Here is a 57,671-nt window from a genome sequence, read left to right as displayed (position 1 = left end):
AGGAAGGCGAGCAGGTCGACGAAACGACCCCGGCCGAGTCACCAGGCTTTGCCGGCGCGCTGATGCGCGAGGCCGAACAGGCGCTGAGCAAGAGTCCGCTGGTGGGCACCGCGGTGCGCTTCTCCGGCATCTACGGGCCGGGCCGGGATCGCCTCATCCGTCAGGTACTGGAGGGCCGCATTTCACCGAAGACGCCGCCCATGTACTCCAACCGCATTCACCGCGACGACTGTGCGGGCGTGCTGGCGCACTTGATCGGACTCGATGTGGCAGGTCAATCACTCGATGACCTCTATCTGGCCAGTGACTGCGCTCCCGAGCCGCTTCACGATGTCATGGCGTGGCTGGCCGGACAGCTCAAGGTGGAACCCACCGAGGTGATCCAGGCGCCGCTGCGCAAACGCGCCAGCAAGCGCTGTGACAATTCGCGTCTGCTTGCAACGGGGTATACCTTCCGCTTCCCCAGCTATCGGGAAGGCTATGCCCAGGTCATGAAGGAGGGCGGCTTTCTGCCCGAGCCGGTCTGAGACCCGCGTTGCTGCTTGCCAACGCGGGCTAAAACCCGCGTTGGCCTCAGGCGGAACGTTCGAGGCGTCAAAAGGTATAGGCGACACCGATCGACATACCCAGTCCGAACTCATCCTGTTTTTTCAGTGAAAGGCGTTCTCGTTCGGCACGCAGATCCGCTCGCAGGTCGCTATTGCTGCCGCCCCGCGAAGCTTCGAGTGAAGGACTACGGCTGCCATAGTAGGCCACGCCCAGGTCGCTGATGAAGCGCCAGCCAGGCTGCCAGGCCGGCGACGACTCCCATCCCAGGCCGACGTAGGGGGCGACGCGATTGTGCTCGACCTTGCCCCTTAGATCGCCTACCTCCGACGCGGCGTAGCGCGTACCGTTAATCACGTAACCGCCTTGATTGTCCCGCTTGCCTTCCAGGCGAGTCTCGGGATTGGCAAACAGCAATCCACCGCTCACACGAAAGCCGCTGCCCGCCAGGGGATACCAGTCGACCAGCGCCTCGACCGCGTTGCGTTGCTTGCGCTTGAGTTCATACTCCACCCCTTCCAGAGTGCGATCGTCCTTGAACTCGGATTCACCGTTTATTCCCAGGCGCAGGGCCAACTGTCGGTCGATGGCATAACCGATGCCCGCCCCCAGGCCGAAGGTGCCGAGCTTGCTGTAGACGAAGGCGCCCGATCCGGCAGCGCGGTCATCGGCGAAGGCCGCGGTAGACCAGAGAGCGGCCGCGCAGGTTGCGGCGATCATGAGTTTGTTCATGGGTGTCTCCTCGATAGTGGGCCGGCCACCTGGCCGGCCCAACGAGCCGTCACGTTACGCCTGGCCCGGCCCGCGGACATGTCCCGCCGGTCGCGGTAGCTCCATATGACCAAGCGCATACGCCGTCGACCGAAACGCCTGATATGCTGCCGCGGTATCGGGTCGCGCCGGTGAGCGTGATCCTCTCCACAGGCATGGTTCGAGGACGGGGAATGGCGGCCGGATCATGGGTATCGGATATGGGCGGCATGGCGCGAGGCGGCTGGCATGCCCTGACGGGGTCCTTCGGCCCCTCCACCCTGCTGTTTCGCGGCGTCGGCCTGATTGCCTGTGCCACGATCTACGTCATGCACCGGGTGCACGCGGCGCTGGCGGAGGAAGACGAGCTGACGCTCGTGTTGAACGGCGAGACCCTGGTGCGTCAGTGGCTGGGTGACTCCATCGCGGGGCTGCTGTTCAGCGAAGCGCTGGTGGTGGCCGGCTTCGTCGTCTTCGCCGTGGCGTTCTGCCTGGCGACGGCGCCGAATGCCCACCGCCAGCCCCGCACTCGCTGGCTGCTGGCGGCGCAGATAGCGATAGGCCTGGTGATCGAGGAAGAGCTGCTGCTGATCGTGGCCGCCCAGCTCCCCTTTCTCTATCCCCTGCGCTTGGCGTTCGTCTGGCTGCTGGCCCAGGCATTGCTCAAGACGCTGCTGTGGGGTGCGATTCTGCTGGCGGCTGACCCGCTGGACGCGGCCCTGGCGGCGACCGAGGCAGCCGGGATCGAGCTGCCGGCCATCAGCATGGCGAGCCTGCTGGGAGTGGCCATCCTGATGTTCTTCGTCTGGCAGCTGTTCGCCTTCTGTCTGGGCTGTATCGCCATGGCCGAGCGACGCCAGCGCTTCCGGCTGGCCAAGGCTCATGCCGAGCTGACGGCCACGCGCCAGCTGCTGGCGGACAGCGCGCGCGCCAGCGAGCGCCTGCGTATCTCGCGGGACCTTCACGATGGTCTCGGCCATCATCTGGCGGCGCTGAACCTGCACCTGGACCTGGCTTCGCGTCAGCCGGAAGACATGGCCGCATCGCTGCATACTGCGCGTGAGATCGCCAAGGCGCTCTACCAGGAGGTCAGGAATACAGTCGAGCGCGAGCGCCTCGTCGTACCGATCGATCTGTTCGGCAGCCTGAAGACGCTCTGCTCGGGCATACCCGAGCCGCATATCGAGCTGCGCTACGACCCGCGCTGCCGGGTCTGCGATCCGGCACTGGCGCACGTGATTTTCCGCACGGTTCAGGAGGCGCTCTCCAATGCCTTGCGCCATGCCGGCGCAGGCAGGGTCGCGATCAGCGTGGCGCGCAAGGCCGGCGGCATACACGTCGGCATCGTCGATGACGGTCGCGGTACGGCCAGGATCGTGCCGGGCAACGGGCTGACGGGCATGCGCGAAAGAGCCGAGGAAATGGGTGGCAGCCTGTCGCTGGAATCGCGGCCCGGCGCTGGCTGCCAGGTGGGGCTATGGCTGCCTGTGGAAGGGGGGAGATCATGATTCGAGTGCTGCTGGTCGACGATCAGCATCTGGTGCGCAGCGGCATCGCCGGGCTGCTCGGGCTGACGCCCGACATCGAAATGGTCGGCGAGGCGGCGAGTGGCGAGGAGGCGCTGGAACTCGTCGTCGCCAAAGTGCCCGACGTGATGCTGCTGGACGTGCGCATGCCCGGCATGAGCGGCATCGAGGTGCTGGCTCGTCTGAACGAGGCGGAGTACTTGCCGCCGACCATTCTGCTCACCACTTTCGACGATGACGAGGCGCTGCTGGCCGGCATGCGTGCTGGAGCCCGCGGTTTTCTGCTCAAGGACATTTCACTGGAGCGGCTCGCTGCCGACATCCGCCACGTAGCCGCCGGTGGCTCTGCCATCAGGCCCTCGATCACCGAGCGGGTGCTTCGTGGGTTGCGCAGCGTCAGTGCAGATTTCGAATGCCTGGATCCGCCGTGTCGCCTGACCTCACGGGAAACGGAGATCCTGCGTCTGCTGGCCAGCGGACTCAACAACCGTGAGGTGGCGCAGGCGTTGGGCACGGCGGAGGGGACGGTGAAGAATCAGGTCTCCAGCATCCTCTCCAAGATGGGCGTGCGGGACCGGGTGCGGGCGGTGCTGCGCGGTATCGAGCTGGGCTGGATCTGAGCTAGAGCGGCAGGCGATAGCCCAGGGCCAGCACCTCGAAGCCCTGATTGGGCGAACGGATACCGCCGTTGGAGTAATGGGTCAGGCTCAGCGCGACCTCGCCGGGCCCCAGTGGTCCGCCCAGCGCCAGGCGATCCTGGAACTGGAAGGCGCTGCCGAGCTCGCGCGACTCGTGGCGCGATTCGAGGAACAGCGCCACGCCGATGCCGCCTTCGACGAACACACCGCGCTCTTCACCGAAGGTCCAGCGCAGCGCCGGGGTGGCCAGCCAGGCCGCGTTGTGGTTGCCCTCGCGGCCCTGCAGCAACAGCAGACCGGTGGCCAGACGCAGGCTGAGCGCTGACGGCAGGAATTCGAGTTCGGGACGCGTATCGAGCTCGATACGGGCGGCGGCGGCCGATTCGCTGGTCATGCCGGCGTCGAGGTAGAGGTCTGCCAGCCCGGCGGGGCTACCGATCGATGCCAAGCCGGCCAGCAGCCCGGCGGCGAGATGCTTCCTGCGCTCCACAGAGGTCCCCTTTTTCTTGTGTGCCAATCTGGTGTTGGCTGATCTGGCGCCTCTTCATCCTTGCAGCATCAATGCTGAGTTGCGGCCAGAGAGTGATAGTGCGCGCCCCGCTGATCGGCGACCGAGTGAAGCAGCTCCATCCGTTCATAAGACCATGCCAGATCGACGGCGGGAAGCCCGTTCAGATCGAGCGAGGCGGCGCGGCGCAGCAGGGTGACGTGAGGCGTGAAGGCGCCGGGACGAATACCGAACCCGCGTGCTTCGAGTGCGTCCCACAGCCGGCCCTGCAGTCGTGCCAGGCCGTGGTCGCTTTGCCGGCCGCCTACCCAGACGATGCCGGGGCGCCGGAAGCAGCCCCAGCCGTCGAGGCGCCACTCGCCGGGTTCGATGGTCAGGCCCTGGACCCACTCGACGAGCTCGGTGGCCTTGGTCTCCTGCACCTCGCCGAGAAAGGCCAGCGTCAGGTGCAGGCTAGGGTCGGGCATACGCCTTCCGCCGCAGCGGGCATGGGCGATATCCGCCAGCGCGCCGAGCCGCTCACGCAGCTCGGGCGGCGGATTCAGCGCCAGGAAGAGTCGCACGCTCTCCTCAATCTCCTATTACCATTACCGCTTCCGCCTCGAACTGCGCCCCCTTGGGCAGCGCCTTCACGCCCACTGCGGCGCGGGCCGGGTAGGGCTTTTCGAAGAACTCCTCCATCACCTTGTTGACGATAGCAAAGTTGCCCAGGTCCACCAGGTAGAGATTGATCTTGACGATTTCGCCCAGCGAGCCGGCTGCCTCTTCGCATACTGCCTTGAGGTTGGTGAAGACCTGACGCGCCTGGGCCTCGAAATCGTCGGAGACCAGCTCCATGGTGGCCGGGTCGAGCGGAATCTGGCCGGAGAGATAGACGGTGTTGCCGGCCTTGATGGCCTGAGAGTAGGGACCGATGGCGGCAGGCGCCTTGTCGGTGTTGATGACGGCCTTGTTGCTCATGACGTTCTCCTTGCGATGTGCGTGTGCTTGATGGCAATGACAAAGGAAAGGCTCGTTCGCCACCCTGGGTGGCGAACGAGCCGAAACGGAGTCAGTTTCCGACGCGGGTGATTTTGCCGACGTGCGACAGGTTGCGTATGCGCTTGATGATACGCGCCAGGTGAACGCGGTCGCGAACCGCCAGGGTCAGGTGAACGATGGAGAGGCGCGCATCGCGCTCCTCGATGCCGATGCGCTCGATGTTGGCATCGGCATCGGTGACCAGGCTGGCGAGCTCTGCTACCAAACCGCGGCGGCTTTCAATCTCGATGCGCAGGGCGACAGGGAAGTCCTCCTCGATCTCGTCGGACCATTCCAGGGCGAACAGCTTGTCGGGGTCGCCCTTCAGCTCGTCCAGGTTGCGGCATTCGTCCCGGTGCACCACGATGCCTTTGCCTACGGAAAGATGGCCCACTACAGGGTCGCCCGGTAACGGATGGCAGCAGCGGGCGAACTTGATCACCATGCCCTCGGCACCGCTGATCATGATGGGTCCCTGTGCCGTTAGCGTTCGCTCGCTGGCGTCGGTCATGTCGCCGTGCAGTAAATCGACCAGGCGACGCGCCACCACGTGGGCCACCCGCGTACCGAGCCCGATCGATTCGAGCAGACTTTCGTCACCCTTCAGTGACAGCTCCGCCAGCAGGTCCGGCAGCACGTTCTCCGGTAGCTCCTCGAGACTGGTCTCGAAATCGGCCAGGGCCTTGTTGAGCAGGCGGCGCCCGAGCTGCACCGCTTCGGTTTGCTGCTGGTGCTTGAGTGCGTGGCGAATGGCCGAGCGCGCCTTTGCCGTGACCACGAAGTTGAGCCAGGCCAGATTGGGCCGAGCCCCCGGCGCGGTAATGATCTCCAGCGTCTGGCCGCTCTCCAGCCGGGTGGAGAGTGGCGCCAGATGACGGTCGATGCGACAAGCGATACAGCTGTTGCCGATGTCGGTATGCACGGTATAGGCGAAGTCGATCACCGTGGCACCCTGAGGCAGCTCCATGATGTCGCCGCGGGGCGTGAACACGTAGATATCGTCGGGGAACAGGTCGTTCTTGACGTGTTCGATGAACTCCAGCGAGTCACCGGCATGGCGCTGCATCTCGAGCAGCCCCTTCACCCACTCCCTGGCTCTGGCATGGCTGCCCTCGGCGATGGGGTGGTCGGTCTGGCCGGCCTTATAGAGCCAGTGGGCGGCGATGCCGTTGTTGGCCATGGCCTCCATCTCGCGGGTGCGGATCTGCACCTCGATGGGCATGCCGCCGCTGCCAAAAAGGGTGGTATGCAGGCTCTGGTAACCGTTGGCCTTGGGAATGGCGATGTAGTCCTTGAAACGCCCGGGCACCGGTTTGTAGAGGTTGTGCACCACGCCGAGAATGCGATAGCAGCTGTCGACGTCCTCGGTGATGATGCGAAAGCCGAACACGTCCATGATTTCCGCGAACGGCTTACGCTGGTCGCGCATCTTCTTGTAGATCGACAGAAGATGCTTCTGTCGACCCACCACGGTGCCGGCAAGGCCGTCGTCGTCGAGGCTCTTTTGCAGCGTGGTCTGGACCTGACGAATTGCCGAACGTCGGTGGCCCCGTGCGCTGGAAACGGCGCGCTTGATGCGTTCGGCGCGCATCGGGTGAAGCGCCTGGAACGACAGGTCCTCGAGTTCGACGCGAATGGTGTTGATGCCCAGGCGGCTGGCGATACGGGCGTAGATCTCGAGGGTCTCGCGGGCGATGCGGCGCTTCTTTTCCGGGCGCAGCGCACCCAGGGTACGCATGTTGTGCAGGCGGTCGGCGAGCTTGACGATGATCACGCGGATATCGCGCGACATCGCCAGTACCATTTTCTGGAAGTTCTCGGCCTGGGCGACCGCCTTGTCTTCGAAGGTGATCTGGGTCAGCTTCGAGACGCCGTCGACCAGCTCCGCCACCGGCTTGCCGAACTGTTCGGCAAGCGCCTCCTTGGAGACGCCGGTATCCTCGATCACGTCGTGCAGCATGGCGGACATCAGGCTTTGATGGTCCATGTGCATGTTGGCGAGGATATTGGCCACGGCGAGCGGATGGGTGACGTAGGGTTCGCCGGAGCGCCGTCGCTGACCGTCGTGGGCCTGCTCGGCGTAGTAGAAGGCGCGCTTGACCTGTTGAATCTCGTCGGGGGGAAGATAGCCGCCAAGTCTGTCGGCCAGGTCGTCGATGGTGAACATTAGCGCGCCTTGATTGACAGCCTTACTCCTCGAAGGACATGCCCGGATCGCCTTCGCGGCGAATCCTGACAGGTGCCTCGATCGGCTCGTCCAGCACGGTGTGATCGACCAGCCCTGCAGCGATCTCGCGCAGCGCCATCACGGTAGGCTTGTCGTTTTCCCACGGCAGCTGGGCGTCGCGTGAACCGCGCGACAGCTGACGCGCGCGCTGGGTGGAGATCATCACCAGCTTGAAGCGGTTTTCGACGTTTTCCAGACAATCTTCGACGGTGACACGCGCCATATTGGGTACATCCCGAAACTGTGAAGGCCTCCCGGCTGTCGCCGGAAATCCGAAAATGGAACATGACAGACTAGATTACTCGACGTTCGGCTACCCTGACAAGCGCCCTCAGCTGGGGTTATGACAACAGCGCCGCCAGCAACGGGCCGTGACTCTCGCGTACCCGAGCCAGGCTCAGACGTCGGCTGATCACCAGTGACTGCAGCTCGCGCAGGGCCGTGGTGAAGTCGTCGTTGATCACCAGATAGTCGTACTCTTCGTAATGCGACATTTCACTGACCGCATCGCGCATGCGTCGGGCGATGGTGGCATGTTCGTCGGTGCCACGGCTGGCCAGGCGCCGCTCCAGTTCGTCGCGCGACGGCGGCAGAATGAAGATCGACACCGCATCGGGCATCTGCTCGCGTACCTGGCGCGCTCCTTGCCAGTCGATTTCTAGAATCACGTCCTGGCCGGCCTCGAGCAGGGCTTCCACCGCCGGTCGAGAGGTGCCGTAGAAGTTGTCGAACACCCGGGCGTACTCGAAGAACTCGCCGCGCTCGATCATCGCCTCGAACTCGGCGACCTCGACGAAGTGGTAGTTGACGCCGTTCACCTCGCCGCGACGCTGGCCTCGGGTGGTATGCGACACCGAGACCCGAATGCCATCGAGACTCTCGATCAGTTCGCGCACCAGCGTGGTCTTGCCGGCGCCGGAGGGCGCGGAAACGATGAAAAGCGTACCTTGGGACATAATCGGCATCCCTGTTGGACATCAAACATCTGGGTGAAGCGGCATGGGCCGGGTAAAGCGCGCAGTATCGCATGAATTCGCGGTGCGCTGCAGGCGCTTTCCGTCCTCACCCTTGCTCGAGCCAGGAAGTCCTGGTGAGTCCCCCTCGAGGAGTCAGCGTTCAAACGAAGCGCCTAGCCCCCATGGGCGGACGTAGCCTTGGGAGAGATCGGTAATCAAGGCTGGCGGTAGATGATAGGTATTGCTATTGTTTGAAAGTGGCGAACTGCTGGCTGAGTCATGCCGGCCCGATGGTCCATCGACGATGCGTTAGCCATGGGAGGGCGTCTCACCATGAGGGCTCATGAATTGGCTGCCATATTGCGGGAGGAACATCACCGTCCGTATGGCGACTTCTTCCATGGCATCGACTTGGAAGACTATGCAGACAAGCTGCTGCAGAAGGCTGAGTTGCTGGTGCATTATCGCGAGAGCGAGGTGCTCGGTATCGCCGCCTTCTACTGCAATGATGTCGAAACGCTGTGCGGGTTCCTGTCGCTAATGTGGGTAGCGCCGGAAGCGCGTGGTTCGGGTATTGCGAGCGAACTACTCGACGGAATCATCCGTATCATGGAAGTTAGGAGCTTTCGCTATCTCAAGCTGGAAGTACTTGAGGATAACCATCGTGCGATCAACTTTTATCGTCGGCAGGGATTCGAGGTGATTGACACTAAGGATGGAGCTTTGATCATGGGTTTGATGTTGCCACGGCGCCGAGATTGACCTCGAAGACAGGCTGTTGATAGGCCTCGTGGGGCGCGCCTTGGTAGCGATGGCCTAGTCCTTGAACAGCGAGGAGCACGCTTCTGGTGGGGAGTACTTGGGTTTGCTCCCCATTGTACTCCCCGCTTGGCGCTGGCTTGAGCTGGATTCGGTTAGACTTCATAGAGGAAGCCCGTGGACATCACTCGATGTTCTGGATCTGAAAATAGTCCGTGAGATATTTTATTAACCCAATCAATAGCTTGCCTAAAAATCTAGCAGCCAAGCGTGACTTTACTCCCCAGAGTACTCCCCATTTGGCTGACACTGCGTGGGGCTACCCACGTCAGGCAACGAGCTAGATATGGAGACGATTGGTGGCATTCTACGCAAGCGCTACAGCAGTGGCCACAGAATGCCTGCGACACCGCCTTGAGCAAGACGCTCAGGCCTGAAATACGCGGCCGGATGTTGTCTCGCCAAATGGTGTAGTAAGTTGAGGCCCCCTGAGGCTTTCGCTGGCTGTTACGTCGTTTCCGTGTGAATCAATAATGGGACTTCGCTTCGGTGCCTGAGAACTGGCGGCAAGCTTTCCAAACCAGGGTTTGGCATCTGACTGCCCAGCCCCGTTTTGCCGGAGCAGCACGCCCCGACCAAGAACACTTCCGTCGTAATCACCTTCTTCAGGCCTTCATGGATGTCGGAGTCGGTCGGGTAAGGGGGTGAGTCCCACATCACCAGTTAGCACAGAATGGTACTCTGAAGACCATCGTCTCGGTTGTGCAAGAGGAGGCCTAGTTTCTCGCACTGTGGCCACCATCAGCGAAGGTCAATAGTAGCTTCCTCAGCCAGTCTTTGTTACCCAACTTGTTGGAAGGTCACAGTTGGACGCACGCAGCCCTCTCACTAAGACAGCATCCTTGAGCAGTAAGCGTGATGAAGGCCGCTTGGTAGCAGCTTCTAAATGTTTTCCTGATTCAGGATCTATCCTGGATCAGGAAATAGAGCAGCCGTTGGTTTTTAAGAGAGCTGAGTGCCCTCACATACAAGCTTGTGCTGGAGGCCATAGTCGAGAAATTTTCTTGAGTAGTTATTCATCTTCTTTCCCATCTCGTGAGCTCGGAATCGGTTGCCTGAAAGAGGCTATTGGTAAATGTTATTATGTCCATATCTTGATATTGTTTACTGCTTAAACTGGGCAGAACAGTTGGCGCCACTGGTTAGCGTTTAATCATGCCTCTGTGGTGGTTCTAGTTCGGTATGCTTCAGCTCGGGCTAGATCCTAGTCCATAAACGACCTTTTTAATATAGCAGGCTTTTATAATGGATTTGATGCTTCCAGCATTTGGCTTGCAGTTTCTGGAATTTTCAGGGATTGGAAAAGGGGTAGCATGATATCAGAAAACCAAGGGACGCTATTTAGCTCTTCCACGTAGGAAGTTTTAAAATCAGCATCTTCTGCAAGAAGTCTTGTTATATCTTCCTTGCTAGGCTTGGGGCACCCTTCATTTAATTTTTTGAAGGCATGATAAGAAATTATCATTATTACTGCGGCAAAGAGCTCGCGTTCTAGGCTGTGGTGAGAATTATTGGGAGAATAGTCCTGGCTCAGTATGTCGTGTAAATAAGGAGTTTCTCTTGCTTTTCTGCCAGAGCTAGGTGGGAATGCTGGTTCGGGATAATCTAGGTCAAAACTTGGTTGTGTTACATGTAACTTATTTTTCCCCTCCAGCAAGAGGGTCAAAGCATTATTTTTCGAGAGCTTGTTTTTCTTTGCAAATCTTTCAAGAGCTTTATGTGCCTTTTTGCTGATAAAGAAAGAAACTTGCTTAGTGCCCTTCTTGTTTTTTACTTTTCTACGGTATTTCTCTGACCGCCAAGCATTTTTGATGTCGCTGATAAATTTTTTTTGTACCAGTTGATCTCCAAACGAATTAATTTTAATTCCGTCGCTTACATTGTAATACCTGATCTGCCTCTTGTTTAGATAGTTATAAACCCACGATGTTTGACTTTCGTCAAAATAATCAATCCAGTCAACCAAGTAGTCCATGATGCATGGCCTCAAAAGTAAATTATTAGCATTCGTATTAACACCCTTACCTCCGAATTCTAGCATCGTTGCTTAGCAACGTCACTAGCAACGTCACTAGCAACGTCACTAGTGTCACTGGACAATCATGATAGACAATTAGGTAAAATAAATGCTTAATGGAGCCATATCTGGCTGGAGGCTATGATGATCTACGGCGTGCTTGGCGAGAGTCTAGAGGGTGCGAGCAGCAAGGCAAGGCTTTGCCTGCTGATGTTTTTGAAGGCCTTCGGGGTCGATGGATGCGTCGAGATGCGGATCGCGGACCTGGGCCGTGAACTGCAGGTTCGGCAACAGTGGTTGAACGAGCCTCTTCGTGAGCTTGTTTCAATAGGCATTCTTTGTAGTGAGTCCCGCTCCAAGGGACGCGGTCCGCCGATAAAGGCTTATCATCTAGAAAGGACATTGGTCCAGCGCCTAACCTGTGGGGGCAGTCAATTACCCCTTCACTCCACTCTTATAGATCGACTGCTCGATCTTGGAAATGAGCCATTCATATTGCCAGGAATCGAAAAGCCGAGACGGCACCATCCCCCGCCCAGTGGAATAAAGGTACTGAGTATTAGCGCCAAGGTGCGGTTGTTAGTAGCGGTTCTGCTGTACCATGCTGATAGCTCAGGGCGGATATACAGCATCACGGATCAAGACCTATCCAAGTTTTCTGGTATCCCCAAAAAACATCTAGGTTACTGGATTCGACGTTGTCTTGATCTAGGCTTGATTTATCCTCTATGGACTGAGTCAAGTCACGAGATATATTACCAAGAAATCATTAGTTCGTATCGATTGAATTTTCAAAACCCCTGTTTCTTGGATCACTGTAAGCCTGTCGGGGTCAGCATTATTTATCGCTCACCGAAATCTTTTAACCCTATCTGTCATGCGGGGTATCTGCCCTATCTGGCCAAGGCTATTTTTAATTTCCGGGAGCTCTTGAGTGCGGAAAAATTAGAAGACATTAAGTATCAGGTACTCGAGGCAGGCATTTGTGAAGATAATCTAAATTGGGTCAATAGCTCATTGGGCATTGAGCAGGCAGTGCTTTTAAACCATGCATTGCGCCACTACATACATATGCTGATTTCACACGATCCTGATGGCCTATTTAATAAGTCACTCGGGTCAAATCATTGGCTACTTGATGAAATTTCTAGAGATAGAGATAGGGGAAGTCTCCTGCCTAATGAGAAAGAGAGTTATGAGGCTAAAAGCTTTCAAAGGCTGATTTTCAATTTGGCTATGAAGTCGGCGCTTGAAATTGTAAAAAATATAAGATTGAAATGTTCTGGAGAAAAACCTGTAGTCGTTTCTTTAGTACACCATGAGGCTGTGTATCCTAAATCTCCAAACTTTTCCGCCATCAGGGTTTACACTTACGGAAAGCAAGGAGAGGTTGGTGGCCATCAGCTCATAATTCCAGTTGCGTCTAACTTTGATCCGGACAAAGAAATTAAATGCATTATTTTGAAGTGTCAGAAGTAAAATACTTGCCTGCTTCATCTCATGAACGAATAACAGGAGTTCGTCATGAGCATGAAATTGATTCGAATCAACGACGTCATGGATCGTACTGGTCTTGCCAAGTCTACGATTTACAAGTATATCAGTGAAGGCATTTTCCCTAAACAAATAAAGCTTGGCACCCATGCTTCTGCCTGGGTCGAGAGCGAGATCGATGCCTGGATAAATGACACCATTGAGCGGAGGGATAGTGTTGTGGCTAAGGTGTCACAGCCAGATTGTAGATAATCTAATTGCAGAGTGAAATTTCCACCTTAATCTTCCTGTCCCAGTACAGCCCACTTGAGTTTCTGTCTTCTAAGTTATGCTTTTCCACCCTTGTTTAATTATTATTAGGGGGTTGGATTAGGGGGTTAGAAGAGTCAGATATATGGTCAAGTAGGGTAGGGGCATCAAGCCCCGTACCCATTTAAATATACGAAGACACATAGTAACCCATGGCAGGCGAATGAATCCAGATATGAGCTGGAGGACTAGCCATGCCTGAAGCAAGAGTCCATGGCTTGTTGCCATGGGCTCTATCCCATGTGAGGAGAGGAGCTACTACATGCCGAGACACTTTAACAACACCAACCTGCACTTGCATTACTACAACCCATACAACGACCTGGAGGTTCAAATGAATTCATTACCGATGGTGACTGAATATCTCGACGCGCTACACGTTACACTGCAGAAGGCCATTAGCGACTACCCTCGAGTGATGGCCTTCCGGGTTGACCCGGTCATTCCTACAGAGATTAGTGACAGGATGACGCTGGAGGATCACCAGGGTCTGACCTCACGCTTCATGGCTTCACTGAGATCCATTATCAACCATGATCGGGAACGAAAGCGTCCGAGCGGCAGAGCGTCAGGCACCAAGTTGCGCTATGTCTGGTGCCGTGAGATTGGCACCAATGGCAAGCCGCACTATCACTTCTTCCTGATTCTCAACCGTGATGCTTACCACCTGCCAGGCAGGGCATGCTCTCCCAACGAGAACCTCTTCAACCGCGTTTCTCGTGCCTGGTACAGCGCGCTGGGAGTGGAGTGGAACGCTCAGGAGCCCTGGATTCATGTCCCGGAGAATCCGGTGTACTGGATCAACCGGGATGATCCGGAGAGCTTTGAGCGTGCCTTCTTCCGTGCGTCGTACCTGTGCAAGGCTGATACGAAGCAATACGGGAACGGGCTGCGGGCGTTCGGCACCAGTCGAAGCTGAGCCGCCGTTCGTAGCGGCCAGCATCAATCGGGGATCAACGATTCTGGCACCTACAGGAAAACCTGTGCATTAGTCGGTACTCTTGGGGTAGCACCTTTTCGTCATGTATCGACCGTGAGGCGTTGAGCAAGGGCTGCCGGCTGATCAAGGCCGCCAGGGAAGGGGCCGCCAGGGAAGGGGCCGCCAGAGTAGACGTGGGAAACAACCACGCGATGATCAGGGAATGCAGGGGGGATGTTATGCAACAACCGGAAGAACAGGCCAGGACCCGGATCGGCCAGCTGCTGAGCGATCCGGGCTGTGTGATCCAAGACAGAAGCGACTTCGACCGCCATGCAGCGTTGGGAGTGACCGCCGATGTCATCGTTAGCTTGGATTGATTTCGATGAGGCGGAGCGCCAGCGGGCGCAGCGAATCATGGCGCTATTCCAAGAGCGGGAAAGCCGTGACGAATTGGGTCTCGGCAGCATCCGCGACTCTATCGCGGATCACCTGTTTCCTGGCACCAGCACGATCCAGACCCGACTGCGCTATATGCTATTCGTGCCCTGGCTATACCAATCCCTCGAGCAGCGCGGACGCACACCAAGCCAGCTGAAGGCAAAGGCAAGGACGCTTGAGGTTCGCCTGGTGGAGGCATTGAAAACCGGCGGCGAAACACGCGGGATCATCGGACGCGAAGCCGGGGCGAAGCTACAGCGGCTGCCCAGCTCTGTTTATTGGGCCGGACTGGGCGCTTGGGGCATCCGCCTGTTTCCCGGTTCGATTGACGGCTTCTTCACGGCCCTCCATCGCCATCGAGCCGCTCATAAGCCAGACGAGCCAGAAACGAGCGCAGAGGTATTAGGCTGCCAACGACTCTGGGCAAAGGCGCTGCCTCCGCCACCCACCAAGCTGCTAGACAGCACGACCTTCCGCCTAACCCAAGGCGAAGCTGGGTTCATCGTTGACCGGCTGGTGTCGCAGCAACCCAATTCGCTGCTGACCCACTTGGCTCAACACCGGGTTGACGCCGAGTGTGACTACATCTGGGAGCATCCTCAGCGCACTGAGTTTCCCGCCAAGGCTCAACATTTGCTCCAGCAAGCAAACCAGTTTTCCGCCGTCATGCATGGTGCCTCGCTTTTGTACAATCTACAGCTCAGCGAGCTGCGGGAACGCGACGACTGGGTAAGCTCCTATCGACACAGAATCGAAGACTGGGCGGATGGCATCGATCTCAAGGCCATTCGAGACTGGTCGCTTGATGACTTTTGGCAGGCGGTAGAGCACCCAACTCACAACATTCGCCCGGCAACACGGCGGTTCGTAGCGCAATGGCTAGAACAAGTGGCTTCGGGAGTTGCGAGAATCAACGCTTCCGCCTCCGCCCGGTCACTGGTGCAAGAACGTGAACGCCAACTAAAAACGAGCCAATCACGTTTTATAAATCGTGCGGTGCGCGACCGTTGGACAGGAGCCTCGGGCGCGGAACGGCTGTCTTTCCGATGGTCTCAGGCAAAATCACATCTAAGGGATCTTACCGATGCCGGGTAGACAGAGCCTCGACCCTGAGCAGCGTATGCTGTACGGAGAGAGTCTACAGCCGCCGCCTGGCTTCACTTTCGATGCTGCTGTAGCGACTACCTTCTCGCTCGACTTTGAAACTGCACTCGCTGCGCCGGTCAGTCTGGCGCTTTACGCGGCTGAGAACCGTGAAGACATCCTTCGGCATCCTCTGGCCTTGCTCGAAGGTGCCGAGCGCATTGCCGGACGACTTGCCATTTTTACCGACGCTGGAAGGATCAAGGCGAGCAGCGCTCCGCACTCACGTTTGTGCAGTTTACTGGAACGTACCATCATCGAAGTCGCCGCCCCGCGGGGCGGAGCCTTCCATCCGAAAATGTGGGCACTACGGTTCACACCGATCCAAACCAGCGAGCCATCCCTTCTACGCTTGCTGGTCCTGTCGCGCAACCTCACCTGTGACCGCTCGTGGGATATCGCCTTAACCCTTGATGGTACTATCTCACGACGCCCGCACCGTGGAAACCGTCCCCTCGCGCAGTTCATTCGCAGTCTACCTGACTCGGCTTGTGCTGCTGTCGGCGAGGACACACGCGCCCTGACCGAGCAACTGAGTGAGGATATTCGCCGTGCGGAGTGGACACTTCCCGAGCCCTTTGAAAGCGTCTCATTTGCCGTCAACGGCCTGGGTGGAAAGCCTTGGCAACCTGGACCTTGCGCGCGCCTAGGTATTATCTCCCCGTTTTGCGACGACGCAGCCTTGGATCTGCTGGCAAGCCTTCCCCACAAGGAACCACCAAAGTTGATCAGCCGCAGTGACGAACTTGCCGCGTTGTCACCAGACACCTTGACGCAGTTTGCCCAGGTAGCCGTGCTCGATGAGATGGCCACCATGGAAGACGGAGAAGCAGCAGCAGCCGAGGCACTGCATGGGCTACATGCCAAGGCCTTCATCGCCGAATCTGGCTGGGACACAGCGATCACCATAGGTTCTGGCAACGCGACACGTCCCGCCCTGCTGTCGGGACGTAATGTGGAGCTATTCGCCACGCTGACCGGCAGACGGTCACGTGTAGGCGGCGTAGAGCAAATCTTGGGCTCAAACGGATTCGGTCGGTTGACCCGAGAATTTTCGCCGGGCGAACTCCCCGTTCCCGACCCGGAACGGCGGGCCGCCGAAGCGCGGCTTGAGGAAGCGCGGCGCGGCCTCTGCCGCAGCGAACTCACCCTGCGCTGTCAGCTCGCCGAGACCGGCGACACTGCTGAGCCCCTGTGGTCGGTGCGGCTCGTCCCCACCGAGCCGCTGCCCCTGGCAGACATGTCCGCTGTAGCCGTTTGGCCCATTACCCGCGGCGAAGGACACAGCCGCGAGGCCCTAGAAGCCCTGTGTGCCGGGCAACCGGTAGACTTGGGGGCAATGCCACTGATCGATCTGAGCCGGTTCATGGCCTTCCGGCTTGTGGATGCGGCGACCGACTCGTCGATCCTTTTCAGCACCGGCTATGACCTCGAGGGCCTGCCGGCCGAGCGACACGGCGCTATCATCCGCTGGGTCATCGACAGCAAGGAGACCTTTCTACGCTACTTGCGGCTGCTGCTTGCCGAGCTGGGCGATCCTTTCGCCGCAGCACTCACCTCCCAGACCGCCAAAGGTGCTGGGGGCTGGCGCGCAGCGGCCGATGACACGCCACTGCTCGAGGAAATGGTCCGCGCCCTGTGTCGCGGCGGGGAGCAGCTTCAGGCCATCGAGCGGCTTATCTCCCGGCTGGAGTCTGCAGAGGCTGGCGGCCCGGACCTAATTCCACCCGAATTTCGCGTCCTGTGGGAGACTTTCCGCGTAGCGCTGAAGGCCAAGGAGAGTACTGATGCCAGCTGAGCCCTTTTGCGCAGCGCCCGCCCTGGCGCCGCTGAAAAACTTCCAACGGCGTACCGTCAACTACGTTTTCGAGCGGCTCTACGGCGCGTCTGATCCGACACGGCAGTTCCTAGTGGCCGACGAAATGGGCCTGGGCAAGACCATGGTCGCGCGCGGGGTCATCGCTCGCGCCATCGAGCATTTGTGGGATAGGGGGCAGCGGATCGACATCTTTTACATTTGCTCTAACCAGGCTATCGCGGCACAGAACATCAATCGGTTGAATGTCCTCGGTCGCCAGGAACTCGAGTTGCCGACGCGTATGACGCTGGTGCCGCTTCAGGTGCGCAACGGAGGCGGGCTCGAAGCAAACAAGGTCAACTTCATCAGCCTGACCCCTGGCACCACCTTTGACCTACGCTCGGCAACAGGCGTGGTTCAGGAGCGGGCACTACTGTTCCATTTACTGGAACCGCTCGTCCCACATCGGCGCGGCCTGCACAATCTGCTGCAAGTCACTGCGGGGGTGGATGGCTGGAACAGGGAAGTGGGAAACATGACACTTGAAGGCATCGATCCCCAAATTCTCGACCGCTTCCACCGCGAGGTACAGACCGATCCAACGCTATTGGAGGACGTAAAGTGTTTGAGTGAGCGCTTCCCCCGCCGGCGCCAGCACTACCCAGCCGAATTGATCCAGTCACGTAACAGCTTAGTGGCGCGTCTGCGTGCCAAGCTCTCCCATGCCTGCGTCGACTCGCTAAAGCCCGATCTCATCATCTTGGACGAGTTCCAACGGTTCCGGGAGCTGTTGCACGGAAAGAACGATGCCGCTCTGCTGGCGCGAGAGCTGTTTGACTACACTGACAGGGAGGGAAACGCGGCTCGCACCTTGCTTCTCTCAGCTACACCCTACCGAATGCTCACCCTCGCCGATGATGACCCTGAAGATGGCGACCACTACCAGGACTTCATCGACACCCTTGGGTTCCTATTCGGTTCTCACCAAGGGGATCAGTTGGCTGCTGAGCTGGACAATGAAATGCGGGCCTTCAGACAGTTTCTGCACGCACTACCCGGCACCTATGCCTCAGCCGTCGAGACGCGCAGCCGCGTCGAGGAGAAACTTCGCCAGGTCATCGCACGCACCGAGCGGGTCAGCAGCACGCGGCAACGCGACTCTATGGTGACAGAGCCCGCGCTTGAAGTCGTACTAGAGCCGGCCGATCTGCAACAGGCCGCCGTAGTGTCCGATGTCGCGCGGGCGCTCGATGCCCCCGAGATTGTCGAGTACTGGAAGTCGGCGCCCTATCTGCTCAACTTCATGCGCGACTACAGTCTCAAGCGCTTACTGCGAGAAGCGCTCGACTCCCCATCCGCCGCGCTTACTGCCGCTATAAAGCAGGTGGAGCCTGCGCTGCTGAACCGCCGAGCGCTCAACACATATCGTCCGCTCGAGCCTGCTAATGCCCGCATGCGGGCGCTAATGCACGACATGTTCGATCAACGGCTCGAAGAGCATCTGTGGATTCCACCCGCACTGCCCTACTACGGCATCAAGCGGGCCGAGAGACCGACCAAGGCACTGGTCTTCTCAGCGTGGCAGATGGTACCCGACGCCATCGCCGCTTTGCTCACGTACGAGGCAGAGCGGCGTATGAATGCGGGCGAAGCTGGCCAGCCCTACTTTGATCGTCACCGGCGCATGCCATTGCGATTTCGCAAAGAGCAAGGCCGGCTCACTGGCCTGCGTACTCTGATGCTCCTGTATCCGGCGCCGGAGTTGGCCAGGATCACTGACCCACTTGTGCTGTTTGCAGGGCACAAGGAGATGCTGTCGCTGGAGGCCATGCGGGATAGACTTGCGGAGCAAGTGCGGAGCGCCCTGACACCGCACCAGTCAACGTTGCCGACGGATCGCGAGGGGCGCGATATTAACTGGGCGGTGCCGGCCCTGTTGGATCGACTAAAAGGATCGCTCGCCACGACATGGCTGACCAGTGCAACGGGTTTATCAGCATTGGCTGCCGAGGACGCTTTCCGTGAGCACGTTGATGAACTCGATGCGGTATCCTCGCAAGCCACCCTCGGACCGCTGTCGGACGAGCTCGTTGATCTGCTTGTAGACGTGGCCCTCGGCAGCCCCTCCATCTGCGGACTGCGCGCGCTGCACCGGATTGCGCCTGATCTGGACTGGGACGACCCGGCTCTGCTGGAGGCGGCCTCTCGGATCGGCTGGGGCTTTCGCACGCTGCTGAACCAGCGAGACGCCGTGGCGCTCCTGCGCCGGGGCACCGACGATCGCTATTGGCACCGTGTTCTCACCTACTGCGCTGAGCACAACCTACAGGCGGTACTGGATGAATACACACACTATCTCGTGGATGCTGAAGGGCTGAGCGCACATCCGTCAGCCGAGCGGGCTAAAGGCGTAGCGAACGCGATAGTCAGAGCGCTTTCCATCCGACCTTCCCAAATTGACGTTGACCACCTAAAGAAGACGGCAGAGGGCTTCAAACTCGACAAGTTCCAAATGCGCGGACGCTTTGCGATGCGTCTAGCTGACTATCGCGACGAGGAAGGGGCAGTTGCTCGGGTCGGAGGCGTGCGCGACGCATTCAACTCCCCGTTTCGGCCCTTTGTGCTGGCCACGACCTTAGTCGGCCAGGAAGGCCTAGACTTCCATCCCTACTGCTATCGTGTCTACCACTGGAATTTACCAGGCAATCCGGTGGACCTGGAGCAGCGCGAGGGAAGAGTCCACCGCTTTAAGGGGCACGCCGTACGCCTGAATCTGGCCCAGCGTCAGGGGCAGACAATTCGGGGGAGCGGACGCGTTTCGTTCGATCCTTGGGCGGTTATGTTCGACCAAGCGCGAGAGGAATCAGATATAGAAACTGACCTTGTACCTTACTGGATCTACGAAGGTCCGGTGAAGGTCGAGCGGCGCGTACCGATGCTGCCTTACAGCCGTGAGGTGACTCGGCTGGGCTGGCTCAAACGCAGCCTGACTATTTACCGGCTAGCGTTCGGGCAGCCCCGGCAGGACGATCTTCTCGAATATCTCCAGCGACTCATGGACACAGACATCGCATTTGATGCCTTGGAAGATCTACAGCTCCGGCTTCAGCCGAGATTGGAAACATGACAATTCGGGAATAGAGCAGTGAGGGAATAAGAGGTTTCGCTACTGCTAAATAGCAGGCTTGTAGAAAGTTGCTACCTCAACTGCCTCTTAGTTGCTCCGCGAAGTGAAAGATTTTATCAATTTCATGGTCAGTGAAATTGTGATCGCTAATAAGGCGGAGCAAGCGAACCGCACAGGGATGGTTGACTAGGTAATGGGATATTTCTGGATCTGTGGACTCAGAAAGGCGGAATAATACATCCGGATCAGCAGCCAGCACTTTAGCGATATTCTTAATAACTGCTGGGCTAGGTGGTGGCTCTTTTCCACGCTCAATCCGGCTTAAATATGCCGGGGAAATACCGGACATAGAAGCCGTCTCTCTCAGGCTAAGATTCTGTGCTTGGCGAAGCTCTCGCACAGTGTCGCAAAATTTTCTCATTGAAAAATCCTAGCACATCGTTTAGTGTTATGCAACACGAAAAAATGTGGCCGTTTGGCGACCCTTGCGGTACCATTGAGGGTTGATTGACATTATGAAGCCCTGGATGTGCGGCGGAGCTACTGATGAACAGGATGATGAGCGATGAGGTTGGCGAAAGTGCGATACCAGCAGGGTATACGCTTGACTATGTCACAGGAAGGAAAATAAAAGAGACAAAGAAAGAGCTGGTACGCCAGCGAATCGCCCGTGCTTTGATTCATGAGTATGGTTTTTCTCCAGAAGATATGGAAATTGGTTACAAAGCCAAGGGTAGAAAAAAAATAGATATAGCCATATTTGGCCATGAAAAAGAACATATTCCAGAAAATATGCGCCGAGCAGTTGTGTGCCGACCTGAACCTGCCATGGGTAAAAATGCGGCCAGGATTCGAGATTTTGAGCAAGCAAAAAAAGACCTTGAAGAGATTGGGGCTATCATGCTTGAAATGGAGGCTGTTCAGTATGGCCTCTGGACCAACGGTTTCGAGTTCTTTTTCTTAGAGAAGCAACAGAGTCGCTTTGAGACGAAGTGCAATCCTGTTGGCGATTGGCCAATGGCGGAAGAGTCAGTTGGCACTAAAGATGTTGTCTCCGATGCTCACACCCGCATCGCCGACAATGAGATGCTCAAGATTACCTTTCGGCGTTGCCACAACTTCATCCACGGAAACGAGGGGATGCCCAAGGACGCCGCCTTCTGGCAGTTCCTCTATCTGATTTTCTGCAAGATGCACGATGAGAACCTGCGTGCCAAGCAGCGACAGGCCTGGCAGCGTCGATTCTGGGCCGGCCCCAAGGAGCAGTTCGAGGAGCAAGGCCGCAAGGATATCCGTATTCGTATCGAGGCGCTTTTCACTGAGGTTAAGAAGCATTACAAGAACATATTTCGAGGCAACGAGGAGATCACCCTCTCCAACCGGGCGCTGGCCTTTATCGTTTCTGAGTTGGCCAAGTACGATTTCACTCGTACGGACGTTGATGCCAAGGGTGTTGCCTATCAGGAACTGGTGGGCGTCAATCTGCGCGGCGACCGTGGACAGTATTTCACTCCCCGTGGCGTCGTGAAGCTCGTCATTGAAATGCTCGACCCCAAAGAGAACGAGAGCCTTTTAGATCCGGCTTGTGGGACAGGTGGCTTCTTGGTTGCCACTCTTGGGCATATGCTAAAAAAGTTCCGTGACGAGCAGGATACCCAGGCTGGGAACGAAAGCACAACTGAATTCTTGAGTGTCCATGAGCGGTTGAAAGAGTATGCTGCTGCCAACGTCTTCGGAACGGACTTCGACCCCTTCCTTATCCGCGCCGCTCAGATGAACATGGTGCTAGCGGGTGACGGCCGAGGTCATATATACAATATCAACTCTCTGGAGTTCCCGCTGGGGTACCTGGATGATTTGCCTGCTGCGGAGAAGGAGATCCCGTTGGGCTCGGTGGATATAATCGCCACCAACCCCCCCTTTGGCTCCGACATTCCGATTACCGACAAGCACATTCTGGAGCAGTACGAGCTGGCTCATAATTGGGAGCCGGACGGCGAAGGTGGTTTCCGTAACACCGGCGTCCTCAAGGGAAGCGTTGCACCTGAAATTCTATTCATCGAGCGCTGCATCAAATGGCTGAAACCGGGAACTGGTCGCATGGGGATCGTTCTTCCGGATGGCATTCTTGGCAACCCGGCGGCGGAATATATTCGCTGGTGGATCATGCGTGAAACCCAGGTGCTGGCCTCCGTCGATCTGCCGGTGGAAGCCTTCATCGCCGAGGCCAATGTCAACATCCTTACCAGCCTGTTGTTCCTGCGCCGCAAGGATAATCAAGAGAAGCATCGTGAGGCGCTGGGAGGGGGCGAGAAATACCCAGTCTTCATGGCTGTGGCCGATAAAGTTGGTTTCGACCGCCGTGGCAACAAGCTTTATAAACGCACCCCGGACGGCGCAGAGATTGTCGAGCCTAAGAAACATATCGAACGCATCCGAATCGGCGGACGCTTCGTGGAACGGGTTCTGACCCGCAGTGAAAAGATCGAGGACAACGATCTGCCGATCATCGCTGAGAAGTACCGCGAATTTCTCAGGGAGCAGAACGGATGAGCGGTCAAGACGACATCATTGAAGTCCGGCAGGATGCTGTCGAAGAGAGCGGCCCGGAAAACTTTTTCATCGACATCCTAACCGGCAACAAGGAGAGCGCCTCGGCCAAGAAGCTGCTGGTGCAGAAGGTTCTGCGCCTGCTCATCGAGAGCTACGGCTTTGACCGGAACGACCTGGAGGTTAACTACAACCCCCAGATCCCCGGCCAGGGGCGCAAGCGCATCGACATCGCGATTTTCCGTCCCGATGCCGAGCATAACAACGACAACCTGCAGCGGCTCATCGTCTGCAAGAATCAGAAGAAGCGCGACAAGCTCCGTTCCATTACCGAGGCTGACGCTGACCTGCGCGAGCTCAAGGAGCTGCTGGAGCTGATCCCCGGCGCGACGCTGGGCATGTGGACCAACGGCCAGGAGGAGTTCCTATTCCAGGTCGAACGTACCCGCTTCGAGGTCCGCGCCAAACCGCTGGGCGTCTGGCCGGTGCCGGGCGAACGCACCACCGATCTCGACCGCACCGGCGGCATCATTCAGGTCAGCGCCGAAGCGGAAGATCTGGAAGACGCTTTGCTGCGCTGCCGCCAGTATCTGAACCGCAACCTGGGACTCGACCACAAGGATTCCTTCAAGCAGTTGGCCGTGCTGATGCTGGCCAAGATCTTTGATGAGACTCTGCCCACCGGCGAGCGCAAATTCTGGATCAGGGGCGACGAGCCTTTCACCGAGGCGGGCCAACAGGCCATTGCCCAGCGCATCAACGAATCCATTGCCGCCGCCAAAGCCTGGCAACCGATCCTGCTGACCCGTGGCTGGGATCTGACGCTGGAACCCCACGAGACCGCCCGCATGGTCATGGAGCTGGCTCGCTATAACTTAAGCGAAACCCAGCCCCGTTACCGCACGGGGGCCTTCCGTGCTGTTGCCCGCAGCGTGATGGATGGCCGCGAGGGGCGCTACCCCACACCGCTCAACGTGGCCGAAATGGCGGTGGAGATGCTTGACCCGCAACCCGGCGAACGCATCATGGACTGCTCCAGCGGTACCGGCACCTTCCTGGCTATGACCGCCGCGCACATCTTCAAGAAAAAACTGGCGGCCATGGGCACCACGCCTGAAGAGGCCACCAACGAACAGATCCGCCAGGCGCAAAACGAAACCGCCGCCTGGGCGGCCAGCAATGCCCTGGGCTGCGACATCGATCCCTTCCTGGCCGTGGCCAGCCGCATGAACCTGCTGTTCACCACCGGCAATCCCGGCCGCGTGTTCCGTATCGATGCCCGCACCTTCCCGGACGGCGATCTGGATGGCATCGAAGCCGCCCGCCCGGCCATGCCGCTGGGCAGCATGGATATGGTCCTGCTCAACCCCTGGTTCTCGACCCAAGACACGGTGAGCGACACCTCCATCCTGGAGCGCTATGACCTGGGCAACAACTGGGAGCGAGACGAAGAAGGTGGATTCCGCAACACCGGCAATCTGAGTACCGGTGGCGTGCCGCCCGAGGTGCTATTTATCGAACGCGCCCTGCAATGGGTGAAGCCCGGTACTGGCCGCGTGTGCATCCTGCTGCCCGATGGCTTGTTGGGCAATCCTGCGCAAGAGTACGTACGCTGGTGGATTCTGCGCCACTGCGAGGTACTTGCCTCGGTCGACCTGCCAGTGGAGCCCTTCAAGGTCACGGTGAAGGAATATGGGCTTACACCTGCCCTACTGAGCCTCCTAGTTTTTCGTCGACGTAGTCAAGAAGAACTGATAAACGCGATGCATCCGGAATATAACGTCTTCATGGCTGTAGTAGATCGGGCTGGAGTCGATGCCCGAGGCAATTTCTTATTCCAGCGAGCCCCAGATGGCGAGGAACTGATTTTTGAAGATGACGTTATTGAAAAGGTACGCCAAGGTGGTGAAGTCGAAATCCGGCGCACCACGCGTCGTAACCGCCGTACTCATGATGAATTGCCAGTAGTTGCAGAGAAATTCCGAGAGTTCCTTCGGAATGGAGAGGTGTCCGCATGATAGTAAAAGCAATACCCAGCACCTGGTTGATAGAAGAAGAGCACCGTCTTGATTGCGGGCCGTTCGTTAAAGGCAGTATGGAAGCGAGAAAAATCCTTGAACACTTGGATTGCAAAAAGGATGCATTAGTTGATGTGACCAAAGGTGGTATGGAAGGCATGTATCACGTCGGTCAAGACAAGATCATCTGGGCGGCTGACACGGAGCACGGAATTCCTTTTCTCCGAAGTGCAGATATCTTGCGAGCAGATATCTCTTACCAACTTTTTATATCTCGTAAGCAAGTGGCTAATAATCCACTTTTCACCTGCCCTGAAGGAGCAACCTTAATCACGAGGTCAGGAACCATTGGGAGAATGATGTATGCTAGGAAGGGATTGGATGAAGTTGCGATATCTCAAGATGTATTAAAGGTTGTTCCTGAGACAAGCAAAATTTCTCCTGGGTACCTGTACGCATTCTTGACCACCAAGTTTGGTTTGCCGATAGTAACTGGTGGCACTTTTGGGTCAATAATTACGCACATTGAGGCCGAGAACATCGCTGATATTCCCGTGCCTAGGCTAGGGGAAGTAGAAGGTGAAGCAGATCGCCTAATTAAGAGGTCTGCATCCTTGCTCTGCAAGTATCAGAAAAATTTACACGAATCGACCAAGGTCTACTTTGATGGCGTTGGCCTAAGCGATATCACCTCATCAATTTGGAGTTCATGGGGTAGCGACCTTGGCTTTGCCATGAAGGCGGACGTAAGATCACTTCGAGCCCTTAATTTTAATCCCCGGTTTAATAGATTGTGTGAAAAAATTAAACAAGGTAGCTGGAAGTCCTTATCTGAAGTTTGTATTGAGGGAACACTGAGGAGTGGGCCTAGATTTAAACGGATCGATGCTGATCCGGAATTTTCTTATCAGCTAATAGGGCAAAAACAAATTTTTTGGTTGCGACCAAAGGGGAGATGGATTGCAAAGAGCTCCGTTGGTGATGAAGTACTCGTTCCGGATGGAACAATTCTCGTAGCAGCGCAAGGCACTCTTGGAGAAAGTGAGCTTTTTTGTCGTGCTGAGTACATTACTGGAAAAAACCTTGAGAGAGCATATTCCCAGCACTTCTTGAGAGTTATCGCTGACGAAAACATTATTGAGCCTGGAGCTCTTTTTGCTTTTATGCGTTCTGAAACTGCCTTCAGAATGCTGCGCTCAGCTTCGACTGGGAGCAAGCTTCAAGACTTCCACTATGCAGTACTGCCTTCGCTACCAATTCCATATCCTGATAAGGATGTTCGTGCTCGTTGCCATGAACTGGTTGTAGAAGCCTATGAGGCGAGAGAGAAAGCTATCGAGCTAGAGGACCAAGCTCGCACCCTCGTGGAGCGCACCATTGAGGAGGGAGGCCGCTAATGGCGAAGGTCATACCCATCGGGCAACCCGCGAACGAATCTGAACGTCAGGCCATCGGTTTCCTTCGGGATCATTTGCCTGATGGCTGGCTGATCTTCCACAACTTCGAGATGCGTCAAGGGCAGGAGGTGTTCGAAATCGACGTAGCTATCCTTGCGCATCACGCAGTGTATCTGGTGGATGTCAAAGGGACGCGGGGCAATATCGATGTGTATGGCTCCAAGTGGTACCCACAGGGGCGGCAACCGTTTCACTCGCCTCTCGCGAAGCTTCGTCACCACGCGAAGGTGATGGCCAGCATCATAAAAGAGAGTCACAAAGGAGTTATTGAGCTGCGCAAGGCCCATGTGCATGCGACCGTGCTGCTTACCGCCGATGACGCCGCCGTGTTCGACCAGGCAGGCATCGACAGCCCGGACGTGACCGACTTCAAGCACTGTCTGAAGTACTTCCGCGACGCGAATCGCATTCCCGACAGCCGGCTGGATAACATCACCCGCTTCCACTCCCAGATCGCCAAGGCGATCACAGGCAACGCCAAGCCCAAGAGCGCGGCGCTGGTGTTCCGCGACTGGCAGGTGGAAGAAAAGCTGGGCGGCACCGACCGCTACACTGAATACCGCGCCAAGCACAACCTGTTGGGCAAGAGCGGCGGTATGGCCCGCCTGCGGGTCTATCAGGCCGATCCTTACCAGGACGAGACCGCCCGCAAGGAAGAGTTCAAAAAGATCAGCAACGCCTATCGCGCCGTGGCGCACATGCCGACCCACGCCAACTTGCTGGCGGTGAAGGATCTGTTCGTCTCCGACGATGAGGATAAGGTAGTGCTGGTCACCGAGGACCTGCCCGGCCAGGCCCTGCGCCTGCATATCAACAAGGCTTCCCTGGCGCTGACCTTTGACCAGAAGCTCCAGGTGATGCGCGATGTGCTCTCGGCCCTGGACCATGCGCACCGGCATGAGGTGATCCACCGCAATCTCACCCCGGACGCCATTCTGGTCACTAAGGGCGGCCAGGCCCGGGTGACGGGTTTCGATTTCGCCCGGGTGGGCAAGAACCGAACCTCCACCATCGCCGATCAGGTGGTGGATGACCTGGAACCCGCCTACCAGGCTCCGGAATGCTTCAAGGACCCGACCCAGGCTAGCATCGCCTCCGACCTTTATGCCGCAGGGCTGATCATCTATGAACTGCTGATCGGCGAGCTGCCCTTTGAAAGTGTCGACCAGATGATGGAGGCCGACGGCCTGTTTCCGATGAAGCCCTCGGAACATAAGCCGGATCTACCCAAGGGGGTCGACGAGTGGTTGCAGAAGTTCTGCGAGTTCGATCCCGAGGAACGCCACACCAGCGCGGCCATCGCCCGCAAGGGTCTGGATGACCTGATTCTGCCGGAGGCCAAGAACGATTCCGCCCCGGATGTGAGCGGCCCGGCCGTGGTCGTGCCGGAGCTCCCCGATGACCTGATGAACCTGCCCCAGGATTTCATCCTTGGTGATCGCTTTCGCATTCAAAAGAAGCTGGGCAGTGGCGGCTTCGGTGTCGCCTACAAGGTGTTCGATTCCCTGGGCGATGTGGTGCGGGTCATCAAGCTGGTGACCAAGGATCGCCGCAGCGTTTATGAACGCCTGCGCCGGGAATACAAGACCCTGACCAATCTGCCGGACCATCCGCACGTGGTGAAAGTGGTCTGGGCGGATCGCATGGCCGACGCCAAGCAGACGCCTTACATCGTTTTTGAGTATGTGGAAGGTCTGGATGTCTCCGATCTGATCGATGCCGAGGCGCTTTCGCTGGATGATGCCGTGCGCATCGTGCGCGAGGCCGCCGATGGGCTGGCCCATCTTCACCAGCACGGCGTTTACCATCAGGACGTTAAGCCCTCCAACCTGCTGTGGACCGATAAGGGTGTCCGCATCATCGATTTCAACGTTGCGGTCTCCGAAAACGACGAGGTTCAGGGTGGTGGCGGAACGCGTCGCTACCTGCCGCCGGATTACGATTACTCCTCCGAGCCTGATGCTTCGGATCGAATGGACCGCGACCTCTATGCCCTGGGCATCTCCTTCTATGAGTGTCTGACCGGTAAGTATCCTTTCGACGACCCGACACCGCCGATTAAGACTCAGCCCAAGGACCCCAAGCAGTTCAAAGGCTGCGCCGATCTCAGCTCATCGCTGGTCAATGTGCTGGTGAAGATGATCGCGCCGGAGCGCAAGGATCGCTTCGCCTCAGTCGATGAGTGCTTAACCGCCATGGCCGAGGTCAAGCGCATGCGCTCGGTGCTGACCACTGGCGAGATTGGAGCCGGACCTAAGGTGGTGTCCAAGCTGGGCTTCGAGCCGACCAAGCCCAACACCAACCCCTTTGTCACGCATCTGCTGACTCTCTACAGCCAGAGCCAGGTGTCTAACTCGGGCACACGAGGTCTCGACGAAGTTGGTAAGGCCACCTACGTGCCGACCTATCTGGATGAGAAGCTCAAACCCGCGCTGCTCAAGGGCGAGTTCCGGCTGGTCATCATCAGCGGTAACGCCGGTGACGGTAAGACGGCCTTCATTCAGCAGTTCGAGGCCTTTGCCGAGAGCAAGGGCGCACAGATGCAGCGTGGCGCGAATGGAGCCGTGTTCCAGCTCAAGGGACATACCTACCAGAGCAATTACGACGGCAGCCAGGATGAAGGCGACGAGCGCAACGATGCCGTGCTCCAGAAGTTCTTTGCTCCCTTCGCGGGCAAGGACGCTGACCTCTGGCCCGAGAATCAGAGCCGCCTGATCGCGATCAACGAGGGGCGGCTAGTCGATTTCTTCCTCGAGCACGAAGAGGAGTTCCCGCTGCTCGCCAAGCAGATCCAGCAGGGATTGGCCGGGGCCGCTCCGGAAGGCGGTATCGCGGTCATCAACCTCAACCTGCGCTCGGTGGTCGCCGAACCCGAGGAAGGTCAGCCCTCGATTCTGGAGCGTCTGATCGCCCGCATGACGCAGCAGGAATACTGGCTGGCCTGCGAGAAGTGCGACCTCAAGGGCAAGTGCTTTGCCTACCATAACGCCCGGACCTTCCAGGACCCGGTTGCCGGTCCTAAGGTGATCGAACGCCTGAAGATGCTCTACACCATCACCCATCTGCGCGGGCGACTACACATCACCATGCGCGACCTGCGTTCGGCGCTGGCCTTCATGCTGGTGGGCACCCAGGACTGCGACGGCATTCATCAGCTCTATCAGAACGGCGGTGAAAAGACCCAGAATCGCATCCTTGACGGTTACTATTTCAACTCGTGGCTTGGCGGGGCGGAAGGTTCCAATGACCGGCTGATTGCTTTGCTGCGCGAGATCGACGTTGCCGAAGTCAGCAACCCTGATCTGGACCGCGAGCTTGGCTTCCTCAATCCCAAGACCAAGACTATGAGTCGCTTCTCGTTCACGGAGCGGGCCGGATATGACAATGAACTGTTAGAGACGCTGTACCACAACCTACCTCGCGATTACTCGTCGAAGAACCGTGCTCGATTGATCGCCAAGCACCGGAATTACCTCTCGCACATGCGGCGTCGCCATTTCTTTGAGCGACGCGACATCGGCTGGAAGGAGATGCTGCCTTACGGAAGCATCGACCCCTTCCTGGATGCCATTGAGCAGCCGGGAGCGAAAAGCACCGATGAGATGACCGCCATTCTTCGGGCCATTAACCGGGGCGAATGCCTGAGCGATCCGGCGCGGCTGGGCAACCAGTTGGCGCTGCGTGTCCGCCAGGTGGATAAGGGCTCGATCCGCAGTTACCGCCTCTTTGACGGCGACCATTTCACGCTCCACACCGAGCAGGAAACAGCGGCCAATCCTTTCCTCGAGTGCCTGTCTCAGGCGCTAGTGCTGCTTTACGACACCGGTGACGGCCACAAAGCCAGCCTGCGCATCAATCTCGACATCTATGAAATGCTGATGCGACTGAACAACGGCTATCGTCCCAGCATCGAGGAACAGGAAGGTTTCTACTTGAGTCTGGCGGTATTCAAGAACCTGTTAGCTTCAGTTCCATACAAGGAAGTGTTGTTAACAAAGGCTGGGCACAAGTTTTATGAAATATGCCGGGAGGACGATGGCCGACTGGTGATGGGTGTATCAGAGAAGGGGGCTGAATACCATGTCAATTAAAGGGCGCGACAAGGAGTTCAGAATACCCAAGGTTACTTATCTCGATTTCAAACATATCGAGATGGATCGTGTGTTAACGATGTTGTTTCCTCGACTCAAGTACGAAGGCTACGCCAGCCGCAGGCCGCCGAGAGGTGGAGACCTTTCTGTGGATGAGTTTCTGGAGGACTTTCTAGAGCACCCAGAGTGGTTTGCCGGGTTCGATAAACACCCCGATATTACTCGCGCATGGATTGAAACCGACCTGATGGATTTGGTTAATCGAGGCAAGAGCAACCAGGCACTTGCTGCGCCGAGGCCCCTGCACGGCAACACCTATAAGTTCCGCAACGCCAAGCACACCCGCGACTACGGCGCTGCCGAGCAGATCTACTGGATGCTTTTCTATGCCCGTAAAGGTAAGGGCCAAGCGGCGCGGGATGCCTTGAAGCGCTTCTTCTTCCCGGGAATCGACCTGGTGACGGACCGCTACGATCCCAACGTATCCGTGGATGTGGAAACGCAGGCCATCCTTCGTCTGGATCATCAGGTTACCCAGGACATGAAGGACTCCAAGGAGCCCTCTCGCTTCCAGCCGCTATGTATCGGCCAGGCCGATATTATGGCCGACGACATTCTGCGGTTACTGGCCTATGAGCCCTATATTCCGCGTTCGGTGCTGGTGGATTACCTCAAGACCCTGATGGCATTCCATCTGGCGCTCTATCACCTCAAGCTGCTGCAGATGCTCCCCAAGATGGTGAAACAGCGCTCCGGCAACGATCTCTGCACCGCCAAGGAATGCCCGATCGACCCAGGCCTCGACAATGCACTGGAAGGCTGTCCTTACCGCGTGGCGCTGGTCGTGGATATGGGCGACGTCAACAATCCGCACATGGCCGAGTTGGCTCGCAGGTCCACTGACCGGCTCTATCGTCAGATTCCGGCCTTCGTGCAGGCCAATTTCGTTGTCAAGAAGCTCGATGAGATGGCGGAATACCTCAGCAAGAAGACAGGCAAGCTGGCTACCCCTGGGGGTGGCGTGTTCACCGTTGGCGACCTGGTCGCCCTGCTTAAGCCCGAGCACGACACCGAGCGTCAAGCCTACTTCAAATTCCGCCTGGCGAGCCTGATCGAGGAATCGACCTCAGGGAACGAGGACGTCGATCCGGAGATCCGGGAAGTCACTGGCATGGGCCTGGGCGAGTTCGAATCCTTCATCGAAATCCTGATGGCGTATCGCGGTAACTATCATCGCCAGTACATCACTGAGTGTCTGGACTCTTTATTGCTGAAGAACAAAGAGAACGGTCTTCTTGCCCAATCTCGGACCAAGGGAAGTCCTCGGCGATTTGTGCTGGGAAGCAAGCTGCTCGAAGTTCTCCTTCAGATTGCTGTGCTCACCCAAGACGGCGGGCGTTTTGTGACCCGTGAGGTTCGCATCGAGGAATTGCTGGCCTTTTTGAGAAACCGCTATGGCCTTCACATCGACCGGCTGCCGGAAGGAATCCAGGCCAACAGCAGCATCCTGGACAGACGCGCCCTGCGCCTCAATCTCGAGGCCTTCAAGCGCCGCCTGCGTGAAATCGGGTTCTACGAGGATCTGTCGGATGCCTACGTGACTCAGAAGGTATCGCCCCGCTATGCCATTGAGAAAAATGACGGAACTGATAAGAACGGGAGGCACGCATGAGTAACGCGTTCACCAAGCTTTCCCAGGAGAAATTGAACGCGTCGGTCGCTGGTCTGCTGTGCCCTCGTATCGAAGCGATCCTGGGTGATCGTGGCCCAGGCCACTGCATGCGGGTCACCGATCTTGATGACGATGTCATGGAGTCGGTTTGCAAGGAACTGCGGCGAACCCGGCCCGACGGAAACATCTTTATCCTCGGCAGCCGTGACCAAGAAGGAATGCCTTTCCGTGTGACCTCCACCAAGCTGGTGGAACTGCGAAACCCTAACGCGAACGGCGAGCTGCGTCAGCCTTTGCTGGTCTTCATACCGACCTCGCTCCGTACCAGTGCCGAGGACTCTTTTGGCGTGGCGACCTTCGAGGAGCTGGCTTTCACCGGTATCTACGAGAACCTGATCGACGCGTTGCTTGACCGGCTGCCGGCAACGCTGGTTGGCCATGTTCGCGATCTCTTGGGCATCCTAACCGAGGAGGAATGGCTGTTTGCCGACGATGTTTCCCGCGTGCGGTATCTGCTAACCGCGCTCGAAAACGGGATTGATGGAGAAACCCTCGGGGCCAGCCTGTATGAATTGGCGTTGATTCCGGACTTCAAACTCTTTGCTGATCCCAGCATGGTCAATGGCAAGATTCGCCGCAACCTCGGCAGCGTTCGCAGTCTGATGACCTCTCACAAGTCGGTTCGTGGCCGTATCGCCGATCTGGGGCTCAGCGACAAGGCATTGGAGTCACGCCTATTCGCCTATTTTGAAAAATATGACGTCCAGGAGCCCGAATCCTGGACGCCGGCCATCGCGACAGACAAGAGCTGGTGGAGCATATCTTTCGACAAATGGACGTTCCAGGAAGAGCTTTCGCTGGACAAGGTTCTTCTGACTGTGCTGGAGACCGACTTGCCGGTCGTTACGGAAGATGAGGCCGACGAACAACTCTCCGGCCTCATTGGGCAACAGGTACTGGTCCCGAACGACCGCCGCAAAATGAACGTGGTGTTCGAGGTTAACCCTCACCCCTGCAAGGTCAGCGGGCTTGACCATTTTACTGTTCAAGTTATTTCACAGAATGACGGCCCGGTAGGAAAAACCAAAAAGGTCAAAGCCTGGACACCGAACCGCCTGCATTGCACAACCAACCTGGCCAAACTCAATAAAATCGAATTCGAGGAAGGATGGCATTTCATCCGTGTAATGCCTTGGACCGCCGATGGCGACCCGATTCCGCTGGAAGCGGATTCCGTCTCTGAGGGAGCTAAACGCTCTTACGAGAGCGAACCTTTTTACGTCCTGCCCGGTGGCAAGATCGAGGAAGAACCGCCGCAACGCGCCATCCCCATTGAGCAGAGCTTGGAGCATGCACGTTTCCGGCTGCAACTGACTGCCCTGGGCGATGAACGCGATCCCGATGATATCGCCATCAGTGGTGTCGCCTGGGCTGAGGGAGGTCGTTCCAAGAAGACCTCCCGGCAGGAAACCCTGCACGCAAAATTCGGTCGTGAGGGCGCTGTTCAAATCCCGCTCTCGCGAATGCTCAAGACTATCGAGCAGCGCATCTTGGTGGAGCCCAAGCACCCATCGGGCTGGCGAATGCAGATCAACCTGGATACCGCCGAGCCGCCTTCCGAGGTCGGTCTCACGCTGCCATCATCCGCTGCGATGGCTTCCTTTCTGGCTGCCCGCGAAGAGTTTTTTGCAGTGGTGCGCAAAGACACTGCCGAGCTGATCATGCAGGGGCTTTCGTTCAGGGACTCGGAAAAAGAATGCCTCGCGTATGCTGAAAGCTACCTCGACTTGGTCAGGAACCTCATCCGTCAGGCCGAGACGACTTCCGGTGCCGAGCGCCAGCAGCACCTGCAAGCGCTCAGGAACGTGCTGGCCGTCGATTCCATTCATGTCATCTTGACCGACTTTCGTGGAAGGCATCGTGAGGCTGTGTTGGCCTCCCCAACCCATCCGCTCCGTGCCTTGTGGCTGAGCAGTTGGGTCACATTGGGCAAGGATTGGATCGAGAAGATCAAGTCAGGTGGGAAGGATCACATTCCTCATGTCCGTTCCTCTCTGTTGGATGGTCTTGTTCCCTCTGCCTATCCGGTCGGTATTCCCGTAGAGGATGGCCGCATCTTCACGCCGGTGGACAACCTGAATGCGTTTTGGGCTCTCTACGCCCCGACAACCGAGGGGAATTCCCGTGGCCTGATGGCGGAGATCTGTTCGGCCCTCGGCTTGGCCGAGCCCTCTGCGGCGGGGGCCGATATATCCGGAAAGGTCATTGCGGATAAGATCGAGCGCTATCTCTCCCAGCATCCGTATGTGCGAGAGCTTGCTCTTAACATCTTCAACCCCGGAGCCGGTTCCGTGATAGCGGAGGCCTTAATATCGCTCCAGCAGAAGCGTGAGCATGCCGACTTGCGCTATGACATCCGGCTCTTTACCTCCGACCCCGACTCACCGATTTTGGGTGAGGCGCTTGAATCTATGGTCCGTCCCGGCGCCACGGTATACGAGGCCGCCGACGCGTTTGCGACTTCAACCGGCAGCCATCTGTTCTCTAAGCTCAACTTGGCCAAACACGCGCTAGATGAGTTCCATGCCAATTCTAAGGAGTTTCCAGCACACATTAGCGTTCTTCTGGATGTGTTTCCCGCCGAGGAGCTTTCCATTGTCGAGAAACCGATGGGAGTGACTCCGCTGCAAGGGTTGATACAGGACTTTGATACCGAATTCGCTGATGACGATTCGGGTACCTTCTGGAATAAGCGGCCGATTGTTGGGCGCTCCCTCGGCGCGGACAACCACGCTGCTTGCTTTGATTTGCTGTCGTCGCTGAGCCGCCACCTCTGTTTTGCCACCTCAGCGGTTGCTGCTTCTGGTGCCAGTTTCAAGGCCTTACCCGTCGTGACCCTTGGCCTCGATGTGGCCCAACGAGAACTGATTTATGAGGTTCACCAAATCAGCGATTGGGTGTTCACCATCGACCGAAATATGGGGATTGAGTTTTTCGACCATGGCGGTCGGAAGAACAGACCGGACTATCTGATTGACTATGTGCCGGGAGCCAGCTCCCAGGCGACACATAACCTGATCATCTCCTCGCGCTCGAATAATGAGCTGGAGGCTATGCTGAAGCCGGTGCTGCTTGAGCACGGTTTATCCGCCGACGGCGAGCAGTCGGTTCAGATTCTGGCAAACCTACGGTCGCTTTCCGGTCAGCTTGCCCTGAAACTGATTTCCGCACGCACGCAACAGGCGGAGGCTCTTGGCCTGGCGCTGGCGCGGCTCTATCTCGAATATCAGGGTGCGTTGAGCAATCAGGTTATTGTGCCGCTGGACGCACACACGGACCTCTACCGCTCAAGCGGTGAGTCAGACGACGTCAACGATGCCATCAGCCTGCAGCGCACCGACTTGGGCTTGTTCGATTTGGATTTGAACACCAGGACGATCACCTGCAATCTGGTCGAGGTGAAGTGTTATTCGCAGGTCGGCGACTTTTCGGCCTTCAACCAACTGAAGGAGCGGATATCCGCCCAGATCAATCAGAGTGAGCGCATCCTACAGCGCCACTTCGACCCGGCTCTGAAAAAACCGGACCGGCCGGATAGGTTGCTCAAGAGCCGGGAGTTGTCTCAGATCCTTCGGTTCTATCTGGAACGCTCACTGCGTTACGGGATCTTTGATGTGACTGCCTCGCAGGAAGCGCGAGGGCTGCTTGAATCCATCGAACAGGGCTACTCGCTTCAGTTTAGGCGCTGCGCCCTGATCTTCGACTTCGATAAGACCGGAACCGAAGCCCCGGACAATGAGGTGGGTATTGAATTCCACCGCATCGGCAAGGATCTCATTCACGCCTTGCTGGAGAGCTGCCGCAAACCTGTGTCCGTCGAGATTGAGGAGGAACCAACCGCGCATCTTCTGAGCGAGCAGTTCATACCGAACGTGCCAAAGCTTGAGACAGCCGCTTTCATCGCACCCAAGAGAGCCCGGTCAACGTCCTGGACAGCGGATGAACTCTGGGACGAAGAGCCGGAGGCACCGATCACCCAACCAACACCTCCTGCTGCAGAGGAAACACCCGTACCTGCCCAAGAAGAAAAGGAAGGACAAGCGAAACCCGTCGAGCAAGCACCTCGACCTTCCACCATTGCGCCTGAAGAAGAAAAAGAACAGCCCGTCTCCGTTGCTGTTGAACCGGAAGAACCTGTTCAGCCCGAGCTTGAATCACCAGAACATCCGACACCCGAGCCTGCGCCTCAAGCCGAGGTCAACTATGACATCATGCTGGGCGTTAATGGCGACTCACCCCAGTACGGTTTGCTCGGAGAGGTTTCCGGCAGAAAAATAGCCCTGGACCTTAACCACACCCATACGATCAGTCTCTTTGGGGTTCAAGGTGGCGGCAAGAGCTACACCCTTGGAACCGTTATTGAGATGGCGTCCATGCCGCTTCAGCACATCAATGTGCTGCCAAGCCCGCTCGCCACCGTCATTTTCCATTACAGCCCGACGCAGGATTATGCGCCGGAGTTTACTTCGATGATCAATGCCAACTCGGTGGATGAAGAGATCCGCATCCTTCGTGAGCGTTACAAGGCTAACCCGGAAGCCCTGAAGGATGTCCTGATTCTTACCCCGGCCAATAAGGTGGATGATCGCCGGGCCGAGTACCCGGATATTGAGGTTAAGCCGATTGCTTTTTCTGCCTCCGAACTCAAGGCGGCGCACTGGAAGTTCCTGATGGGAGCGATTGGTAGCCAGAGCATGTATATGCGGCAAATCAATCTCATCATGCGGGGACTAAGGGATAACCTGACTTTGGATGCCCTGCGAGCCGGTATCGATAACTCTGGTCTGTCCGATCACCTTAAAGAGCTGGCGCAGACGCGTCTGCTGTTTGCCAGCGAATATATCGATGATAACCAGCGTCTTCAGGATCTAATACGCCCAGGCCGATTGGTTATCGTCGATTTGCGTGATGAATACATCGAAAAGGATGAGGCCCTCGGTCTATTCGTGGTAATGCTTCAGATTTTCTCAGAAGCAACCTACCAGGGAAGCGCCTTTAACAAACTCGTAGTTTTTGATGAAGCCCACAAGTACATCGAGAATGATGACTTGGTATCCGGTTTGGTAGAGGTCGTCCGTGAGATGCGACATAAGGGGACCAGCATCATGGTTGCCTCTCAAGACCCACCATCAGTTCCGGTCTCTCTGATCGAACTGTCTTCGCAGATCATCATGCACAAATTCAATTCCCCCGCCTGGCTGAAACACATCCAGAAGGCGAATGCCGCCCTTGGGGAGCTGACCTCTGACAAGATGAGCCATCTCGGTACCGGAGAAGCCTATGTATGGTCGAGCAAGTCATCTGATGATGCCTTCAGCCGTGGTGCCATAAAAATAAAATGTAGGCCTCGCATAACACAACATGGCGGAAGTACAAAAACAGCGGTGTAGAGCTCCTTGAAATAGCCTTGATGATTTAAAAAAATTTATCTACAAATGCCGGTGCTACCCATGAAGGGCAGCACCGGCGTGATGGCTAGAGTCCATTCAGATATGTCCCAGTTCGGCAAGTGACAAACACCCCTCACTCCCGACTATCACATGATCGATCACGCGTATCTCCACGATCTCCAAGGCTTCCTTCAGACGCTGAGTAATGCGCCGGTCGGCGTCGCTGGGCTCGGGATCGCCACTAGGGTGGTTATGAACGAGAATCACCGCGGCGGCGTTGTGAGCCAGGGCCTGCTTGACTACCTCACGGGGGTACACGTTGGCTGCGTCGATGGTGCCGCGGAACAGCTCCTCAAATTTGATCACCCGATGCTGGGTGTCGAGGAAGATGGCACTGAACACCTCGTGCTCGTAGTCCAGCAGCAGCATCTGCAGGTACTCGAAGGCCAGCGCTGGCTGGGTGATCTTGCGGCCCTTGGCCAGCCGGCGACGGGCGAAGGCCTTGGCGATGCTCAAGAGCTCCGCTTCTGAGACCGTGTCGGTGATGCGGTAGGTGCCGGCAACTTCGCCGGCACTCAGCTTGTGATGGTTCATGGTGTGTCTCCTCAAGCAGCCATGACCATGGCCATACGGCGCTCCAGCTCCTCGTAGAACGCCTCCACGCGCTCGGCGATGGTGCGGATCATCGTCTTGTCCCGATAGGCACGCTTGACGAACAGCGGCATGCCGGGCCAGTAGCTGACGAAATCGATCCACTCGCGCTCGCTGACCCACAGACCACCCTGGCACTGGGCCACGTGCTCCTGGGGCAGCTCGTCAGCCAGCAGCAGCTCGATTTGGTATTTGGGCAGCTTGGTCTTGATCTCCACCAGGCCGTGGCTGCCCACCAGGCAGTCAGGTGAGTAGCCCACCCCGTGATTGAGAATGATGCCGGCCTGCTCCAGACGAGGCAGGCCAGTAGCTTCCTGGTAGAGGTCCCTCGCTACCGGTTCCAGCTCGTGACCTCGCTGGGTGTGGGCGTTGCCTTGGAAGGCATCGCTGGGCTCACCGGTGATGCGCTCGCCGATCAGCTGATGTATGTAGCTGATGGCGCCGGTACCAAAGCCGCCCGGCCCCTTGCCCTTGACCAGCAGCGTCTTCAGCTCGGACATGGTGACGATACCGAGACGGGCGGCATGCCACTCGGGCGTACCCTGTTCCAGTGTCAGGATTTGCATGACGAATCTCCTTCGAGACACGACGGCATAACCGGCGAGGGATTACCCTCGCCGGTTATGCAGGTGTCATGGATTGAGTAATGGTGGTAGGGGTAGGTTCGGTGCTGGTTCAGTGACGTTGACGCTGAGGCACGGCGCGTTTCTGCAAGGAGGCACGCAGCTTGTCGAAGTCACTGCGCGGCACCTGCGCCACCTCGCCGTACTTGCCGACGAACCACTCCTGGGTAGTGTCGGGACAGGCGGTTATCAGCTGCTTGAGCTGAGCCGCCTGGAATGCGGTGACCACCTTCACCGGTGGCGCAGCACCCTGGCCGTTATCGTCCTGCCCGCGGGTGGTGATGTTGAGCAGTGCGCACAGTACGTAGCGCTTGCCGTAGCTGGTGGAGGAGCCAAACGCCTGCACGGCGTTCTTGTTGCCACTCACGTCCGCCGGCAGCAGCATGCTGGTCTCTTCCCGATGCCCCTCCTGGTGCATCAGTACGCCGGTGACCTGAATACCCCGCTCCTGGGTCTGAATGCGGAAGCTCACCGCGAAGCCGTGGCGCTGCATGATGGGCCGCACGGTATCGACGATGTCCTCCAGCTTGGCATAGCCGCCGTTGTTGCCCTGGCCGCGCTCTACGATGCTGGGCAGTTCCGTCTGCATGGCCGCCATGGCGGCGCTATAGGCCATCAGTGCCTGGCGGTCGAGCACGCGCTCTTGCATTTGCAGCAGGCGCTCCATCTTGTCGATATCGACGTCGGGGTTGAGGGCCGCCCGCTCAATCACCTGAATGATCGCGGTGCTCTCCTGCAGCGGCGACGCCGTGACCGGTACCGCCTCGGCGACCGCAACCTGGCGGGTGGCCGGAGCCCGGCCTTTGGCCTTGCTGCGTGGGGTTTGGCTGGGTGTGGTCATGTGACCTCCTTTTACTGATAGTGCTTGAAGACATCCTGGAGCTGATCGGCAGGCACCGGCTCCAGCGACACGACCACGCGAAACACACGGCCCTGGGCCATCACGTGGGTCTGGGTTTGCTTCTCGCCAGCACCGAGCAGTTGGCGAGCCAGCTGCGTCAGCGCCCGACAGGCCTCCAGTGAGAGGGGCAGTGGCATGGGACCTCCAGAATCGAAAACGCCCGACCTGGTGGGGGCGGGCGCTATGCCGTGAAAGGGATAAACGAACTTGGTCGACGGGACCGCAAGGGGTAGGTCATGTCAGGTGAGGCTCAGGCCACCAAGGCCATGGCGGATTCCAGCGCCTTGTCCTTGAGACTCGCCCCCTGGCCGAACCAGGCGGAGTCCATGCGGTAGTCATTGCTGCGAGCCCGCTTCTCGTGGTCAACGTACTCGGTGATGGCGTTGAGCAGGCCCCAGGCGGAGCCTTGGGCGGTACACAGCTGCGAGCCTCGCCCTTCCCCGTGGTAGAGCTTCTGCACCCGATTGAGGGCGCGGTAATTGGGCAGCTTGGAAGGATCGTCCAGCGGTTCCTCGGCATTGCAGATCACCGCCTGGAAGTATGTTTTCACTTCCTCCTGGCTGACCTTGCGCTCGGCCAGGGCCTTCATGCGGTACATGAAGTCGTCCCACTGCGAGACCGAGATACCCAACTGCTGCTTGACCCGCTGCGGGTTGAACTCGGTGCTGTGGGGCACCTTCACCCCCTGCGCCATGCCGTCCACGGCGATAGTCAAGGTGTTGTTGCACACCACCCGCACCGAGGTGGGCGTGGCTACCGTGGCCAGCGACCCGTCACAGGAGGTGGCCAGCAGCAGATAGGCATTGACCTGATCCTGTCCCTTCAGCGCCGTGCCCAGGCTGCTGCGGGCCAGGGCCCAGAACTTGCGCCCACCCTTGAGCACGCCTGCTGTCTCCAGCTCATAGCCAGCGTACTCGGTCAGGTCGCGGTAGAACTCCAGCACCTCCTCAGGCTGGACCACCTTGTAGCGCTGGGAAACCACTGACAGCGGTGCCCGTGTATCCGAGCGATAGAGCACCTTCTGCTCCGGGAAGGAGTGGATGCTGCCGAGATGCCCGGTGCCATCGGCGATGAAGCGCACCGGGGATTCCTCGATGTGCCAGTCCATGCCGGCCTGCTGCCGCCAGACCTCCAGCGGTTGATGACGGGACAGCTGCTGCCCCAGCCCGTGCCAGGGGGTATCGCCGACGTAAGCCATTTGCTCGATCAGATGTGCCATGGGAATGCTCCTGAATGACATAAAGCCGGCAGAACGCCGACGGGTGAGGGAAAGGGAATGAACGGGTCAGTCGAGAATGCGGAAAGCGTGACCGCAGCCCAGGCACAGCCAGGGCGTGCCCTCACCGGGCGGAAACAGGCTCTGGATCATCCGATTGACAGCGGTGGCGCCCGCGATTCCGCCCGTCGTGGCGGCCACTACCGCAGTTGCGACTCGACTGAGAGGGAACTGGGCCGAGGCCACCAGCAGGCGACCGGGTGAATAGAGCGACACATAGGCGCCCTTGAGGGAGCCGGCCAGTGCACCGGCGGTAGTGCCGATCTTGCGAGCCGTCTCAAGGTTGATGACGCGCTGCGAGGCACAGCGCGAGCAGGGTGGGGGCATGTGAGGTCTCCTGTGCCGATGAAAAAAGCCCGGGGAGGGCTCAGGTCACAGGAGTGATATAGATTTTAAAAATATTGCATTAAGGTACATCGTGAAGTCTTCTTCTCACGCCCTAATGCTGATCAAAATCGTCAAGCTCAATGTGGTTGAGCTTGACGCGAGAGAATCTCTCGGGCGGTAGCAAGAATGTCGTCTTTCCATTCAAGGGGCGCTAGCACTTCAACATTGGTACCCAGCCCTTTCAACCACCACAGCGTTTGTTGGTCATTCGGCACTACGGCCTCAAGACGCTGCCACTCGCTAGCTTTCAGTGGTGTTAGGGTCTGTTGATCGGACAGTGGAGTTTCCATCAGTAACCAGGCTAATTGTGGTGCCACGTTCGCGACCAATGTCGTATTTTCACTTCCTTCAAGATAACCGAAGGCGCCGTTAAGGATGTAGTCATCCAGATCAAACTCAGATGCTCCCCGCCATGGAGTGCTGCTGAGTACCGCATTGAGAATGCGGTGCAGCGCGAATTGGCGGATATCCTCATAGTCGTTAACGGTGGCCAGGAGGTAGGTCACGCTGTGACGACTCACTAATCCTTGGGGATGAAGGGTGTACTGCTTTTCTTGCTCAACACTCCGTGATAGGTAGGTTACGTCCAAGGCTCGGTTTTCCAGCAAGGCCTGGGAAACAGCCTGCCAAATCTCTTCCTTGAATGGGGCCGGTATCAAGGCCTTGCCATTTGGAATTGCCCGAACCCGCTTGGCCCACTGACTGAGCCCATTACCTTCCAGTTTATCAAGTAACTGCCGCGCATCTCGAAACTGCGGGGCCAATTGGCCGATCACGACCGGCGGGAGCAGACCCTTTAGGTATTCCTCGGTTAGTACAAGAGTCAGTGCACTGGGCACGTCAAGCGCTGGCAGGTTGCAGTGAAAGTCACGGTCAAAGTACCAGCGATAGGGCTTGCTACTGTCGTCACAGGCTAGCGGAAAGTGCAGGGCCAGTTTGTCGCGTAGGTCGCGCTGCAGTGAGCGGGTGTCGATCTGGAAACCCCGCTCGTTAAGCTTTTCCAACAGCACTGGTGTACTGATGCGACCGGGGCTGCGTGGGATCAGCTGTAGCATGGTCAGGTAGCGAAACAGGGTCTCACGAATCTCTGACATGTACGCTCCTTGCGAGGAAAGATCAGGACGGGGATAGCGTAACCTTAAGTAAACCGATTCACCAGCGGCTTATTAGCCAAGCTGCTACTGGGTTGGAAAGATGAGGGGTGCCTAGGAAACGCTTTATCAAATCAAAGACACGTTCCTGCCATTGATTGACGAGCGACTCCACGTCCATGGAAGAGGGCCAAAAAAGGATATCCAAGATCTCTTCACTTTCGAGCATTGGATAGTCGTCCAGCCAAGCGTATACGCTCGGCAAGGCTTTGCCGATACAGGCGGGAAACAGCACGGCATGTGCCGGCAGAGGTACCGTTTGCATCATTAGGGCTACATTAACTTCATGCTCACAGGCGAGCCGCCAGCGATGGAGGTCAGAGCCAGGTATCACCTTGAAGTGACCTGCTGCGCAGCGCCAGACAATGTGAGCATGGACAAAGCACCGAGTCCTTTCATCTAGGCCAGAGCTCCAGGTAGGGTTGATGAGAATTCGGGAGCCATCCACTGACGCTGTTGGCACATTTGAGGGTGCCTTTTCAAGCCACAACCCTTCAGCCAGCCGTGCTGTGCTCGGAAAATGCTTGGACCAGATCTGACGGTCATTAACCCAAAGCGCTAGTTCATCAGCTTCGTCACGTACATTTGGCTTCTCACCCCCCTTATACGGGTTAGTTAAGCATAACCTCCTCATTCTGGCGTCCCTCCCTGCTGAAGATGCTTAGCAGGATTTCATGGGCTAGCGACAAGCTGTGTCGCACGGTAGGCACCCTACCTTCCGCCACAGCTTGTCGTATTGAAGAGGTATGCTCGAGCCACTGATCAAGTATGAGTGAGTTTCGGAAACGATAGGTTGCATCGCCCGATGCGTTGATTAGGAGCATTCAATTTTTCTCTAAAGTATTGGTAATAGTGGCCGATAGTCGAGATTGGATAGGACGCCAAGCTCAGGGAACTGTGCTGGTTGAGTCAGGAGTACGAACAGCCTTTCCGTTAAATATGAGTTGAAGGCATCTTGGCTGCTTGGAGCCAAGTGAGTATAGAGCGGGGAGAGACGATGAGCACAGGTAACCAAGGGCAGTCAGGATTCTCAGGCTGGCTACTGGGTGGTGCCCTTTTGCAAGGTCTTAGGGCTGTCAACGAATACGACCCTATCTCCGATCTTGTTCAGGCTCCGAAGAAACCTACAAGGTCCTTGTGCACTTTTGGGGGCCCTGCTCCGCGGCAATGTTGTACAGCGCCGTGGTGCGGTTATTACCAGAGCCTGCGAGCGATGCCTCACACAAGGAGACCATGCTACCACTGAGATGGTGAGATTGGCTGTTTGTATAGCACTTTGCTGAAAAATCAGAATCGTTCCGCATGCAGGCTGAAGTTTCTATAACCAACATAAGGATATTTATATGCCACTTCCCTTCATTCTCGCTGGAGCAGCCTTGGCCAGCGCGGCCTATGGCGCAAAGAAAGGCTATGACGGATATCAAAGTCACTCTGAAGCTGACGACATCATTACGAGTGCCAAGCAGCGTTATGATGAAAAAAGAGAAGCGTTTGACGAGCAGGAAAGTGCGACCACAGGAACTCTAGAAAAATTAGGAAAAAAAGAACTTGAGATTGGTAAGCGCCTTGGTGAATTCAAGGTCTTGGCAGATAGGCTTCAGCAGCAGTTAAATGCGGGACGCAATGGTAAAATAGAAATTAATATTCCCAGGCATAAGCTCCAAGAAATAGAGGAGTACAGCTACACCGCCGTTGGCGTGCTGGGTACAATAGCAGGGGCAGGTACTGCTGGTGCAGCTGCTGGGTTTGCAGTCTACGGGGGCGTCATGGCTCTTGGGGCTGCATCCACAGGTACTGCAATTTCTTCGCTGGCGGGTGCTGCTGCTACTAAAGCGACCATGGCTGCAATTGGTGGTGGCTCTCTGGCAACGGGTGGCTTGGGTATCGCCGGTGGGACGGCAATTCTCAGTGCCGCAGTAGCGGGTCCTGTACTTGCTATTGCAGGCTGGGCTTATAATAGCCATGGTGAAGAGGCACTTAGAAACGCTCGCAAAGTTGATGAAGAAGTCAATGAAGCCATCGAAAAGCTGGAGCTGGCTATTGAGCATTTAGGACAAACCTCCCTTTATGTGAATAAGATTAGAACAACCTTGAATTCTCTTGATGATCGGTTCAATTTGTACTTTGATCAGCTCAGGGAAATCGATAGCCGCCTGCAGGATATAAAAAATCAAAATCTTGATGTGGGGCAGGAGTTGGGTAAGCTTAATGGAGAGATAATTCGAGTTATTGAAAATGGTTATGCGTTGGCTGCTATCTTGGTTGATTTGATTACAACCCCGATTTTCAAGGTTAAGGTGGTTGAAGATAAGGTGGTCCTGGATGACAACGGTGTGCCCGAAATGGAAATTAGTGAAGAGGGCACCATGCTGCTAAACGAAGACGAACTGGATCATCAGCTTGAAAAAGCGACGTCCAAGGCGGAAGACATCGAAGCAGCTTGAGCTAGGGGGAGCGAAAGCTCCCCTTTCATCCCTTATTTTAATGGGACTCCTTATGCACACTGCAGCGCAGGGTTTCAACTGGTCTAAAGAACTTGAAAAAACTGTCGTCCAAAGTTTGGCAACAAGCTTTGGTCTGGATTTTCTTCTTTTTGAGGATAAGGTTGGTGGAAACGTAGACACCATTCACAACGCTCGCCAAGGGATCTGGGCAACGGATACTGAAAAGCAACGCTACGAGAAACTAGAGAAATATGACTCACTCCCTTACCACACGCATCAGAACTTTATAAATACAGGAAGGTTAAACAAGGCACAACATCAAGCCGGAACTCTACACGATCCTTATCGTAACATAACCATGGGAGCTGGGGATGAACGCCATCTCGATCATGTGATCAGTGCCAAGGAAATACATAACGATGCGGGGCGCAGCTTGGCCGAGCTCAATGGCGTGGAGCTGGCCAATCAAGATAGTAATCTTCAAGCTACTGAAGGAACAATCAACAGGTCCAAGAACGCAAAGTCCATCAATGACTATTTGGACAAGTTGCCTGTGGCCATAAGTACCCATGAATCAACTCTGGCCACGCATCGTCAAAAGCTAGAAAGTCTACCGCGCAACACACCTCAGCAGCAGCACGAGGCTCGTGAGCTGGAAGCTAAGATCAGGAAAACCGAGGACAAGATCCAGCAGCTTAAGGCCATTGATCCTGACAGTATGCGTAAGCGCGATGCCGAAGCAAGAAGGCCCTACGAACAGCAGATTAACCGCTCTTACTATTCCAGCAGCAAGTTTCTGAAGCAAACCGCCACGGCATCAGGTGTGGCAGGCTTGAAGCTGGGGGCTCGCCAAATGTTGGGCTTGATCATGGCTGAGGTCTGGTTCGAGTTGCGCGAGCAGATCCCTGCTCTGTTGGAGAAGAGCAAAGTAAACTTCGATTTCTCATCATTCGTTGACAGTGTCAACAATACGCTAAAAGGAATCTGGAAGCGAGTAAAGGCGCGATTCAAGAATTTTCTTACTGCCTTCAAGGATGGCGTTTTTGGTGGCATATTCGCCAGCCTGACAACAACCCTTTTCAATGTGTTTGCTACAACCCAGCGCATGGCGGTCAAGATCATCCGAGAGGTCTGGATGCAACTTGTCAAAGCCATCAAGTTGTTGATTTTTAACCCTGAGAATTTGGGGTTTGTTGACCTTTGCAAGGCTGTCATTACTGTGCTGTCCGTTGGTGCTGCCACTGTGGTTGGAACGGTGGCCTATACACAGCTGTTGCCGATATGCAACTTTCCGTTGGGTTCAGAGCTGGTTGCTTTCAGCAGTGCGCTAATTACTGGGGTCGTAACTTTGGGGTTGACCTACTTCATGCTCCATAGCGAAATTGCTAATAAAATTTGGTGCTTTATTGCTTCTATCATGCCCCATGCAGAGTCGATAGCCAAATTCCAAGCTATCAACGCGGAGCTGGACTGTTACCTGACTGAGCTGAGTAAGCTGGAATTCAATTTCAATGTGGAGGAGCTCGAAGGATTCTCGCAAAATTTGTCAATCTGTAACGGTGAAATTGAGCGCGGCTTACAATTACAGAAAGAAGTGGCCAAAAGGGGAATAGATCTGCCTTTCGAAATAGGAAATTCTCAGAGCACGCGAGAATGGTTGGTGTCATGCATCACCAAGTAAAGGAGTTTCCATGTACCCGATGCGGTCTTTGTTGTCAGCATGTCAATTTGGCGGGTGCGACCAGCGCTCTTGATCGGGGTGACGGTACTTGTATGCATTTTTGCGATGTCGATAAAAGTTGTACTATCTACACAGAGCGACCTGATATTTGCCGTGTCGATCGGCAGTATGACTTGCATTATGCATCTGCATTTAGCTGGGATGAGTTCGTCGATCTTAATCTTCAGGCATGTTCTACCTTGTCAAGTTTATATGAGGATAAACTTCTCGATAAAGGCGATGCCAAGCCTATATTGCCCGAAAGCCAGGGTTGATATCTCTAATAAAACGAAGCCCGGCATAGCCTGCTGGGCTTCGCATCATGTTCCTTACCCATATGCCCGGAATAAGAATAGGGTGGTGATAAGCAAATAATGACATGCTTTGCCACACCAGAAACCTCATGATTAAAGAGAAAAATATCAGTTCCTCACGTGTGCTTATTTGATTTGGTTGATGGCCGGCGTGGCTCGCTCTGCTACCTTGGCCAAGGCCTCTTTCCGCTCGTCGAAGTAGTCGTAGCGGTCGTAAATGCCTTCTATGCCTTTCAGCTTGTGATTCAGGCAGCGCTCAGCAACATGGCCTGGCACGCCGGCAGCGGCCAGCAAGCTGCGGCAGGTGCGGCGCAGGTCGTGCACGGTGAACTCGGCAATATCGCCCATTTTGTTCTCTGGCTGCGGTTTCCTACCTGGCTCCCGGCCGAACAGCTTGGATATTGCGCGATTCAATGTGTCCTTGCCCATATGGGGCCGCTTGCTGCTGCGGCGGCTGGGAAAGACGTAGGGCGAGCCGCAGGCGCGGATCTTGAGCTCTTCCAGCCAGGCGATGGCTTGAGCCGGCAGGGGGATCACGATACCGGTGCCAGTCTTGCTGCGCTCCCCCGATAGGTTCCACCGCTTGCCCTTCAGGTCGAATTCCGACCACTGTGCCTCGGTCAGCTCGGTCTTGCGCACCCCCAGGACGAGCAGCAGCGCACACGCTAGGTAGTTGTCGCGGGTGAAGCTCTCCCGGTTGTCTCTGAAGACCTGAAAGACTTGGTGAAGCTCCTCGACGGTGAGGGCACGGTCGCGGCTCTTCTCTATGCCGCCTGCATCGTTGACGTTGAAGGCTGCTACCGGGTTGTAGGTGAGCAGCCCCAGCTTGATGGCGTGATTGAACAGCTGCTTCAGGTACATCAGGGCGTCGTTGGCAATGGCCGGGCGGCCGCTGCTGGCGACTTTTCTGATGATGGAGCGCACATCCATGGGGGTGACGCTCTCAAGAGTGAGGTGCCCGATGGTAGGCGCGACCTCTTTTTCGAAGACTCGCTTCGGGATGTTTGGGTGCTTCAGGCGCTTCTCCAGATCCTGGTACCAGTCGTCGAACAGCTCCCTGACGGTTTGGATAGCGATCTGCTCTTCCCGCTTGCGTTCTTCGACGGGGTCGACGCCGTTGCGGATGGCCTTCTGGGCCTCTGAAGCCTTCAGGCGGGCATCTGCCAAGGAAAGGTTCTCGCACTTGTCCAGCGTCAGCTCACGACGCTTTCCGGCGAGCGTGTACCGGTGCATCCAGTAGGGGGCGCCCTTCCTGGGGATCTTGAGGTACAGGCCGTTACCGTCGCTGTAGCGCCCTGGTGTGCAGTCCTTGATCAGGGACTGCACCTTCTTGGCAGTTAAGCTACCCATTGGCCCCTCGCATCATGATAAAAAATATTTGAAACGATAGTTTTAATGTGCGGCAGGTGCAGTGTGAATGCCCAAGCTAACTGATTATATTTAAATATCTTTTTAGGGATGGGCGGAAGAATGATGCCCTTCGAAAGGGGGCAAAAAAGGGAAGGGTGGCGTTTGAAGTGGGGAGTACCCATGGGGAAAATCGCCTTTTTGGTGGGGAGTACCTCGATGTACTCCCCATTGTACTCCCCACTTGGCGCTGGCTTAAGCTAGATTTTCGTAGACGACCATAGACAAGTGATTTTTGATATTTTATCTAAAACAATAGGTTATGGGCTTTCGTGGATGAGCCTGGACATCACTCGATGTTCTGGATCTGTTCTCGCATCTGTTCGATCAGCACCTTGAGCTCGACCGCACAGCGGGTCGTGCTGGCCACCGCCGACTTGGACGAAAGCGTGTTGGCCTCGCGGTTCAGCTCCTGCATCAGGAAGTCGAGCCGGCGCCCCTTGGGGCCCTTCTGACCGAGCTGACGTTCCACTTCGCTGACATGGGCCTCGAGCCGGTCGAGCTCCTCGTCGACGTCGGCCTTCTGGGCGAGCAGTACCAGCTCGCCTTCAAGGCGTTGAGGGTCGAGCTCCGCCTTGACCGTCTCCAGGCGCTCCAACAGCAGAGTGCGCTGACGCTCTAGAATGGTCGGCATCAGCCGCCGCACCTCGGCGACCTGCTCGCGCACGCCGCTCAGGCGCTCGCAAATCATCACGGCGAGCTTGTCGCCTTCACGGGCGCGGGCGTCGATCAGCTCGTCGAGGGCGGCCTGAAACAGTGCCGTGGCCTCCGCTTTCACCAGATCGAGATCGATGCCCTGTGATTCGAGCACGCCGGGATGCTCCAGTAGCGAGAGCGCATCCGGCATGGCAACTTGAGGCAGCGCCTCGCGGATCTCACCCAGCGCCGCGGCCAGGGCGACCAGTCGGGAGCGATTGACGGCCAGAGTTTCGCTGGCGTCGGTGGGCTCGAAGCGCAGGTGACACTCCACCTTGCCCCGCGTCAGACGCGTACGCAGTGCCTCGCGAAAGGCGGGTTCAAGGTCGCGCAGAGCCTCGGGCAGGCGGAAGAAAGGCTCCAGATAGCGCTGATTCACCGAGCGCAGTTCCAGCTGCAGGCTGCCCCAGTCGTCTTCCCGACTCTGGCGCGCAAAAGCGGTCATGCTGTGAACCTTGCTCTGGTCAACCATTGAGGATTCCTCGTTCGGTCGGTGGCGTTTCAGGCGGCACGGACGCCATGTGAGACGAGGAGTTTAACCGATTCCCCGCCTCGACCGTGTAGAATGGCCAGCCATTCGACGCCGATAGCCGGCAGCGGCCAGCCTGGCACGGCGTCACATAGTTCGTATCGATTCGAGAGGTAGTATGGCTTCCGACCTGAAACGCCCGAGCGGACGGCGCCCCGACCAGCCCCGCGAGATTCGTCTGACACGCGAATATACCCGCCACGCCGAGGGCTCGGTACTGGTGGAGTTTGGCGACACCAAGGTGTTGTGCAATGCCAGCGTCGAAGCCGGCGTGCCGCGCTGGCTGCGCGGCAAGGGGCAGGGCTGGGTCACTGCCGAATACGGCATGCTGCCACGCGCCACGCATACCCGCAGCGGCCGTGAAGCATCGCATGGCAAGCAGGGCGGTCGCACCTTGGAGATCCAACGTCTGATCGGCCGCTCGCTGCGTGCCGCGGTAAACCTGAAGAAGCTGGGCGAATTCACCATCACCGTGGACTGTGACGTCATTCAGGCCGACGGCGGTACTCGTACCGCCTCGATCACCGGTGGATGTGTGGCACTGATAGATGCCATTCGCTACCTGCAGCGCAAGAAGCTGATCAAGGGCGACCCCTTCCAGCAGCTGGTCAGTTCGGTGTCGGTAGGGATTTACAAGGGCGCTCCGGTGGTGGATCTCGACTATCCGGAAGACAGCGCCGCGGGAACCGACATGAACGTGGTGATGGCCGAATCGGGTGGGTTGATCGAAGTGCAGGGCACTGCCGAGACGGGCGTTTTCTCGCGGGAAGAGCTCAACGCCATGCTGGAGCTGGCCGAAAATGCCGGTGTCCAGCTCTTCGAGCACCAGCGCGAGGCCTTGGGCATTCGTCGCTGAGACTACCTGCACGGCGGCGGATGAGATGAGCGCCGGGAAAGCTCATCTCTCTAGCGAGCGACGATATAGCTTCAAACGCATAGCGCCGGCCCTGAGGCCGGCGCTATGCGTTCCGGGCAGAGCCCGGTCGCGACGATAAGGGAAAGCGTCAGAGCGTCAGGTCGTACTCGACGAACAGCGGAGCGAACTCGCTGAAGGTGGCGTCGTAGTCGATCCAGGCGTCGACCACGTGGCGGCGCAGGTTGGGCCCGACGATCTGATAATCGATACGCCAACCTTCCTGACGTGAACGCGGCTCGTCCTGGTCGAGCTTGGGCCACCAGGTATATTCACCGGCGTCGCGGTTGATCTCGCGGAAGGTGTCGATGAAGCCGGTGGGGCCGAACACCTGGTCCATCCAGGCGCGCTCTTCGGGCTTGAAGCCAGGCGTGGTCTGGTTGTCGGCCCAGTTTTCCAGGTCGATGGTCTTGTGAGCGATGTGCCAGGTACCGCAGATGATGTACTCGCGACGCTTGCGGGCCATCTTGTTCAGGTATTCCTGATACTGGGCCATGAACGCCTGCTTGGCGGCATAATCGCTACCGTCGGGCATCAGGAAGCTGGCAATGCTGAAGCGGTCATAGTCGGCCTGCAGGAAGCGCGCCTCGTGATCGCACTGGGGAAAACCGAGGCCGTACATGATCGCCTTGGGAATCTTGCGGCAGTAGATGCCCACGCCTGAGAAGCCGTCTTCTTCGGCGTCCAGGAAGTAGCCTTCGTAGCCTTCCGGGTAGAGGATGCTGTCATCCAGCTCGAAGCTCTTGGCCTTGAGGTTTTGTACGCAAATGACGTCGGCATCCTGTTCCGCCAGCCAGTCGAGAAAACCTCGTCCGACGGCTTCACGAATGCCGTTGACATTGATGGTGGCAATTTTCATACATGGTCCCTTTGACGTCGCGCGTGTATGATACCCGACGTTTCGACGTTTGGGTAAATGGCCCGCATGGATTATTCGTGTTAATACGCCAGGATTCCATGCCATAGGGCTTATGGATAGCAGGGGGAGCGCCGTGACGGCCAGCATGAAAGCCTATCAGCGAGAATTCATCGAGTTCGCCATCGAACAGGGCGTGCTGAAGTTCGGCGAGTTCACCCTCAAGTCTGGACGCGTCAGCCCCTACTTTTTCAATGCCGGTCTGTTTCGCACCGGCAGCGCGTTGGCGCGCCTCGGCCGTTTCTACGCCAATGCCATCGAGTCAAGCGGCCTAGCGTTCGACGTGCTGTTCGGACCGGCCTACAAGGGCATTCCCCTCGCCGCGACCGCTGCGGTGGCGCTGGCCGATCATCACGGGCGCGATCTGCCCTTCGCCTTCAACCGCAAGGAGGCGAAAGCGCACGGCGAAGGCGGTAACATCGTCGGCGCAGAGCTCGCCGGGCGAATCCTGATCATCGATGACGTGATCACCGCAGGTACCGCCATCCGTGAAGTGATGTCGCTGATCGAGGCTGCCGGTGCCGACGCCGCAGGCGTGGTCATCGCTCTCGACCGCCAGGAGCGCGGCGAGGGTGCGCAGAGCGCCATCCAGGAGGTCGAGGCACGCTACGACATGCCGGTGATCAGCATCGTCACGCTGAACATGGTGCTGGCCTATCTTGAGCAGCAGTCGAGCGAAGAACTGCAGGGTCATGCGGCCGCCATACGCGACTATCGTGCGCGCTACGGTGTCGCTGCCCAGTGATTTGTGAAGCGCGATTCAAGCGCATTTTTTGAGGAGTCGTCGATGAAAACGCTTGGACACTTCGCCAAGGCCGCGCTGGCCACCGGCATTCTGTTCGCTGCCGCCGGAGCCCATGCTGCCGGTAGCCTGGACCTCAACCTCGGCCCCGATGCCGTGCAGTTCGAGGCGGCGGGAGAGATCGCTCACGGCGTGGCGCTGGGGGGCGGCGTTCTGCACAGCGACTACCGCGAGGACGCCACCATCTATCATGCCCAGCTGCTCGGCGCGCAGCGCACCCGTGAGCGCGACGTGGGCATCGGCGCCCGCTGGACTCAGTTCGACACCGACTACGGCAATGGCGGCGGCCTGGGCCTGGGTGGCTACGGCTACGTCTATCTGCCCCAGGCGCCGGCAGTTTCGCTGGGCGGCTACGGGTTCTACACCCCCTCGGTAGTCACCAGCGGCGACCTCGACGATGGCTACGAATTCGGCGTGCGTGCGCGCTACGCCTTCACACCCAACGTCGACGGCTACGTCGGTCTGCGCCAGGCGGCGGCCGATTTCGACAACCGCCACGGCAACCGCACCCTGGATCGTGGCGCCCAGGTCGGGGTTCGTCTGAGCTTCTGATCGCCCCCGCTGTAACGGCGGGCCCCTGCGGGGGCCCGCCTGCGTTGAGGCAGCTGCCATGCTCGATGTCGTGCTCTTCGAACCCGAGATTCCGCCCAACACGGGCAATTTGATCCGGCTCTGTGCCAATAGCGGCTTTCGCTTGCACTTGATCGAACCGCTGGGCTTCGTGCTCGACGACAAGCGGCTGCGCCGCGCCGGGCTCGACTACCATGAGTGGGCGGCAGTGCGGGTACACCGCGACTGGCCGGCCTTTGTCGAGGCCGTGAAGCCCCTGCGTGTCTTCGCCGTTTCGACCCGCGGCCGCACCGGCTACCACGAACCGAGCTATCGGCCCGGTGATACGCTGCTATTCGGCCCCGAGACCCGCGGCCTGCCCCAGGCCATGCTCGACTCCCTGCCACCCGACCAGCGTTTGCGCATTCCCATGCTGCCTGACAGCCGCAGCCTGAATCTCTCCAACGCCTGCGCCATCCTGGTATTCGAGGCCTGGCGCCAGCTGGGCTTTGCCGGCGCGGTGGATCACGAACTGCGCAGCGAGGCACGACCATGAGCATTCAGCAGCGTCTCGCCAAGCTCAACCCCCGCCAGCAGGAGGCGGTGCGCTACATCGATGGCCCCTGCCTGGTGCTGGCGGGCGCCGGGTCGGGCAAGACCAGTGTGATCACAACCAAGATCGCCTATCTGGTGCAGGAGTGCGGCATGAGCGCCCGGCGCATCGCTGCAGTGACCTTCACCAACAAGGCCGCCCGCGAGATGAAGGAGCGGGTGGGGCAGATGCTCAAGGGCAAGGAGGGGCACGGACTCACCGTTTCCACTTTCCATACCCTGGGCCTCAATATCATCCGCGGCGAACTCAAGGCGCTGGGCTACAAGCCGGGCTTCTCGCTGTTCGACCCCGAGGATGCCAAGGCGCTGCTGCGCGACCTGATGAACAAGGATGCCCAGGTCGACGCCGAACAGATCAATGCCGTGCAGCATCAGATCTCGGAATGGAAGAACGACCTGGTGCTGCCTGGCCAGGCGCTGTCATACGCCGCGGATGAGGATGCGCAGTACGCCGCCCGTGTCTACGAGGCCTACGTGCGCCACCTCAAGGCCTACAACGCAGTGGACTTCGACGACCTGATCCTGCTGCCGGTCGTGCTGCTCAAGGACAACCCCGAGGTGCTGGCGCGCTGGCGGCGCAAGATTCACTACATGCTGGTGGACGAGTATCAGGACACCAACGTTTCCCAGTACCTGCTGGTCAAGCTGCTGATGGAGGAGCGCAAGACCTTTACCGTGGTGGGCGACGACGATCAGTCGATCTATGCCTGGCGCGGAGCGCGACCGGAGAACCTGGTGACCCTGGGCGAGGACTTCCCACGCCTCAACGTGATCAAGCTGGAGCAGAACTACCGCTCCACCGGGACCATCCTGCGGGCAGCCAATACCCTGATCGCCAACAATCCACACGTCTACGAGAAGACGCTGTGGTCGGAGATGGGCCAGGGTGCGCCGATCCGTGTGGTAGTGAACCGCCATGAGGAGGCCGAGGCCGAGCGGGTTGCCAGCGAGATCCTCACCCGGCGTATCAAGGAGCGTGCCGAGTGGCGCGACTTCGCGGTGCTCTATCGCGGCAACTTCCAGGCCCGGCTGCTCGAACTGAAGCTTCAGCACTACCAGATTCCCTACAAGCTCTCCGGTGGCACCTCCTTCTTCTCACGCAACGAGATCAAGGATGCCATGGCCTACCTGCGGCTGCTGATCAACCCGGCCGACGATAACGCCTTCCTGCGTATCGTCAACGTGCCGCGCCGCGAGATCGGCCCCGGCACCCTGGAGAAGCTGGCCAACTACGCCACCGAGCGCGGCGCCTCGCTGTTCGCCGCCTGTCACGAGCTGGGCCTGGAGCAGCAGCTGCCGGCCCGGGCCGTGGAGCGTCTGGGGCGCTTCACCCATTTCATCGACGGGGTACGCCGCCGGATGGACGGCGGGGACGCGATAGCCGCCATTCGCGGCATGCTGCACGAGATGGACTACGAGGCGTGGCTCTACCAGAACGCCAGCGCGCCGACCATCGCCGAAAAGCGCATGGGCAATGTCTGGATTCTTATCGACCAGCTCGAAAAGTCGATGCGCACCGATCCTGAGGACATCAGCCCGGAAGAGAGCACCGTCAGCGAGGAAACCGAAACGGACACGGTGGAAGCCGCCATCTCCCGGCTGGTGCTGCGCGACATCCTCGAGCAGCAGGCCGAGGCGGACGACACCGACAAGGTGCAGCTGCTGACCATGCACGCCTCAAAGGGACTGGAATTCCCTCATGTCTACCTGATGGGCCTCGAGGAAGAGCTGTTGCCCCACCGCAATGCCATCGAGGCCGGCACGGTGGAGGAGGAGCGTCGCCTGGCCTATGTCGGCATTACCCGGGCGCGCCAGACCCTGACCCTGACCTTGGCGCGCCAGCGCAAGGCCTTCGGTGAGCTGATGGACTGCGCACCGAGCCGCTTTCTCGACGAGCTGCCGGCAGAGGACCTGGAGTGGGAAGGGCGGCCGGACCGCGAGGATCCGGAAAAGAAGCAGGCCAGGGGGCAGGATGCCATTGCCGGGCTGCGCTCGCTGCTGGGCTGACGGCTCCTACTCTCCCGCCCGCCAATGCAAACGGGGCGCCACTGGCGCCCCGCTTACGTGCTGCTGGTGCTGCAATCAGCGAGTCGGCTCTACCAGGAAGTCGGTCGCCGCACGGACCTCGTCGTCGGAGAGGTTGGCATGACCCCCCTTGGGCGGCATGGCACCGATGCCGTTGATGGCATGCTCATAGATGGTATCCATGTCCTGCTCCAGGCGCTCGGCCCAGTGGCCGTCATTGCCACGAATCGGCGCGCCGGCAGCTCCGGTCATGTGGCAGGCCATGCAAGCCTGGTTGTAGATGGCCTCGCCGTCGATACCGGCCCATGCCGGCTCATCATCGCCTGCGGCGGCCTCTTCGGTAGTGGCCTCCGCGACAGCTTCGTCTTCCACGGCTTCGTCAGCTGCAACGGCTGCGGCTTCGGCGTCTTCCTCCACCGGGCCCTCTTCGGTCACGGCTTCTTCTTCCGCTGTCGCTTCTTCTTCTGCGGGTGCTTCATCGGTCGCGGGCGCTTCCTCGGCGGCATCGTCGCCACCCACTTCCGGCACGTCCATCACTGGCTCGAGCAGGTAAGCGGTGGAAGCAGCGACCTCCTCGTCGGAGAGATTGGGGTTGCCGCCGCGGGCCGGCATGGCGCCGATGCCGACGATGGCATGCTCCAGCAGGGTGTCCCAGCCCTGATCGATACGCTCGGCCCATTCGCCCTCTTCGCCGCGGCGCGGGGCGCCGGCAGCGCCGGTGTCGTGACAGGCCATGCACACACGCTGGTAGATGGCGCCGCCATCGATGCCGTTGGCTTCAGCCTCGCCATTGCCGTTGGCTGCCGCGGCCGCAGTACCGCAGTCGTCCCCCACCAGGCAGAGCTGGCCTGCCGGACGCAGACGTTCGGCAATGGCATCGCGGTCCACTTCAGCCTGAACGGACGCAGCGCCCGCGGTCAGGCCCATGGTGGCCAGACACCCCAAGATCAGTTTGCTGGATTTCACTCTCACCACCTCTCGACGGTCCTGTAATCGTTATCTGCCCATGGCGATGTCGGTACGCGACGGCCGGGCGCCGTTGAACACAATGCGCACTAGTATACCGACATCGCAAACCGCTGGAAAACGCCGTTGCCCACGCCTTTGGCATGAGGGGCTCCCGGTACGGCTGGCAAGCCCCGCAGGCCAAGGGTATCGTAGTGGGCATCTTTCAAGCGATTGCCACTGACGACACGAGGCCAGCGTGTACGATTTCATCATCCTGGGTGGCGGCATCCTCGGCCTCTCCACCGCCATGCAACTCATCGAGCGCTATCCCGACAAGAAGATGTTGCTGCTGGAGAAGGAGAGTGGCCCCGCGCAGCACCAGACCGGGCATAACAGCGGTGTCATTCATGCCGGGGTCTACTACACCCCTGGCAGCCTCAAGGCTCGCTTCTGCCTCGAGGGCAATCGCGCCACGCGGGAATTCTGCGACCGGCATGCCATCGCCTACGATGTCTGCGGCAAGCTGCTGGTGGCCACCAATGAGCAGGAGGTTCAGCGCATGGAAGCGCTGTGGGAGCGGACCGCTGCCAACGGCCTCGAGCGAGAGTGGCTATCGGCAGGGGAGCTCAAGGAGCGCGAACCGAATATCACCGGCCTGGGGGCCATTTTCGTGCCTTCGAGCGGCATCGTCAGCTACGCTCGTGTGGCCGAGGCGATGGCCGCCGAGTTCCAGCGCAACGGCGGGCAGATTCGCTACGACCATCGGGTCACTGGGCTCGAGGAGCGCACCGGGGAAGTCGTCATCGGCACCTCACGAGGAGAGTTCACCACACGGTACCTGGTGACCTGCTCCGGCCTGATGGCCGACCGTATCGTTCGCCTGCTGGGGCGCGACCCCGGCTTCACCATCTGCCCGTTTCGGGGCGAATACTATCGTCTGGCCGATCGCCATAGCGATATCGTCAAGCACCTCATATATCCCATCCCCGATCCCAGCATGCCGTTCCTCGGTGTGCACCTGACCCGTATGATCGACGGCTCGGTGACTGTGGGTCCCAACGCCGTGCTGGCCTTCAAGCGCGAAGGCTACCGCAAGACGGACGCCTCCCTTCTCGACATGGCGCGAATGTTCAGCAACCCCGGGATTCTCAAGGTGCTGGGACGCAACCTGCGCCCGGGCATGCACGAGATGAAGAACTCGCTTTGGCGTCGTGGCTACCTGGAAGAGGTACGCAAGTACTGCCCCAGCCTGACCCTGGACGACCTGGAGCCCTGGCCCGCCGGCGTGCGTGCTCAGGCGGTTTCCCGCGACGGCCGGCTGATCGACGATT

General features: G+C 58.0%; 45 protein-coding genes (1 of these 45 running past the window's edge). 24 read left to right on the top strand and 21 right to left on the bottom strand.

Annotation, left to right across the window (positions count from 1 at the left end):
* A protein-coding gene (locus AC2VNO_RS08765; RefSeq protein ID WP_486933772.1) for an NAD(P)H-binding protein crosses the window boundary here: on the top strand, window positions 1-527 show its 3' portion. Its footprint begins 346 nt before the window's first position; only the last 527 of its 873 coding nucleotides appear in the window; its start codon lies off the left edge, out of view; it ends in the stop codon at window positions 525-527.
* A 67-nt stretch (window positions 528-594) separates the two neighbouring features.
* On the opposite strand, the gene AC2VNO_RS08760 is transcribed toward AC2VNO_RS08765, so the two are convergent.
* Complete coding sequence (locus AC2VNO_RS08760) at window positions 595-1,278, bottom strand: hypothetical protein (RefSeq protein WP_486933771.1); 684 nt, start codon at window positions 1,276-1,278, stop codon at window positions 595-597.
* Window positions 1,279-1,490: 212 nt separating this feature from the next.
* On the opposite strand from AC2VNO_RS08760, the gene AC2VNO_RS08755 reads away from it, so the two are divergent.
* Both AC2VNO_RS08755 and AC2VNO_RS08750 read left to right on the top strand, forming a co-directional pair.
* Window positions 1,491-2,804: a sensor histidine kinase gene (locus AC2VNO_RS08755; protein WP_486933770.1), complete on the top strand. Its 1,314-nt coding sequence runs from the start codon at window positions 1,491-1,493 to the stop codon at window positions 2,802-2,804.
* Entirely contained in the window at window positions 2,801-3,442 is a 642-nt protein-coding gene (locus AC2VNO_RS08750; RefSeq protein WP_486933769.1) for a response regulator, read from the top strand. Before AC2VNO_RS08755 ends, AC2VNO_RS08750 begins: the two co-directional genes overlap by 4 nt.
* A gap of 1 nt (window position 3,443) precedes the next feature.
* On the opposite strand, the gene AC2VNO_RS08745 is transcribed toward AC2VNO_RS08750, so the two are convergent.
* The 6 genes from AC2VNO_RS08745 to gmk all read right to left on the bottom strand — a co-directional run bounded on the left by AC2VNO_RS08745 (window position 3,444) and on the right by gmk (window position 8,171).
* Window positions 3,444-3,950 carry an acyloxyacyl hydrolase gene (locus AC2VNO_RS08745; protein ID WP_486933768.1) on the bottom strand — a complete coding sequence of 169 codons (507 nt, stop codon included), beginning with the start codon at window positions 3,948-3,950 and terminating at the stop codon, window positions 3,444-3,446.
* Window positions 3,951-4,018: 68 nt separating this feature from the next.
* Entirely contained in the window at window positions 4,019-4,531 is a 513-nt protein-coding gene (gene thpR, locus AC2VNO_RS08740; RefSeq protein WP_486933767.1) for an RNA 2',3'-cyclic phosphodiesterase, read from the bottom strand.
* Window positions 4,532-4,538: 7 nt separating this feature from the next.
* The gene (locus AC2VNO_RS08735; protein WP_228574172.1) at window positions 4,539-4,928 is read right to left on the bottom strand and encodes a RidA family protein; all 390 of its coding nucleotides are present in this window, start codon (window positions 4,926-4,928) and stop codon (window positions 4,539-4,541) included.
* Window positions 4,929-5,019: 91 nt separating this feature from the next.
* Complete coding sequence (locus AC2VNO_RS08730; protein ID WP_486933766.1) at window positions 5,020-7,155, bottom strand: RelA/SpoT family protein; 2,136 nt, start codon at window positions 7,153-7,155, stop codon at window positions 5,020-5,022.
* A gap of 22 nt (window positions 7,156-7,177) precedes the next feature.
* A complete protein-coding gene (gene rpoZ, locus AC2VNO_RS08725) occupies window positions 7,178-7,438 on the bottom strand; it encodes a DNA-directed RNA polymerase subunit omega (protein ID WP_228574168.1) in 261 nt (86 codons plus the stop codon).
* Window positions 7,439-7,556: 118 nt separating this feature from the next.
* Window positions 7,557-8,171 carry a guanylate kinase gene (gene gmk, locus AC2VNO_RS08720; RefSeq protein ID WP_486933765.1) on the bottom strand — a complete coding sequence of 205 codons (615 nt, stop codon included), beginning with the start codon at window positions 8,169-8,171 and terminating at the stop codon, window positions 7,557-7,559.
* Window positions 8,172-8,504: 333 nt separating this feature from the next.
* Between gmk and AC2VNO_RS08715 the strand changes: the two genes are divergently transcribed.
* The gene (locus AC2VNO_RS08715) at window positions 8,505-8,933 is read left to right on the top strand and encodes a GNAT family N-acetyltransferase (protein ID WP_486933764.1); all 429 of its coding nucleotides are present in this window, start codon (window positions 8,505-8,507) and stop codon (window positions 8,931-8,933) included.
* Window positions 8,934-10,230: 1,297 nt separating this feature from the next.
* Here the strand turns inward: AC2VNO_RS08715 and AC2VNO_RS08710 are convergent.
* Window positions 10,231-10,965 carry a hypothetical protein gene (locus tag AC2VNO_RS08710; RefSeq protein ID WP_486933763.1) on the bottom strand — a complete coding sequence of 245 codons (735 nt, stop codon included), beginning with the start codon at window positions 10,963-10,965 and terminating at the stop codon, window positions 10,231-10,233.
* A 186-nt stretch (window positions 10,966-11,151) separates the two neighbouring features.
* Between AC2VNO_RS08710 and AC2VNO_RS08705 the strand changes: the two genes are divergently transcribed.
* The 6 genes from AC2VNO_RS08705 to AC2VNO_RS08680 all read left to right on the top strand — a co-directional run bounded on the left by AC2VNO_RS08705 (window position 11,152) and on the right by AC2VNO_RS08680 (window position 20,238).
* On the top strand, window positions 11,152-12,486 hold the full coding sequence (locus tag AC2VNO_RS08705; RefSeq protein ID WP_486933762.1) for a hypothetical protein: 1,335 nt from the start codon (window positions 11,152-11,154) through the stop codon (window positions 12,484-12,486).
* Window positions 12,487-12,531: 45 nt separating this feature from the next.
* A complete protein-coding gene (locus AC2VNO_RS08700) occupies window positions 12,532-12,753 on the top strand; it encodes a helix-turn-helix transcriptional regulator (RefSeq protein WP_486933761.1) in 222 nt (73 codons plus the stop codon).
* 319 nt (window positions 12,754-13,072) lie between these two features.
* Window positions 13,073-13,729 (top strand): inovirus Gp2 family protein, encoded by a 657-nt coding sequence (locus AC2VNO_RS08695; protein ID WP_486933760.1) that lies wholly within the window; start codon window positions 13,073-13,075, stop codon window positions 13,727-13,729.
* Window positions 13,730-14,086: 357 nt separating this feature from the next.
* Window positions 14,087-15,265 (top strand): DUF6361 family protein, encoded by a 1,179-nt coding sequence (locus tag AC2VNO_RS08690; protein WP_486933759.1) that lies wholly within the window; start codon window positions 14,087-14,089, stop codon window positions 15,263-15,265.
* A 25-nt stretch (window positions 15,266-15,290) separates the two neighbouring features.
* Window positions 15,291-17,111, top strand: coding sequence for a hypothetical protein (locus AC2VNO_RS08685; RefSeq protein ID WP_486933758.1), 1,821 nt, complete (start codon window positions 15,291-15,293; stop codon window positions 17,109-17,111).
* Window positions 17,101-20,238 (top strand): helicase-related protein, encoded by a 3,138-nt coding sequence (locus AC2VNO_RS08680; protein ID WP_486933757.1) that lies wholly within the window; start codon window positions 17,101-17,103, stop codon window positions 20,236-20,238. Before AC2VNO_RS08685 ends, AC2VNO_RS08680 begins: the two co-directional genes overlap by 11 nt.
* Before the next feature lie 76 nt (window positions 20,239-20,314).
* Here AC2VNO_RS08680 and AC2VNO_RS08675 read toward each other — a convergent pair whose 3' ends face one another.
* Entirely contained in the window at window positions 20,315-20,659 is a 345-nt protein-coding gene (locus AC2VNO_RS08675) for a helix-turn-helix domain-containing protein (RefSeq protein ID WP_486933756.1), read from the bottom strand.
* Window positions 20,660-20,784: 125 nt separating this feature from the next.
* Here AC2VNO_RS08675 and mads2 (AC2VNO_RS08670) point away from each other — a divergent pair, with 125 nt between their 5' ends.
* From mads2 (AC2VNO_RS08670) to mads8, 6 genes are read left to right on the top strand one after another with little or no spacing between them, the layout of a single operon-like run.
* A complete protein-coding gene (gene mads2 / locus AC2VNO_RS08670; RefSeq protein WP_486933755.1) occupies window positions 20,785-22,791 on the top strand; it encodes a methylation-associated defense system DNA methyltransferase MAD2 in 2,007 nt (668 codons plus the stop codon).
* Window positions 22,788-24,806, top strand: coding sequence for a methylation-associated defense system DNA methyltransferase MAD2 (gene mads2, locus AC2VNO_RS08665; protein ID WP_486933754.1), 2,019 nt, complete (start codon window positions 22,788-22,790; stop codon window positions 24,804-24,806). Before mads2 (AC2VNO_RS08670) ends, mads2 (AC2VNO_RS08665) begins: the two co-directional genes overlap by 4 nt.
* Window positions 24,803-26,203, top strand: coding sequence for a methylation-associated defense system restriction endonuclease subunit S MAD5 (mads5, locus tag AC2VNO_RS08660; protein WP_486933753.1), 1,401 nt, complete (start codon window positions 24,803-24,805; stop codon window positions 26,201-26,203). The genes mads2 (AC2VNO_RS08665) and mads5 overlap by 4 nt, the downstream gene beginning before the upstream one ends.
* A complete protein-coding gene (gene mads6 / locus AC2VNO_RS08655) occupies window positions 26,203-30,354 on the top strand; it encodes a methylation-associated defense system protein kinase MAD6 (RefSeq protein ID WP_486933752.1) in 4,152 nt (1,383 codons plus the stop codon). The genes mads5 and mads6 overlap by 1 nt, the downstream gene beginning before the upstream one ends.
* Window positions 30,344-32,026 (top strand): methylation-associated defense system protein MAD7, encoded by a 1,683-nt coding sequence (mads7, locus tag AC2VNO_RS08650; protein WP_486933751.1) that lies wholly within the window; start codon window positions 30,344-30,346, stop codon window positions 32,024-32,026. The genes mads6 and mads7 overlap by 11 nt, the downstream gene beginning before the upstream one ends.
* Window positions 32,023-37,476, top strand: a complete 5,454-nt coding sequence (gene mads8, locus AC2VNO_RS08645; protein WP_486933750.1) for a methylation-associated defense system ATP-binding protein MAD8 — start codon at window positions 32,023-32,025, stop codon at window positions 37,474-37,476. Before mads7 ends, mads8 begins: the two co-directional genes overlap by 4 nt.
* Window positions 37,477-37,572: 96 nt before the next feature.
* On the opposite strand, the gene radC is transcribed toward mads8, so the two are convergent.
* The 8 genes from radC to AC2VNO_RS08605 form a co-directional block, all read right to left on the bottom strand.
* A complete protein-coding gene (radC, locus tag AC2VNO_RS08640) occupies window positions 37,573-38,070 on the bottom strand; it encodes a RadC family protein (protein WP_486933749.1) in 498 nt (165 codons plus the stop codon).
* Between the two features lie 11 nt (window positions 38,071-38,081).
* Window positions 38,082-38,693, bottom strand: coding sequence for a lambda exonuclease family protein (locus tag AC2VNO_RS08635; protein WP_486933748.1), 612 nt, complete (start codon window positions 38,691-38,693; stop codon window positions 38,082-38,084).
* Window positions 38,694-38,802: 109 nt separating this feature from the next.
* Window positions 38,803-39,591: an ERF family protein gene (locus tag AC2VNO_RS08630; protein WP_486933747.1), complete on the bottom strand. Its 789-nt coding sequence runs from the start codon at window positions 39,589-39,591 to the stop codon at window positions 38,803-38,805.
* 11 nt (window positions 39,592-39,602) lie between these two features.
* Window positions 39,603-39,788 (bottom strand): hypothetical protein, encoded by a 186-nt coding sequence (locus AC2VNO_RS08625; protein WP_486933746.1) that lies wholly within the window; start codon window positions 39,786-39,788, stop codon window positions 39,603-39,605.
* 113 nt (window positions 39,789-39,901) lie between these two features.
* On the bottom strand, window positions 39,902-40,870 hold the full coding sequence (locus AC2VNO_RS08620; protein WP_486933745.1) for a DUF932 domain-containing protein: 969 nt from the start codon (window positions 40,868-40,870) through the stop codon (window positions 39,902-39,904).
* Between the two features lie 66 nt (window positions 40,871-40,936).
* Window positions 40,937-41,254, bottom strand: a complete 318-nt coding sequence (locus AC2VNO_RS08615) for a hypothetical protein (protein ID WP_486933744.1) — start codon at window positions 41,252-41,254, stop codon at window positions 40,937-40,939.
* 137 nt (window positions 41,255-41,391) lie between these two features.
* Complete coding sequence (locus tag AC2VNO_RS08610; RefSeq protein ID WP_486933743.1) at window positions 41,392-42,408, bottom strand: helix-turn-helix transcriptional regulator; 1,017 nt, start codon at window positions 42,406-42,408, stop codon at window positions 41,392-41,394.
* Window positions 42,409-42,466: 58 nt separating this feature from the next.
* Window positions 42,467-43,099 carry a DUF2201 family putative metallopeptidase gene (locus AC2VNO_RS08605; RefSeq protein ID WP_486933742.1) on the bottom strand — a complete coding sequence of 211 codons (633 nt, stop codon included), beginning with the start codon at window positions 43,097-43,099 and terminating at the stop codon, window positions 42,467-42,469.
* Between the two features lie 709 nt (window positions 43,100-43,808).
* Here AC2VNO_RS08605 and AC2VNO_RS08600 point away from each other — a divergent pair.
* Window positions 43,809-44,909, top strand: a complete 1,101-nt coding sequence (locus tag AC2VNO_RS08600) for a hypothetical protein (RefSeq protein ID WP_486933741.1) — start codon at window positions 43,809-43,811, stop codon at window positions 44,907-44,909.
* A gap of 52 nt (window positions 44,910-44,961) precedes the next feature.
* Entirely contained in the window at window positions 44,962-46,590 is a 1,629-nt protein-coding gene (locus AC2VNO_RS08595; protein ID WP_486933740.1) for a hypothetical protein, read from the top strand.
* Window positions 46,591-47,069: 479 nt separating this feature from the next.
* Here the strand turns inward: AC2VNO_RS08595 and AC2VNO_RS08590 are convergent, their stop codons facing one another.
* Both AC2VNO_RS08590 and AC2VNO_RS08585 read right to left on the bottom strand, forming a co-directional pair.
* A complete protein-coding gene (locus tag AC2VNO_RS08590) occupies window positions 47,070-48,293 on the bottom strand; it encodes a tyrosine-type recombinase/integrase (protein ID WP_486933739.1) in 1,224 nt (407 codons plus the stop codon).
* 346 nt (window positions 48,294-48,639) lie between these two features.
* Window positions 48,640-49,518, bottom strand: a complete 879-nt coding sequence (locus tag AC2VNO_RS08585; protein WP_486933738.1) for a YicC/YloC family endoribonuclease — start codon at window positions 49,516-49,518, stop codon at window positions 48,640-48,642.
* Window positions 49,519-49,693: 175 nt separating this feature from the next.
* Here AC2VNO_RS08585 and rph point away from each other — a divergent pair, with 175 nt between their 5' ends.
* Window positions 49,694-50,431, top strand: coding sequence for a ribonuclease PH (gene rph / locus AC2VNO_RS08580; protein ID WP_486933737.1), 738 nt, complete (start codon window positions 49,694-49,696; stop codon window positions 50,429-50,431).
* Window positions 50,432-50,579: 148 nt separating this feature from the next.
* Here rph and AC2VNO_RS08575 read toward each other — a convergent pair whose 3' ends face one another.
* On the bottom strand, window positions 50,580-51,347 hold the full coding sequence (locus tag AC2VNO_RS08575; RefSeq protein ID WP_486933736.1) for an exodeoxyribonuclease III: 768 nt from the start codon (window positions 51,345-51,347) through the stop codon (window positions 50,580-50,582).
* A gap of 145 nt (window positions 51,348-51,492) precedes the next feature.
* Here AC2VNO_RS08575 and pyrE point away from each other — a divergent pair, with 145 nt between their 5' ends.
* Genes pyrE through rep form a run of 4 tightly spaced genes read left to right on the top strand, consistent with a single transcriptional unit; the run spans window position 51,493 to window position 55,374 of the window.
* Entirely contained in the window at window positions 51,493-52,149 is a 657-nt protein-coding gene (gene pyrE / locus AC2VNO_RS08570; protein WP_486933811.1) for an orotate phosphoribosyltransferase, read from the top strand.
* A gap of 42 nt (window positions 52,150-52,191) precedes the next feature.
* Window positions 52,192-52,758 carry a YfaZ family outer membrane protein gene (locus tag AC2VNO_RS08565; RefSeq protein WP_486933735.1) on the top strand — a complete coding sequence of 189 codons (567 nt, stop codon included), beginning with the start codon at window positions 52,192-52,194 and terminating at the stop codon, window positions 52,756-52,758.
* 58 nt (window positions 52,759-52,816) lie between these two features.
* The gene (gene trmL / locus AC2VNO_RS08560) at window positions 52,817-53,311 is read left to right on the top strand and encodes a tRNA (uridine(34)/cytosine(34)/5-carboxymethylaminomethyluridine(34)-2'-O)-methyltransferase TrmL (RefSeq protein WP_486933734.1); all 495 of its coding nucleotides are present in this window, start codon (window positions 52,817-52,819) and stop codon (window positions 53,309-53,311) included.
* Window positions 53,308-55,374, top strand: a complete 2,067-nt coding sequence (rep, locus tag AC2VNO_RS08555) for a DNA helicase Rep (RefSeq protein ID WP_486933733.1) — start codon at window positions 53,308-53,310, stop codon at window positions 55,372-55,374. Before trmL ends, rep begins: the two co-directional genes overlap by 4 nt.
* A 75-nt stretch (window positions 55,375-55,449) precedes the next feature.
* Here the strand turns inward: rep and AC2VNO_RS08550 are convergent, their stop codons facing one another.
* Complete coding sequence (locus AC2VNO_RS08550; RefSeq protein WP_486933732.1) at window positions 55,450-56,358, bottom strand: c-type cytochrome; 909 nt, start codon at window positions 56,356-56,358, stop codon at window positions 55,450-55,452.
* A 238-nt stretch (window positions 56,359-56,596) separates the two neighbouring features.
* Between AC2VNO_RS08550 and lhgO the strand changes: the two genes are divergently transcribed.
* Window positions 56,597-57,671 (top strand): L-2-hydroxyglutarate oxidase (gene lhgO, locus AC2VNO_RS08545; protein WP_486933731.1); only part of this gene is annotated, 1,075 nt, incomplete at its 3' end.

The sequence above is a fragment of the Halomonas sp. TH-94 genome, assembly GCF_057473365.1.
This window is presented reverse-complemented; position numbering and strand designations above follow the sequence as displayed.

What these genes read in the sequence shown, in the direction of transcription:
- pyrE (WP_486933811.1), top strand. Translation starts at nt 51,493, where the DNA reads ATGAAAGCCTATCAGCGAGAATTCATCGAGTTCGCCATCGAACAGGGC.
- radC (WP_486933749.1), bottom strand. Translation starts at nt 38,070, where the DNA reads ATGAACCATCACAAGCTGAGTGCCGGCGAAGTTGCCGGCACCTACCGC.
- AC2VNO_RS08695 (WP_486933760.1), top strand. Translation starts at nt 13,073, where the DNA reads ATGCCGAGACACTTTAACAACACCAACCTGCACTTGCATTACTACAAC.
- AC2VNO_RS08700 (WP_486933761.1), top strand. Translation starts at nt 12,532, where the DNA reads ATGAGCATGAAATTGATTCGAATCAACGACGTCATGGATCGTACTGGT.
- rph (WP_486933737.1), top strand. Translation starts at nt 49,694, where the DNA reads ATGGCTTCCGACCTGAAACGCCCGAGCGGACGGCGCCCCGACCAGCCC.
- AC2VNO_RS08760 (WP_486933771.1), bottom strand. Translation starts at nt 1,278, where the DNA reads ATGAACAAACTCATGATCGCCGCAACCTGCGCGGCCGCTCTCTGGTCT.
- AC2VNO_RS08575 (WP_486933736.1), bottom strand. Translation starts at nt 51,347, where the DNA reads ATGAAAATTGCCACCATCAATGTCAACGGCATTCGTGAAGCCGTCGGA.
- AC2VNO_RS08595 (WP_486933740.1), top strand. Translation starts at nt 44,962, where the DNA reads ATGCACACTGCAGCGCAGGGTTTCAACTGGTCTAAAGAACTTGAAAAA.
- AC2VNO_RS08600 (WP_486933741.1), top strand. Translation starts at nt 43,809, where the DNA reads ATGCCACTTCCCTTCATTCTCGCTGGAGCAGCCTTGGCCAGCGCGGCC.
- AC2VNO_RS08705 (WP_486933762.1), top strand. Translation starts at nt 11,152, where the DNA reads ATGATCTACGGCGTGCTTGGCGAGAGTCTAGAGGGTGCGAGCAGCAAG.
- AC2VNO_RS08625 (WP_486933746.1), bottom strand. Translation starts at nt 39,788, where the DNA reads ATGCCACTGCCCCTCTCACTGGAGGCCTGTCGGGCGCTGACGCAGCTG.
- AC2VNO_RS08690 (WP_486933759.1), top strand. Translation starts at nt 14,087, where the DNA reads ATGTCATCGTTAGCTTGGATTGATTTCGATGAGGCGGAGCGCCAGCGG.
- AC2VNO_RS08565 (WP_486933735.1), top strand. Translation starts at nt 52,192, where the DNA reads ATGAAAACGCTTGGACACTTCGCCAAGGCCGCGCTGGCCACCGGCATT.
- mads6 (WP_486933752.1), top strand. Translation starts at nt 26,203, where the DNA reads ATGGCGAAGGTCATACCCATCGGGCAACCCGCGAACGAATCTGAACGT.
- AC2VNO_RS08730 (WP_486933766.1), bottom strand. Translation starts at nt 7,155, where the DNA reads ATGTTCACCATCGACGACCTGGCCGACAGACTTGGCGGCTATCTTCCC.
- AC2VNO_RS08590 (WP_486933739.1), bottom strand. Translation starts at nt 48,293, where the DNA reads ATGGGTAGCTTAACTGCCAAGAAGGTGCAGTCCCTGATCAAGGACTGC.
- AC2VNO_RS08735 (WP_228574172.1), bottom strand. Translation starts at nt 4,928, where the DNA reads ATGAGCAACAAGGCCGTCATCAACACCGACAAGGCGCCTGCCGCCATC.
- AC2VNO_RS08755 (WP_486933770.1), top strand. Translation starts at nt 1,491, where the DNA reads ATGGCGGCCGGATCATGGGTATCGGATATGGGCGGCATGGCGCGAGGC.
- AC2VNO_RS08610 (WP_486933743.1), bottom strand. Translation starts at nt 42,408, where the DNA reads ATGTCAGAGATTCGTGAGACCCTGTTTCGCTACCTGACCATGCTACAG.
- AC2VNO_RS08715 (WP_486933764.1), top strand. Translation starts at nt 8,505, where the DNA reads ATGAGGGCTCATGAATTGGCTGCCATATTGCGGGAGGAACATCACCGT.
- rep (WP_486933733.1), top strand. Translation starts at nt 53,308, where the DNA reads ATGAGCATTCAGCAGCGTCTCGCCAAGCTCAACCCCCGCCAGCAGGAG.
- AC2VNO_RS08710 (WP_486933763.1), bottom strand. Translation starts at nt 10,965, where the DNA reads ATGGACTACTTGGTTGACTGGATTGATTATTTTGACGAAAGTCAAACA.
- AC2VNO_RS08615 (WP_486933744.1), bottom strand. Translation starts at nt 41,254, where the DNA reads ATGCCCCCACCCTGCTCGCGCTGTGCCTCGCAGCGCGTCATCAACCTT.
- AC2VNO_RS08685 (WP_486933758.1), top strand. Translation starts at nt 15,291, where the DNA reads ATGCTGTACGGAGAGAGTCTACAGCCGCCGCCTGGCTTCACTTTCGAT.
- rpoZ (WP_228574168.1), bottom strand. Translation starts at nt 7,438, where the DNA reads ATGGCGCGTGTCACCGTCGAAGATTGTCTGGAAAACGTCGAAAACCGC.
- AC2VNO_RS08585 (WP_486933738.1), bottom strand. Translation starts at nt 49,518, where the DNA reads ATGGTTGACCAGAGCAAGGTTCACAGCATGACCGCTTTTGCGCGCCAG.
- AC2VNO_RS08680 (WP_486933757.1), top strand. Translation starts at nt 17,101, where the DNA reads ATGCCAGCTGAGCCCTTTTGCGCAGCGCCCGCCCTGGCGCCGCTGAAA.
- AC2VNO_RS08750 (WP_486933769.1), top strand. Translation starts at nt 2,801, where the DNA reads ATGATTCGAGTGCTGCTGGTCGACGATCAGCATCTGGTGCGCAGCGGC.
- mads8 (WP_486933750.1), top strand. Translation starts at nt 32,023, where the DNA reads ATGAGTAACGCGTTCACCAAGCTTTCCCAGGAGAAATTGAACGCGTCG.
- mads5 (WP_486933753.1), top strand. Translation starts at nt 24,803, where the DNA reads ATGATAGTAAAAGCAATACCCAGCACCTGGTTGATAGAAGAAGAGCAC.
- AC2VNO_RS08620 (WP_486933745.1), bottom strand. Translation starts at nt 40,870, where the DNA reads ATGGCACATCTGATCGAGCAAATGGCTTACGTCGGCGATACCCCCTGG.
- AC2VNO_RS08630 (WP_486933747.1), bottom strand. Translation starts at nt 39,591, where the DNA reads ATGACCACACCCAGCCAAACCCCACGCAGCAAGGCCAAAGGCCGGGCT.
- AC2VNO_RS08605 (WP_486933742.1), bottom strand. Translation starts at nt 43,099, where the DNA reads ATGAGGAGGTTATGCTTAACTAACCCGTATAAGGGGGGTGAGAAGCCA.
- mads7 (WP_486933751.1), top strand. Translation starts at nt 30,344, where the DNA reads ATGTCAATTAAAGGGCGCGACAAGGAGTTCAGAATACCCAAGGTTACT.
- mads2 (WP_486933755.1), top strand. Translation starts at nt 20,785, where the DNA reads ATGAACAGGATGATGAGCGATGAGGTTGGCGAAAGTGCGATACCAGCA.
- AC2VNO_RS08635 (WP_486933748.1), bottom strand. Translation starts at nt 38,693, where the DNA reads ATGCAAATCCTGACACTGGAACAGGGTACGCCCGAGTGGCATGCCGCC.
- mads2 (WP_486933754.1), top strand. Translation starts at nt 22,788, where the DNA reads ATGAGCGGTCAAGACGACATCATTGAAGTCCGGCAGGATGCTGTCGAA.
- AC2VNO_RS08675 (WP_486933756.1), bottom strand. Translation starts at nt 20,659, where the DNA reads ATGAGAAAATTTTGCGACACTGTGCGAGAGCTTCGCCAAGCACAGAAT.
- gmk (WP_486933765.1), bottom strand. Translation starts at nt 8,171, where the DNA reads ATGTCCCAAGGTACGCTTTTCATCGTTTCCGCGCCCTCCGGCGCCGGC.
- trmL (WP_486933734.1), top strand. Translation starts at nt 52,817, where the DNA reads ATGCTCGATGTCGTGCTCTTCGAACCCGAGATTCCGCCCAACACGGGC.